Annotated in this window: 60 protein-coding genes and 1 other RNA gene (2 of these 61 cut by a window edge); 35 read left to right on the plus strand and 26 right to left on the minus strand. The window is 55.0% G+C overall.

The annotated features are described in order from the left end of the window. On the minus strand, window positions 1–669 hold the 5' end (the start) of the coding sequence (locus QMG90_RS18735) for a UxaA family hydrolase (RefSeq protein WP_283281176.1). The gene continues 819 nt to the left of window position 1, outside the view; only the first 669 of its 1488 coding nucleotides appear in the window; the start codon lies at window positions 667–669; its stop codon lies beyond the left edge, outside the window. Between the two features lie 18 nt (window positions 670–687). Next, the gene (uxaC, locus tag QMG90_RS18740) at window positions 688–2100 is read right to left on the minus strand and encodes a glucuronate isomerase (RefSeq protein WP_283281179.1); all 1413 of its coding nucleotides are present in this window, start codon (window positions 2098–2100) and stop codon (window positions 688–690) included. 470 nt (window positions 2101–2570) lie between these two features. On the opposite strand from uxaC, the gene QMG90_RS18745 reads away from it, so the two are divergent. The 10 genes from QMG90_RS18745 (at window position 2571) to QMG90_RS18790 (ending at window position 9296) form a co-directional block, all read left to right on the plus strand. Further along, the gene (locus QMG90_RS18745) at window positions 2571–3869 is read left to right on the plus strand and encodes an MFS transporter (RefSeq protein ID WP_283281180.1); all 1299 of its coding nucleotides are present in this window, start codon (window positions 2571–2573) and stop codon (window positions 3867–3869) included. A gap of 124 nt (window positions 3870–3993) precedes the next feature. After that, window positions 3994–4770: a transcriptional regulator ExuR gene (gene exuR, locus QMG90_RS18750; protein ID WP_283281182.1), complete on the plus strand. Its 777-nt coding sequence runs from the start codon at window positions 3994–3996 to the stop codon at window positions 4768–4770. A gap of 243 nt (window positions 4771–5013) precedes the next feature. Further along, complete coding sequence (yqjA, locus tag QMG90_RS18755) at window positions 5014–5688, plus strand: DedA family general envelope maintenance protein YqjA (protein ID WP_283281183.1); 675 nt, start codon at window positions 5014–5016, stop codon at window positions 5686–5688. Then, the gene (gene mzrA / locus QMG90_RS18760; RefSeq protein WP_283281185.1) at window positions 5678–6061 is read left to right on the plus strand and encodes an EnvZ/OmpR regulon moderator MzrA; all 384 of its coding nucleotides are present in this window, start codon (window positions 5678–5680) and stop codon (window positions 6059–6061) included. Before yqjA ends, mzrA begins: the two co-directional genes overlap by 11 nt. A gap of 147 nt (window positions 6062–6208) precedes the next feature. Continuing rightward, entirely contained in the window at window positions 6209–6577 is a 369-nt protein-coding gene (locus QMG90_RS18765; protein WP_283281186.1) for a DUF1090 domain-containing protein, read from the plus strand. Between the two features lie 29 nt (window positions 6578–6606). Further along, window positions 6607–6912 (plus strand): ElaB/YgaM/YqjD family protein, encoded by a 306-nt coding sequence (locus QMG90_RS18770; protein WP_283281187.1) that lies wholly within the window; start codon window positions 6607–6609, stop codon window positions 6910–6912. 2 nt (window positions 6913–6914) lie between these two features. Then, entirely contained in the window at window positions 6915–7313 is a 399-nt protein-coding gene (locus QMG90_RS18775; protein ID WP_283281188.1) for a phage holin family protein, read from the plus strand. After that, window positions 7310–7609 carry a YqjK-like family protein gene (locus QMG90_RS18780; RefSeq protein ID WP_283281190.1) on the plus strand — a complete coding sequence of 100 codons (300 nt, stop codon included), beginning with the start codon at window positions 7310–7312 and terminating at the stop codon, window positions 7607–7609. The genes QMG90_RS18775 and QMG90_RS18780 overlap by 4 nt, the downstream gene beginning before the upstream one ends. A 228-nt stretch (window positions 7610–7837) precedes the next feature. Continuing rightward, the gene (locus tag QMG90_RS18785; protein WP_054178208.1) at window positions 7838–8230 is read left to right on the plus strand and encodes a DoxX family protein; all 393 of its coding nucleotides are present in this window, start codon (window positions 7838–7840) and stop codon (window positions 8228–8230) included. Window positions 8231–8309: 79 nt separating this feature from the next. Next, window positions 8310–9296 carry a glutathione S-transferase family protein gene (locus QMG90_RS18790; RefSeq protein WP_283281192.1) on the plus strand — a complete coding sequence of 329 codons (987 nt, stop codon included), beginning with the start codon at window positions 8310–8312 and terminating at the stop codon, window positions 9294–9296. Window positions 9297–9333: 37 nt separating this feature from the next. Here the strand turns inward: QMG90_RS18790 and QMG90_RS18795 are convergent, their stop codons facing one another. Further along, window positions 9334–10233 carry a LysR family transcriptional regulator gene (locus tag QMG90_RS18795; RefSeq protein ID WP_283281194.1) on the minus strand — a complete coding sequence of 300 codons (900 nt, stop codon included), beginning with the start codon at window positions 10231–10233 and terminating at the stop codon, window positions 9334–9336. Window positions 10234–10337: 104 nt separating this feature from the next. Here QMG90_RS18795 and QMG90_RS18800 point away from each other — a divergent pair, with 104 nt between their 5' ends. Together QMG90_RS18800 and QMG90_RS22480 are read left to right on the plus strand one after the other, a co-directional pair. After that, window positions 10338–11039, plus strand: a complete 702-nt coding sequence (locus tag QMG90_RS18800; RefSeq protein ID WP_283281195.1) for a pirin family protein — start codon at window positions 10338–10340, stop codon at window positions 11037–11039. 25 nt (window positions 11040–11064) lie between these two features. Next, window positions 11065–11235, plus strand: a complete 171-nt coding sequence (locus tag QMG90_RS22480; protein ID WP_346733126.1) for a hypothetical protein — start codon at window positions 11065–11067, stop codon at window positions 11233–11235. Window positions 11236–11257: 22 nt separating this feature from the next. Here QMG90_RS22480 and QMG90_RS18810 read toward each other — a convergent pair whose 3' ends face one another. Then, entirely contained in the window at window positions 11258–12568 is a 1311-nt protein-coding gene (locus QMG90_RS18810) for an L-cysteine desulfidase family protein (protein ID WP_283281197.1), read from the minus strand. Between the two features lie 30 nt (window positions 12569–12598). Continuing rightward, window positions 12599–13930, minus strand: a complete 1332-nt coding sequence (locus QMG90_RS18815) for an SLC5/6 family protein (RefSeq protein ID WP_283281198.1) — start codon at window positions 13928–13930, stop codon at window positions 12599–12601. An 87-nt stretch (window positions 13931–14017) separates the two neighbouring features. Here QMG90_RS18815 and QMG90_RS18820 point away from each other — a divergent pair, with 87 nt between their 5' ends. Continuing rightward, complete coding sequence (locus QMG90_RS18820; protein ID WP_283281200.1) at window positions 14018–14239, plus strand: hypothetical protein; 222 nt, start codon at window positions 14018–14020, stop codon at window positions 14237–14239. Here QMG90_RS18820 and tdcG read toward each other — a convergent pair. The 12 genes from tdcG to QMG90_RS18880 all read right to left on the minus strand — a co-directional run bounded on the left by tdcG (window position 14236) and on the right by QMG90_RS18880 (window position 28373). Beyond that, window positions 14236–15600: an L-serine ammonia-lyase gene (tdcG, locus tag QMG90_RS18825; protein ID WP_283281202.1), complete on the minus strand. Its 1365-nt coding sequence runs from the start codon at window positions 15598–15600 to the stop codon at window positions 14236–14238. The two genes, QMG90_RS18820 and tdcG, sit on opposite strands and share 4 nt — an antisense overlap. An 82-nt stretch (window positions 15601–15682) precedes the next feature. After that, window positions 15683–16075, minus strand: coding sequence for an enamine/imine deaminase (locus QMG90_RS18830; protein ID WP_283281203.1), 393 nt, complete (start codon window positions 16073–16075; stop codon window positions 15683–15685). 14 nt (window positions 16076–16089) lie between these two features. Then, a complete protein-coding gene (gene pflB, locus QMG90_RS18835) occupies window positions 16090–18387 on the minus strand; it encodes a formate C-acetyltransferase (protein WP_283281204.1) in 2298 nt (765 codons plus the stop codon). Between the two features lie 20 nt (window positions 18388–18407). Then, window positions 18408–19616: a propionate kinase gene (gene tdcD, locus QMG90_RS18840; RefSeq protein WP_283281205.1), complete on the minus strand. Its 1209-nt coding sequence runs from the start codon at window positions 19614–19616 to the stop codon at window positions 18408–18410. 41 nt (window positions 19617–19657) lie between these two features. Beyond that, complete coding sequence (gene tdcC / locus QMG90_RS18845; RefSeq protein WP_283281206.1) at window positions 19658–20989, minus strand: threonine/serine transporter TdcC; 1332 nt, start codon at window positions 20987–20989, stop codon at window positions 19658–19660. 22 nt (window positions 20990–21011) lie between these two features. Further along, window positions 21012–22001, minus strand: coding sequence for a bifunctional threonine ammonia-lyase/L-serine ammonia-lyase TdcB (gene tdcB, locus QMG90_RS18850; protein ID WP_283281207.1), 990 nt, complete (start codon window positions 21999–22001; stop codon window positions 21012–21014). Between the two features lie 101 nt (window positions 22002–22102). Beyond that, the gene (gene tdcA, locus QMG90_RS18855) at window positions 22103–23041 is read right to left on the minus strand and encodes a transcriptional regulator TdcA (RefSeq protein WP_283281208.1); all 939 of its coding nucleotides are present in this window, start codon (window positions 23039–23041) and stop codon (window positions 22103–22105) included. Between the two features lie 641 nt (window positions 23042–23682). Then, window positions 23683–24059, minus strand: an RNA gene (rnpB, locus tag QMG90_RS18860) — RNase P RNA component class A. A gap of 32 nt (window positions 24060–24091) precedes the next feature. Next, window positions 24092–25237, minus strand: coding sequence for a glycerate 2-kinase (gene garK, locus QMG90_RS18865; RefSeq protein WP_283281209.1), 1146 nt, complete (start codon window positions 25235–25237; stop codon window positions 24092–24094). A 96-nt stretch (window positions 25238–25333) separates the two neighbouring features. After that, window positions 25334–26224 carry a 2-hydroxy-3-oxopropionate reductase gene (garR, locus tag QMG90_RS18870; RefSeq protein ID WP_283281210.1) on the minus strand — a complete coding sequence of 297 codons (891 nt, stop codon included), beginning with the start codon at window positions 26222–26224 and terminating at the stop codon, window positions 25334–25336. Between the two features lie 27 nt (window positions 26225–26251). After that, the gene (gene garL / locus QMG90_RS18875) at window positions 26252–27022 is read right to left on the minus strand and encodes a 2-dehydro-3-deoxyglucarate aldolase (protein WP_283284006.1); all 771 of its coding nucleotides are present in this window, start codon (window positions 27020–27022) and stop codon (window positions 26252–26254) included. 16 nt (window positions 27023–27038) lie between these two features. Further along, window positions 27039–28373, minus strand: coding sequence for an MFS transporter (locus tag QMG90_RS18880; RefSeq protein WP_283281211.1), 1335 nt, complete (start codon window positions 28371–28373; stop codon window positions 27039–27041). 391 nt (window positions 28374–28764) lie between these two features. Between QMG90_RS18880 and garD the strand changes: the two genes are divergently transcribed. Further along, window positions 28765–30336, plus strand: a complete 1572-nt coding sequence (gene garD, locus QMG90_RS18885) for a galactarate dehydratase (RefSeq protein WP_283281212.1) — start codon at window positions 28765–28767, stop codon at window positions 30334–30336. 81 nt (window positions 30337–30417) lie between these two features. Here the strand turns inward: garD and QMG90_RS18890 are convergent, their stop codons facing one another. After that, window positions 30418–31227, minus strand: a complete 810-nt coding sequence (locus QMG90_RS18890) for a DeoR family transcriptional regulator (RefSeq protein WP_283281213.1) — start codon at window positions 31225–31227, stop codon at window positions 30418–30420. 250 nt (window positions 31228–31477) lie between these two features. Between QMG90_RS18890 and kbaZ the strand changes: the two genes are divergently transcribed. The 12 genes from kbaZ to QMG90_RS18950 all read left to right on the plus strand — a co-directional run bounded on the left by kbaZ (window position 31478) and on the right by QMG90_RS18950 (window position 41872). Beyond that, the gene (kbaZ, locus tag QMG90_RS18895; RefSeq protein ID WP_283281216.1) at window positions 31478–32767 is read left to right on the plus strand and encodes a tagatose-bisphosphate aldolase subunit KbaZ; all 1290 of its coding nucleotides are present in this window, start codon (window positions 31478–31480) and stop codon (window positions 32765–32767) included. A gap of 19 nt (window positions 32768–32786) precedes the next feature. Beyond that, window positions 32787–33260 (plus strand): PTS N-acetylgalactosamine transporter subunit IIB, encoded by a 474-nt coding sequence (gene agaV, locus QMG90_RS18900; RefSeq protein WP_054178187.1) that lies wholly within the window; start codon window positions 32787–32789, stop codon window positions 33258–33260. A gap of 10 nt (window positions 33261–33270) precedes the next feature. Continuing rightward, complete coding sequence (agaW, locus tag QMG90_RS18905; protein ID WP_283281218.1) at window positions 33271–34050, plus strand: PTS N-acetylgalactosamine transporter subunit IIC; 780 nt, start codon at window positions 33271–33273, stop codon at window positions 34048–34050. Beyond that, window positions 34040–34918 carry a PTS N-acetylgalactosamine transporter subunit IID gene (gene agaE, locus QMG90_RS18910; RefSeq protein ID WP_283281220.1) on the plus strand — a complete coding sequence of 293 codons (879 nt, stop codon included), beginning with the start codon at window positions 34040–34042 and terminating at the stop codon, window positions 34916–34918. The genes agaW and agaE overlap by 11 nt, the downstream gene beginning before the upstream one ends. 17 nt (window positions 34919–34935) lie before the next feature. Then, window positions 34936–35370 carry a PTS galactosamine/N-acetylgalactosamine transporter subunit IIA gene (gene agaF / locus QMG90_RS18915; protein ID WP_283284007.1) on the plus strand — a complete coding sequence of 145 codons (435 nt, stop codon included), beginning with the start codon at window positions 34936–34938 and terminating at the stop codon, window positions 35368–35370. After that, a complete protein-coding gene (gene nagA / locus QMG90_RS18920) occupies window positions 35367–36500 on the plus strand; it encodes an N-acetylglucosamine-6-phosphate deacetylase (protein ID WP_283281222.1) in 1134 nt (377 codons plus the stop codon). The genes agaF and nagA overlap by 4 nt, the downstream gene beginning before the upstream one ends. A gap of 297 nt (window positions 36501–36797) precedes the next feature. Then, window positions 36798–37952, plus strand: coding sequence for an SIS domain-containing protein (locus QMG90_RS18925; protein ID WP_283281225.1), 1155 nt, complete (start codon window positions 36798–36800; stop codon window positions 37950–37952). 13 nt (window positions 37953–37965) lie between these two features. Next, window positions 37966–38844, plus strand: coding sequence for a tagatose-bisphosphate aldolase subunit KbaY (kbaY, locus tag QMG90_RS18930; RefSeq protein ID WP_283281226.1), 879 nt, complete (start codon window positions 37966–37968; stop codon window positions 38842–38844). Window positions 38845–39017: 173 nt separating this feature from the next. Beyond that, window positions 39018–39494: a PTS galactosamine transporter subunit IIB gene (agaB, locus tag QMG90_RS18935; RefSeq protein WP_283281228.1), complete on the plus strand. Its 477-nt coding sequence runs from the start codon at window positions 39018–39020 to the stop codon at window positions 39492–39494. A gap of 52 nt (window positions 39495–39546) precedes the next feature. Next, on the plus strand, window positions 39547–40356 hold the full coding sequence (gene agaC, locus QMG90_RS18940) for a PTS galactosamine transporter subunit IIC (protein ID WP_283281229.1): 810 nt from the start codon (window positions 39547–39549) through the stop codon (window positions 40354–40356). Further along, window positions 40346–41137 carry a PTS galactosamine transporter subunit IID gene (gene agaD, locus QMG90_RS18945; RefSeq protein ID WP_283281231.1) on the plus strand — a complete coding sequence of 264 codons (792 nt, stop codon included), beginning with the start codon at window positions 40346–40348 and terminating at the stop codon, window positions 41135–41137. Before agaC ends, agaD begins: the two co-directional genes overlap by 11 nt. After that, complete coding sequence (locus QMG90_RS18950; protein WP_283281232.1) at window positions 41138–41872, plus strand: galactosamine-6-phosphate isomerase; 735 nt, start codon at window positions 41138–41140, stop codon at window positions 41870–41872. A 102-nt stretch (window positions 41873–41974) separates the two neighbouring features. On the opposite strand, the gene rsmI is transcribed toward QMG90_RS18950, so the two are convergent. Next, window positions 41975–42835, minus strand: coding sequence for a 16S rRNA (cytidine(1402)-2'-O)-methyltransferase (gene rsmI, locus QMG90_RS18955; protein ID WP_283281233.1), 861 nt, complete (start codon window positions 42833–42835; stop codon window positions 41975–41977). A gap of 64 nt (window positions 42836–42899) precedes the next feature. On the opposite strand from rsmI, the gene QMG90_RS18960 reads away from it, so the two are divergent. The 4 genes from QMG90_RS18960 to dolP are packed head-to-tail and all read left to right on the plus strand — an operon-like array spanning window position 42900 to window position 46576. Next, window positions 42900–45020: a penicillin-binding protein activator gene (locus QMG90_RS18960; protein ID WP_283281235.1), complete on the plus strand. Its 2121-nt coding sequence runs from the start codon at window positions 42900–42902 to the stop codon at window positions 45018–45020. Further along, window positions 44978–45367 carry a YraN family protein gene (locus QMG90_RS18965; protein WP_283281236.1) on the plus strand — a complete coding sequence of 130 codons (390 nt, stop codon included), beginning with the start codon at window positions 44978–44980 and terminating at the stop codon, window positions 45365–45367. Before QMG90_RS18960 ends, QMG90_RS18965 begins: the two co-directional genes overlap by 43 nt. Window positions 45368–45394: 27 nt before the next feature. Next, the gene (gene diaA / locus QMG90_RS18970) at window positions 45395–45985 is read left to right on the plus strand and encodes a DnaA initiator-associating protein DiaA (RefSeq protein WP_049857052.1); all 591 of its coding nucleotides are present in this window, start codon (window positions 45395–45397) and stop codon (window positions 45983–45985) included. Between the two features lie 15 nt (window positions 45986–46000). Next, entirely contained in the window at window positions 46001–46576 is a 576-nt protein-coding gene (gene dolP, locus QMG90_RS18975) for a division/outer membrane stress-associated lipid-binding lipoprotein (RefSeq protein ID WP_038156151.1), read from the plus strand. A 42-nt stretch (window positions 46577–46618) separates the two neighbouring features. Here the strand turns inward: dolP and QMG90_RS18980 are convergent, their stop codons facing one another. Genes QMG90_RS18980 through QMG90_RS18990 form a run of 3 tightly spaced genes read right to left on the minus strand, consistent with a single transcriptional unit; the run spans window position 46619 to window position 48771 of the window. Next, on the minus strand, window positions 46619–47656 hold the full coding sequence (locus QMG90_RS18980) for a permease (protein WP_283281237.1): 1038 nt from the start codon (window positions 47654–47656) through the stop codon (window positions 46619–46621). A 38-nt stretch (window positions 47657–47694) separates the two neighbouring features. After that, entirely contained in the window at window positions 47695–48339 is a 645-nt protein-coding gene (locus QMG90_RS18985; protein ID WP_283281239.1) for an NAD(P)H-binding protein, read from the minus strand. A 3-nt stretch (window positions 48340–48342) separates the two neighbouring features. Next, entirely contained in the window at window positions 48343–48771 is a 429-nt protein-coding gene (locus tag QMG90_RS18990) for a YhbP family protein (protein WP_283281241.1), read from the minus strand. A 14-nt stretch (window positions 48772–48785) separates the two neighbouring features. Here QMG90_RS18990 and QMG90_RS18995 point away from each other — a divergent pair, with 14 nt between their 5' ends. Beyond that, on the plus strand, window positions 48786–49127 hold the full coding sequence (locus QMG90_RS18995; RefSeq protein WP_283281243.1) for a GIY-YIG nuclease family protein: 342 nt from the start codon (window positions 48786–48788) through the stop codon (window positions 49125–49127). Here the strand turns inward: QMG90_RS18995 and QMG90_RS19000 are convergent. Together QMG90_RS19000 and ubiT are read right to left on the minus strand one after the other, a co-directional pair. Beyond that, window positions 49114–49617, minus strand: coding sequence for a GNAT family N-acetyltransferase (locus QMG90_RS19000; protein ID WP_054178170.1), 504 nt, complete (start codon window positions 49615–49617; stop codon window positions 49114–49116). The two genes, QMG90_RS18995 and QMG90_RS19000, sit on opposite strands and share 14 nt — an antisense overlap. Continuing rightward, entirely contained in the window at window positions 49611–50135 is a 525-nt protein-coding gene (gene ubiT, locus QMG90_RS19005; protein ID WP_283281244.1) for a ubiquinone anaerobic biosynthesis accessory factor UbiT, read from the minus strand. The genes QMG90_RS19000 and ubiT overlap by 7 nt, the downstream gene beginning before the upstream one ends. 215 nt (window positions 50136–50350) lie before the next feature. On the opposite strand from ubiT, the gene ubiU reads away from it, so the two are divergent. From ubiU to QMG90_RS19020, 3 genes are all read left to right on the plus strand, one after another. Continuing rightward, complete coding sequence (gene ubiU / locus QMG90_RS19010) at window positions 50351–51346, plus strand: ubiquinone anaerobic biosynthesis protein UbiU (RefSeq protein ID WP_283281246.1); 996 nt, start codon at window positions 50351–50353, stop codon at window positions 51344–51346. 8 nt (window positions 51347–51354) lie between these two features. Next, the gene (locus QMG90_RS19015) at window positions 51355–52233 is read left to right on the plus strand and encodes a U32 family peptidase (RefSeq protein WP_283281247.1); all 879 of its coding nucleotides are present in this window, start codon (window positions 51355–51357) and stop codon (window positions 52231–52233) included. 80 nt (window positions 52234–52313) lie between these two features. After that, complete coding sequence (locus tag QMG90_RS19020) at window positions 52314–53321, plus strand: luciferase-like monooxygenase (RefSeq protein ID WP_283281248.1); 1008 nt, start codon at window positions 52314–52316, stop codon at window positions 53319–53321. A gap of 38 nt (window positions 53322–53359) precedes the next feature. Here QMG90_RS19020 and lptG read toward each other — a convergent pair whose 3' ends face one another. Then, window positions 53360–54442: an LPS export ABC transporter permease LptG gene (gene lptG / locus QMG90_RS19025; protein ID WP_283281249.1), complete on the minus strand. Its 1083-nt coding sequence runs from the start codon at window positions 54440–54442 to the stop codon at window positions 53360–53362. After that, a complete protein-coding gene (lptF, locus tag QMG90_RS19030; protein ID WP_283281251.1) occupies window positions 54442–55542 on the minus strand; it encodes an LPS export ABC transporter permease LptF in 1101 nt (366 codons plus the stop codon). The genes lptG and lptF overlap by 1 nt, the downstream gene beginning before the upstream one ends. 257 nt (window positions 55543–55799) lie before the next feature. On the opposite strand from lptF, the gene pepA reads away from it, so the two are divergent. Continuing rightward, window positions 55800–56972: the 5' portion of a leucyl aminopeptidase gene (gene pepA, locus QMG90_RS19035; protein WP_283281252.1), read on the plus strand. Its footprint extends 339 nt past the window's final position; the window shows 1173 of its 1512 coding nt (coding positions 1–1173); its start codon is at window positions 55800–55802; its stop codon lies off the right edge, out of view.

A 56972-nucleotide genomic window follows, 5' to 3' on the forward strand; every position in this document is an offset into this window, starting at 1 on the left:
CACCATAAAATGCACGCGCTCAGGATCGTACTCACCCAGCGTTTCGCGGAAGGCGTCGACCTGGTTGTTTTCACAACCGAGGCCAATCACCAGCACCGCGCCCGCGTTCGGATGACGCACCATGTTCTGCAACATGGTTCGGGTATTCACATGATCGTCACCCAGTTGCGAGCAACCATAGGTGTGGCTGAAAAGAAAGACACCGTCGGTGCCTTCGGCATCGTGGGTTTCTTTCAGGAAACGATTCTGGATCTGGCGCGCAATGCCGTTGACACAGCCGACTGTCGGCAGGATCCACAGTTCATTACGCACGCCAACATCGCCACTGGCGCGGCGGTAGATCTGCACATCGCGATCCGCCGACGGCGCGATGGCCGCCAGCGTTTCAGGTTGATAGCTATACTCGTCCAGATCGCTCAGATTGGTTCGCGTATTGTGGGAGTGAATATGTTCCCCGGGCGCGATAGCCGTCAACGCATGGCCAATCGGCAAACCATATTTAATGACGTTTTCCCCTTTCGCTATCTCACGCAGCGCAAACTTGTGGCCACGGGCGACGTTCTGGCGCAGCGTTACCGTCTGCCCGTCAACCGTCACCACAGTGCCCTCAGCCATCTCAGCTAGCGCGACAACCACGTTATCCAGCGAATGGATCTTAATGTAATGCATATCAACCAACCTCAGGGCTTAGTTCAGTTCAATGGCGAAGTAATCACGCGCATTGTTAAAGCAAATATTTCGTACCATCTCACCCAACAGCTGGATATCCGCCGGGGCTTCGCCTGCCGCCACCCAGCGGCCAATCATCTGGCACAGAATACGGCGGAAGTATTCATGGCGGGTATAGGAAAGGAAGCTGCGGCTGTCGGTCAGCATGCCGACAAAGCGGCTCAGCAGACCCAGTTGCGCCAGCTGTGTCATCTGACGTTCCATGCCGTCTTTTTGATCGTTAAACCACCAGCCTGAGCCAAACTGCATCTTGCCAGGCATGCCTTCGCCCTGGAAGTTGCCGACCATGGTGCCCAGCACTTCGTTATCGCGCGGGTTCAGGCAGTAAAGAATGGTTTTCGGCAGCAGGTTTTCTTCGTTCTGCTTGCTGAGCAGTTTTGACAATTCTTCCGCCAGTGGGCGGTCATTGATGGAATCAAAGCCTACATCCGGCCCCAGCAGTTTAAACTGGCGCAGGTTGTTGTTGCGCAGCGCGCCGATGTGATACTGCTGCACCCAGCCACGGCGGGCATACTCTGCGCCCAGCCAGACGAGTACTGCGGTTTTAAACTGGGCAACGTCGTGCTCGCTCAGGGTTCCGCCCGCCAGGCGGTGGGCAAGAATGCTGTCGAGCTCTGCGTCGGTCGCGTCGGCGTACAGCACCACGTCCAGCGCGTGGTCAGACACTTTACAGCCGTGGGCGGCAAAGTGATCCAGGCGTTTGCTCAGCGCGGTTTGCAGATCGGCAAAGCGGCGGATGTCAGTGTCAGAAACTTCACCCAGCTTGTGTATGTAGTCGCTGAAGGTCGCCTGTTCGATGTTAAAGGCTTTGTCCGGGCGCCAGCTTGGCAGCACTTTGATATCAAAGCTGCTGTCTTTGGCGACGGCCGCGTGATGTTCCAGTGAATCGACAGGATCGTCAGTGGTGCCGACCATCTTCACGTTCATCTGCTTCATGATCCCGCGGGCGGAGAATTTTTCCTGCGCCAGCAGATCATTACATTGATTCCAGATCTCATCCGCCGTGGACGGCGAAAGCAGCTTACCTGTAATACCAAACGGACGACGAAGCTCAAGATGCGTCCAGTGGTATAACGGATTGCCGATGGTGTGTGGTACGGTCGCCGCCCAGGCATCAAACTTCTCACGATCGGAAGCATCACCGGTACACAGACGCTCCGGCACACCGTTGGTGCGCATTGCGCGCCATTTGTAGTGATCCCCCTTCAGCCAGATGTCATACAGGTTTTTGAAGCGATAATTCTCAGCTACCTGTTGCGGCGGCAGATGGCAGTGATAATCAAAAATCGGCTGGTCTTTCGCGTAGTCATGGTACAGGCGGCGGGCAAATTCGGTATCAAGCAGAAAATCTTCAGTCATAAACGGCGTCATTTGCGTCTTCCTCTAAACGAGTGCGTCAGATGTTTATCTGTAATGCTGACAAAGTTATCACACCAATTTACAGCTCCCGAAGATTTTTTCGTGAGTTAGATCAATAAACCCCGACAAAAAAACCACCTCAAAAGGGGTAATCCACTCAGGAAGCCGCGCCAGCTCTGGCTTACAGTACCAGGCCGAAAGACCACATTAAGAATCCAGCATTTGTGATGTCACTCACCTTTTGAAGTTGTATGACAAGTTATCGTTCTGCCGTCGCAAGCTATAAGCCGACGGAATGCATTTCCGATACGTATTTGATCGGACTCACCGGTACGGATACCGAATTAAGCACAAGCACTGATGGCAAGGTTCGGGCCGTAGCGGATCTTTTTCGGCTTCGCCCACCGTTACATCACCTCCTTCGCCCTGGAATGGATGATGGTCGCGCAGGACGCGGATATAACATAACGATGAGGTTTTACATGCGTAAAATTAAAGGGTTACGTTGGTACATGATCGCACTGGTGACGCTGGGCACCGTGCTGGGTTACCTGACCCGTAACACTGTGGCGGCCGCAGCGCCAACGCTGATGGAAGAGCTACACATCTCTACCCAACAGTATTCATACATCATTGCAGCCTACTCCGCTGCTTACACCGTTATGCAGCCGGTTGCTGGCTATGTGCTGGATATTCTCGGCACCAAAGTGGGTTACGCCATGTTTGCCGTTCTGTGGGCCGTCTTCTGCGGCGCGACAGCCCTGGCAGGCAGCTGGGGCGGCCTGGCGCTGGCGCGTGGCGCGGTCGGTGCGGCAGAAGCGGCAATGATCCCTGCGGGTCTGAAAGCCAGTTCTGAATGGTTCCCGGCAAAAGAACGTTCGATTGCGGTCGGTTATTTTAACGTCGGCTCATCTATTGGTGCGATGATTGCGCCGCCGTTGGTGGTATGGGCGATTGTAATGCACAGCTGGCAGATGGCGTTCATCATCTCTGGTGTGCTGAGCTTTGCATGGGCCATGTCGTGGCTGATTTTCTACAAACACCCGCGCGATCAGAAAAAATTATCCGAAGAAGAACGCGAGTACATCATCGGCGGTCAGGAAGCGCAGCATCAGACCAACAATGCGAAGAAAATGTCGCCATGGCAGATCCTGCGCACCCGTCAGTTCTGGGGTATCGCCCTGCCGCGTTTCCTCGCAGAACCGGCCTGGGGGACGTTCAACGCCTGGATCCCGCTGTTCATGTTTAAGGTATATGGCTTTAACCTGAAAGAGATCGCCATGTTTGCCTGGATGCCAATGCTGTTTGCGGATCTTGGTTGTATCATCGGGGGTTATCTGCCGCCGCTGTTCCAGCGCTGGTTTGGCGTTAACCTGATCGTGTCACGTAAAATGGTGGTGACCATGGGCGCGCTGCTGATGATAGGCCCAGGCATGATTGGTCTGTTCACCAGCCCGTACGTCGCTATTATGCTGCTGTGTATTGGTGGCTTTGCTCACCAGTCGCTGTCCGGCGCGCTGATTACCCTTTCTTCTGACGTCTTTGGGCGTAACGAAGTGGCGACCGCCAACGGCCTGACCGGGATGGCGGCATGGACAGCCAGTACACTGTTCGCGCTGGTGGTCGGTGCGCTGGCAGATACCCTCGGTTTCAGCCCGCTGTTTGCTGTGCTGGCGGTGTTTGACCTGCTGGGTGCGCTGGTGATCTGGACGGTGCTGCAAAACAAACCGGCGGCGGAAATTCCGAATAGTGGTGTGGGAGATACCGCGACGCAAAGCTAGCGAACGCAGCGTTTTCCCAACAAAAGCCGTCTTTATGACGGCTTTTTCGTGACAAGAATAATGGAGCGCAGGCAACAAAAGTGGTATAACAAATCAATGGTGCCGTACCTTGCCTGGAGTGCATATGGAAGTCACAGAATCACGCCGTTTGTATCAACAGCTTGCTGCCGAGCTGAAAAGCCGTATTGAGCAAGGAGTTTATCTGGTTGGCGATAAGCTGCCTGCTGAACGTTTTATTGCTGATGAGAAAAACGTCAGCCGAACGGTGGTGCGTGAAGCGATTATCATGCTCGAGGTTGAGGGCTACGTTGAAGTGCGCAAAGGTTCCGGGATCCACGTGATTTCCAGCCAGCCTAAATATTACCAGGCACCGGACGAATCTCTTGAGTTCGCCAATTATGGTCCCTTCGAATTGCTCCAGGCACGCCAGCTCATTGAAAGTAATATCGCGGAATTTGCCGCCACGCAGGTCACCAAGCAGGACATCATGAAACTGATGGAAATCCAGGAGAACGCGCGCAAAGAGAAATGTTTCCGCGACTCCGAATGGGATCTTCAGTTCCATGTTCAGGTGGCGCTCGCCACGCAGAACACCGCGCTGGCTGCTATCGTGGAAAAAATGTGGACTCAGCGCGTTCATAACCCGTACTGGAAAAAACTGCACGATCATATTGATCTGCGTACCGTTGATAACTGGTGCGACGATCACGATCAAATTCTTAAAGCGCTGATTCGTAAAGATCCACATGCGGCGAAACTGGCGATGTGGCAGCACCTGGAAAACACCAAGCTGATGCTGTTTAACGAGACCAGCGACGATTTTGAATTCAATGCTGATCGTTACTTATTTGCGGAAAATCCGGTGGTTCATCTCGATACAGCGGCCAGTGGCGCGAAATAAACCTTTTACTGACTGACGTGCACGCCGCTTCGCCTTGCGCGTCAGTTAAATATATATAATGTCAGCCTGTGTAAAAACCCTCGCCACGTTTCCCGGCAACCCGCAAAATCATTCCTCAACAAACTGCAAAATCTCTGACGAAACTTCAGCAGCTTTGTTACAATTAGATGCATTTTGTCGTTCCATGGGGCAGTTTTTGCTGGCTTACAAACGCGACGTTAATCGATGTACCGGGAAACCTGAATGGAACTATTTACCCAATTGTTGCATGCGTTATGGAACCAGGATTTCGAAACTCTGGCGAATCCCTCTATGATCGGCATGCTCTATTTTGTGCTGTTTATGATTCTGTTCCTCGAGAACGGATTGTTGCCTGCTGCCTTTTTGCCAGGCGACAGTTTATTAGTGCTGGTTGGCGTGCTGATCGCCAAAGGCGCGATGGGGTATCCACACACAATCATTCTGCTGACCGTCGCCGCGAGTCTCGGCTGCTGGCTCAGTTATATTCAGGGGCGATGGCTGGGCAATACGCGAATCGTACAAAACTGGCTTTCCCATCTCCCCGCGCATTACCACCAGCGCGCGCACCATCTGTTCCATAAACATGGCCTTTCCGCTCTGCTGATTGGCCGTTTTATCGCCTTCGTCCGCACCCTGCTGCCAACCATCGCCGGGCTGTCCGGTCTGAGCAGCGCCCGTTTCCAGTTTTTTAACTGGATGAGCGGGCTACTATGGGTGCTTATCCTCACCACACTCGGCTTCGCGCTGGGCAAAACGCCGGTTTTCCAGAAGTACGAAGACGCGCTGATGTCCTGCCTGATGCTGCTGCCGGTAGTGCTGTTGGTCTTTGGTCTGATCGGCTCGCTGATCGTCTTGTGGAAAAAGAAATACGGAAAAGTGACCAATCATGGTGATTAATCGCCATACCTTGCGCTGGTTTTCCCTCGGTACTGGCGCAGTCATTCTGCTCCTGCTCGCCGTCTGTTTATGGGTGGCGCTCCAGCATAACGAATCGACGCTGGCGATCCGTCCGTCGGGTCAGGGCGCCAGTATGCCGGATGGTTTTTTCATCTGGCATCACCTTGACGCCAACGGCATTCGCTTCAAAAGCATCACGCCGAAAGACGATACTCTGCTGATTAAATTTGATTCCAGAGCGCAAAGCAGCGCGGCAAAAGAGGTACTGGATCGCTCATTGCCGCAGGGGTATATCGTGGCGCAACTGGACGACGACACCCCCGCGTCGCTGTGGATTTCCCGCCTGCGTGATAACGCACACCGTCTCGGCTGAATCCTTAGAGGATTCCGAAACGCACCCTGTTTTTTGGTGATTTACCGTATAGTTACTATGCTTTGTATGCGGAAGACGCCAGAAGTCATTGATTCACTGGAACGGGCTACGTCATCAGACAGCCCATAACAATGGAAGGTTTCATACATGAAATACCGCATCGTCATTGCATTAACACTCGTCTCTTTTAGCGCTGGCGCCTGGGCTGTCTCTCCCTGTCAGGAAAAAGCACAGGATATACAACGCGAAATCAGCTATGCCGAAAAGCATCACAATCAGAACAGGATCGATGGCCTGAAAAAGGCGCTGAACGAAGTGAATGCTCACTGTAGCGATCGTCAGGTACTTGCTGACCACCAGAAAAAAATCGCCAGACAGAAAGACGACGTGGCTGAACGCCGGCAGGAACTGAACGAAGCAAAACAAAAAGGCGATGCGGACAAAATCGAAAAACGTGAACGCAAACTCAAAGAAGCGCAGGACGAGCTGAAAGCGCTGGAGTCGCGTGATTACTGATTTTATGGAACGACGAACAGGAGAGCATCATGGCTAAAGATACCACTGCAGAAAATCTACGTGCTGAACTGAAATCCCTCGCGGATACCCTGGAAGAAGTGCTGAACTCCTCCAGCGATAAATCGAAAGAAGAGATCAGCAAGCTGCGCAGCAAAGCAGAGCTGGCTTTACACGACAGCCGCCATCGTCTGGGGGAAACCGGGGACGCCATCGCGAAGCAGACCCGCGAAGCCGCCGCGCGCGCCGATGAATACGTGCGTGAAAACCCGTGGACCGGCGTCGGCATCGGCGCAGCGGTTGGGGTGGTGCTGGGCGTTCTGCTGACGCGTCGCTGATCATGGCCGATCCACACCACGCACAAGGCCCCGGCAAGAGCATTCTGGGCATTGGACAGCGCATCGTCACGCTTGTGGTCGAGATGGTCGAAACCCGTCTGCGTCTGGCGGTGGTCGAACTGGAAGAGGAGAAGGCAAATCTCTTCCAGATGCTGTTGATGCTTGGGCTGACCATGCTGTTCGCGGCGTTTGGTTTGATGAGTCTGATGGTGCTGGTCATCTGGGCCATCGATCCGCAATATCGCCTGAATGCCATGATTGCCACGACGGTGGTTCTGCTGTTGGCTGCGCTCATCGGCGGGATCTGGACCCTTCGCAAAGCACGCCGTTCCACGCTGTTGCGCCACACGCGCAAAGAGCTGGCAAACGATCGTGAGCTGCTTGAGGATGAAAGATCGTGAACCACAAACTGGCGCTTTCGCAGCGCAAAGCACGGCTGCTGAGTAAAATTCAGCAACAGCGGCTGGACCTGTCCGCCAGCCGCCGTGACTGGCTGGATGCCACCCACAGCTACGATCGCGGCTGGAGCACGCTGTTAAACCTGCGTTCATGGATGCTGGTCGGCAGCAGCGTGGCCGCCATCTGGAGCGTTCGCCATCCGCGCTTCCTGGTGCGCTGGGCTAAACGCGGTTTCGGCATCTGGAGTGCCTGGCGTCTCATCAAAGCGACCGTGCGAGAGCAACAACTGCGCGGGTAACCCCCTCACCCCTTCCCCTTCAGGCCTGATAGCGCATCGCTTATCAGGCCTTTTTATAGGTGCCGTTTCGATTACTCAGATTCTTTGAAAGAGATCGACAGTTTTCCTTGCTAACATTCGATCTTCGTCACGTTTACACTCCTCTCCATCGACAGCAACAACGCGGTATCTCCGCGAAATTGCACACTAAATCAACACAGCCGCCCATGGGGTTTTCTGGAGAGTAAAATGAAAAAATTAGAAGATGTTGGTGTTCTGGTAGCGCGTATTCTGATGCCAATTCTGTTTATCACCGCAGGTTGGGGAAAAATCACTGGCTATGCAGGCACTCAACAATACATGGAAGCGATGGGCGTACCGGGCGCGCTGCTGCCGTTGACCATTCTGCTTGAGTTTGGCGGCGGTCTGGCGATTCTGTTCGGTTTCCTGACCCGTACCACGGCGCTGATCACAGCCATCTTCACCATCCTGACCGCGCTGCTGTTCCACAGCAACTTTGCGGAAGGCGTGAACTCGCTGATGTTCATGAAAAACCTGACCATCGCAGGCGGTTTCCTGCTGCTGGCTATCTCTGGTCCGGGTGCTATCAGCATCGACCGCGCGCTGAACAAAAAGTGGTAAGCGCTTATACTGAATAAAGTACAAGGCGAGGAGCGTTCTCCTCGCTTTTGCTATCTGCGAATCCAGAAAGGAGATTGTTATGGGACAACTGATTGACGGCGTCTGGCATGACACCTGGTATGACACCAAATCAACCGGGGGACGTTTCAAGCGTTCCGTTTCGGCCTTTCGCAACTGGCTGACCGCGGATGGCGCGCCCGGTCCGACCGGCGACGGCGGTTTTGCCGCCGAAAAAGATCGTTATCATCTCTATGTTTCCCTTGCCTGCCCGTGGGCGCACCGCACGCTGATTCTGCGCAAGCTGAAAGGGCTGGAGCCGTTTATTTCTGTGTCGGTGGTCAACCCATTGATGCTGGAAAATGGCTGGACCTTTGACGACGATTTCCCGGCAGCGACCGGCGATACGCTGTATCAGCATGAATTTCTTTATCAGCTTTATCTGCATGCCGACCCGCACTACACCGGGCGCGTCACCGTGCCGGTACTGTGGGATAAAAAGAACCACACCATCGTCAGCAATGAATCCGCGGAAATCATCCGTATGTTCAACACTGCGTTCGACGGGCTGGGTGCGAAAGCGGGTGATTACTACCCGGCAGAATTACGCAGTCAGATCGATGAACTGAACGGCTGGATCTACGACAACGTTAACAACGGCGTCTATAAAGCCGGTTTCGCCACCAGCCAGCAGGCTTACGATGAAGCGGTGACGAAGGTATTTGAATCGCTGGCGCGTATCGAACAAATTCTCGGCCAGCACCGCTATCTGACGGGTGATCACCTGACGGAAGCCGATATCCGCCTGTGGACCACGCTGGTACGCTTTGACCCGGTGTATGTCACCCATTTTAAATGCGACAAGCACCGCATCAGCGATTATCTGAATCTGTACGGTTTCCTGCGCGATATTTATCAGATGCCGGGTATTGCCGAAACGGTCGATTTCGCCCACATCCGCAACCACTATTATCGCAGCCACAAGACCATTAACCCGACGGGGATTATCTCCATCGGCCCGTGGCAGGATCTCGATGAGCCACACGGCCGCGACAGCCGGTTCCGGTAACGCAAAAGGGGCATCTTCCGATGCCCCTTTTTTATCGCTATTTTTTCGCGGCGAAGAGTTTGGGGATTTCGCGCAGACACCAGGATTTGGCTTCGCCCATGCTGTCGCGTCGCCAGGCCATGATGATGTCCACTTCGCTGGTGTATTCCGGGCTCACTACGCGCAGACGCCCTTCGGCAATATCCTGTTCCACCAGCGGATAAGGCATGGTGGCGACGCCCAGCCCGGCCAGCAACGCCTGGCGTTTATCTTCGATGGTACTGACCGTCAGGCGCGGCTGTTTATCCAGCAGTTGTACAGTTAAGACTGGACGCTCGCGGGCGGTATCCGCCACCGCTACGCCGCGATACTTCACCCGCGTGACTTCTGAAAGCGGCTCCGGCTCCTGATGAATCGGGTGATCCGGTGAAGCGACATAAACATTCAGCACCGAATAGAGTTTGCGTGAATTGATTTCCGACGACGAGCGAAAGTGCATATCCGGGGCGATGACAATATCCGCCCTTCCCTGCTCCAGACGCTCCCAGGCACCCGCCAGCACTTCGGTAATGATCGCCATCTGGGTGTTGGCTTTCGCCGCCAGTCTGTCGACCAGTGGGAACAAATCCACCGTCGGCACCAGCGCCTCGGTGACGAGGGTCAAATGGGTTTCCCAGCCGCGCGCCAGCGCTTCCGCATCGGTCGTCAGTTTGTCGGCGGCCTCCAGCAACACCCGCCCGCGCTCCAGCAGCATACGACCAACGTTGGTAAATTTCGTCCGGTGACCGGAACGATCGAACAGCACCACATCCAGCTCTTCTTCCAGCTTTTGCATGGTGTAGCTCAGTGCGGAAGGTACGCGCCCCAGCTCGTCCGCGGCAGCGGCGAAACTGCCACGGCGATCGATCGCGTCCATCACCCTCAGCGATTCCAGCGTCAATGCTCTTTCTTTAGCCATCGCACTCTCATTCAGTAAATTTGAACATACCTGGCAGAATATCTGGCTAACAATGCAGCGTCCAGCCCCTTAACATAAAAGGAAGTAAAGAGAGGTCAAGAATTATGATTACTACCCGTACCGCTAATCAATGTGGCAAAGCCGATTTCGGCTGGCTGCAGGCACGTTACACCTTTTCCTTTGGACACTACTTTGACCCGAAGCTGTTGGGCTACGCCTCCCTGCGCGTACTGAATCAGGAAGTGCTGGCGCCCGGCGCGTCGTTCCAGCCGCGCTCTTACCCGAAAGTTGATATCCTGAACCTGATTCTGGAAGGTGAAGCAGAGTACCGCGACAGCGACGGCAACCATGTCCAGGCGAAAGCCGGTGAAGCGCTGCTTATCGCCACGCAACCCGGCGTGAGCTACAGCGAGCACAACCTGAGTAAAGAGCACTCCCTGACGCGGATGCAGTTATGGCTGGATGCCTGCCCGGAGCGGGAAAACCCGTTGATGCAGAAAATTCACCTCGACGATGTCGCCACGCAACTGCTGGCCTCACCCGACGGCAGCAACGGTAGTCTGATGCTACGCCAGCAGGTGTGGATCCATCATATTGATATTGCAAAAGGCGAGCAGTTGAACTTCCAGCTCCACGGCCCTCGTGCTTATCTGCAGTCGATTCATGGCACCGTTCATGCACAATGCATGCAAAAAGAGCAACAGTCGTTGACCTGCGGTGACGGCGCTTTTATTCGTGACGAAGCTAACATAACGCTGGTCGCAGATACGCCGCTTCGCGCTTTGCTGATAGATTTACCGGTATAGACAGAAGCAACAGCGGAAGATGCACGTGAGCAAAAAACGACAGTCTAAAACGGCGGCTGACATCGTCAGCGCCCCTTCAGAGAGCGGTGACGTCACCGTCCCGGTCGCCTTCGGCTATGAAGAGATGCTGAGCGAGCTGGAAGCGATCGTCGCCGAAGCCGAAATCCGTCTGATCCAGGATGCTGAACTGGCCTGAGCGGTCAGTTCAGACCTGTGCCTTAAGACGCTTTCTTCGCCATGATCTCTATAATTTGCAGGTCAGTCTGCTGCATCGCCTGACGCGCCAGCGCGCACAGGTTAGCGATAGACTGCTCGACATCATGCGCCACAATCCCCTCATTGCCCGTTACGGCGGTATCATCGAGCGCCATCAGCACCGCTTTCCAGGCGCTTGACGCGCTGGTCGACACTTTCATGGCGCAGCTGTTTGACGCGCCGTCGCAAATCATGCCGCTGAGATCGCCAATCATGCTGCCGATCGCCATCGCCAGCGTTTCATAACGCCCGTCCACCAGCCAGGCCATGCCTGCCGCCGCGCCCATTGACGCCGTGGTAACGGCACACAACGCTGACAGCCGTGGCAACTGGAAATGAATGTAGATAGCGCAGAGATGCGACAGCATCAGCGCGCGGGCCAGTTTCTCTTCGCTGGCGTTGAAGTGTTCCGCCACCACCACGACTGGCAACGTTGCGGCGATCCCCTGATTGCCGGAGCCGGAGTTGCTCATGGCGGGTAGCGTCGCGCCACCCATGCGCGCGTCCGAGGCAGCACTAGTGCGGATGACGATATCGCTCGACAGATCACGGGTCATCAGCCCGCGCTGGCATTGTCTGTCCAGCGTCGCCCCAATATGTAACCCCCACTGCCCGCTCAGCCCTTCACGGGATAAAGCATCATTAAGATGCGCGGCATCAAGAATGAAACGAATATCCTCAAACGGCACCTGGTTGATGAACGAAAAAATATCCTGCAACGAGGTCTGTTCCAGTACCGCCAGCGGACAGGCTTCTTCTTCCGCAGGCGCCGCGTCATCGAGTGCGAAAAGCACCTCGCCCTGCTTTTCAATGCGGGTGATGCAGGTATGCCCTCCAGCAATGGTGACGCTGGCCCATGCGTCGCCCGCGTAGACTTTCGCCCGCGAAGAGAGGATCTCGTCACAGGGGATTTCCAGCATCACGCGCACCGCGCCGTTTTCCAGCATTTGTCGGGCGCGAGCAACGTCCTGCGCAGTGACGTTGTTGAGCACTTCCAGCCCGGCACTGGCATCACCGGCGATCGCCCCGAGCGCCGCCGCGACGGGCAGCCCGGTCATGCCGGTACCCGGCACCGTCACGCCCATCCCGTTTTTCATCAGGTTCGGCGACACCCAGGCGTCAATGCGATCCACGCGCCCGTCCAGCTGCGCCGCCGCGGTAGCGCAGGCCAGCGCCAGTGAAACCGGCTCGGTACACCCCAGCGCCGGTTTGACCTCTTCCTGCACGGCGCAGATGAGTTTTTTCCACAATGACTGTTTTTCAGGGCTCAACATAATCACAACCTTAGTACGTATTTATATGCATCAGGAGAATGCGAGGAACGGCGAGACGCATAACAGCAAACCCGTCACAATAATCAGCAACAGCGAAGCGCCTTTGTATTTATGTAACGCAGGCACTTTGTAAACCAGCCAGGCCGGGATCAGACAGCCCACCATGCCAAAGATTGGGCTACAAATAGAGGTAAAACTCAGCACCGGCGCGTTGAGCACAATGGCGCTCCAGGCCAGCAGAATGGCGAACAGCATGATCCCGCGCTGAACGACTTTTTCATTAATGCTTTCCGCTGCATATTTGCGGCGCAGCAGGTTCATCACGATGCCCTGCGCCGCTTCCCGGAAGCCCAGATAAACACCGAAGAAAGCCGTCATGACGGCAAAAATATTGAGGATCACACTGACGATTTTGACCCACGCAGCACCGTCGCCGCTAATAAACTGCGCGGCAATCGCCAGCGCGGAAATATTCTGTTCATACGCCTTCACGGCCTCGTCATGCCCCATTGCGAGGGTAAATGACACGGCGTAGAAAAAGACGGTGACGAACAACACGCCAAACGCAATATTCATTGCCCGTAGTGCTTTATGACGCGCGACAGCAACCGATTTTTCACGTGAGCGATAAGAAATCACCATCGGGCTTAAGGTCTGAATAAACAGAATCGATGTCAGGGTAAACGGCAGCGTAATAATGGCGTTTTTAATCAGCAGCCCCATCGGCGGCAACGCCCCGATATTATGCACATGCCACAGGCCGATCATTGACAGCCCCAGCGCCGCGACAACCAGCAGTTTGGTCAGCACCATGAAGCTCGACACCTTAAACAGCAACTGTTCACCGCGTGACGAGATAGCCACCAGGATACAAATCAGCACCAGACCGTAAAACGGATTGTCAGACAGTAAGCCGTCAGTCACGCCGAAGGTATGCAAATAAGAGGCGCTGTCGTTGGTGATGGCAGTGGAATATACAAACATCCAGATCACCAGCATCACAAAATAGAGCGCGCCGAGCAGGATCCCCCAGTTTCTACCCAGATAGCCGCTAATCACGCTCGGGTAATCTTTGCATTCCGGCGATTCCGCCAGGGTATTAATAAAAAGCCGCTGAAACAGATACATTGCCGGGTAGCCAATCACTGAGGAGAGCAAAAATACCCATAACCCCATCAGACCAACCTGAACCGGGAGAAAAACAATCCCTGCGCCGATAGCCATCCCGATACTCATGATGACCCAACCGGTATCGGTACTGTCGAATTTTGTCGCTTCCCGCCATTCGCTTTCCGTCATATTCGCCAGCCGGGCAGGCGATGCGTCGTCCAGTATTACGCTGCTGTTTGAAGCCGTTTCCATTACGTTCTCGCTTGTGTAGGTAGAAGTTTTTTTAATTATTTCGGTGCGATGTTCGGTACGTAATTGCAGGCGAGTTCTGGTTTTATTGTGAAAAATCATACCGCCAGCGGCGGAGAAAAAATTCACAACCTTTGTATGAATATGGCTTTTCAAAGAAATAAAATTGCCATTAAAGCAATAAAAGGAGAAAAATTTACTATCAGAAATGAAAACGAGAGAGATATCACATTCCTGATGACGGGGCACAAAAAAGCCCCGGCGAAACGCCAGGGCCTGGGCAAGAATGAGCAGACGCGCTTATCGGTTTAATCACAGACGACTTTTATCGCCAGACCACCGCGGGAGGTTTCACGATATTTATCGTTCATGTCTTTGCCGGTTTCATACATCGTTTCAATAACTTTATCGAGCGACACCCGCGCTTCGCTGGTGCGTTGCAGCGCCATTCGCGCGGCGTTCACCGCTTTCACGGCGTTGATGGCATTACGCTCGATGCAGGGGATCTGCACCTGACCCGCAACCGGATCGCAGGTCAGCCCGAGGTTATGCTCCATCGCGATTTCCGCCGCCACGCACACCTGCTGCGGGCTGCCGCCCAGCAGTTCAGTTAACCCGGCAGCCGCCATCGAACAGGCCACGCCCACTTCGCCCTGACAACCGACTTCCGCGCCGGAAATCGAGGCGTTCATTTTATACAGCGAACCAATGGCGCCAGCGGCGAGAAAATAGCGCGACACCGAATTGGCGTTTACCGTCCGGCGAAATTTGTCGTAGTACGCCAGCACCGCCGGGACGATCCCGCAGGCGCCGTTCGTCGGCGCGGTGACGACACGTCCGCCTGCGGCGTTTTCTTCACTGACTGCCAGCGCGAACATGTTGATCCAGTCGATCACGTTCATCGGATCCTGCGAGACGCGATCACTCGACACCAGCATCCGCCGCAGCGCCACGGCGCGACGCGGCACCGTCAGCGGGCCGGGCAGGACGCCTTCAGTGTTGATCCCGCGCTCAATGCAGGTGGTCATGGTTTGCCAGATGCGCTCAAACCCTGCATCAATGTCCGCTTTGCTGCGCAGCGCCAGTTCGTTCTGCATCATCAACCCGGAGATGGACAAGCCGTGCAGTTTACACAACGACAGCAGTTCGCTGGCAGAGCTGAAGGGATACGGCACCGGCTGTTCGATGTTATGGTTCTGGCCGAACTGCGACTCCTCGACGATAAACCCGCCGCCGATGGAGTAATACGTTTTCTCCAGCAGCGGCTCGTTACCGCGCCAGGCGGTGATCCGCATTCCGTTTTCATGCCGCGACAGCGCGGTATTGTGGAACGCCACGCTTTCCGGCAACGGGAAGGCGACGAGCGCTTTGCCATTCGCCACCGGCAGTTCTCCGCTGCGGGCCACCTGCTGAATAAATCCGGCAATGGCGTCAATTTTTACGTCCTGCGGGCTGTTGCCTGCCAGCCCCATGATCACCGCAGTATCGGTGGCATGGCCTTTGCCAGTCAGAGACAGTGAGCCATACAGATCAACGCTGATGCGTCCGGTTTGTGAAAGCCATCCCAGGCTTTCCAGTTCATCAATAAACTGTTTGCCCGCATTCATCGGGCCAACGGTGTGAGAGCTGGAGGGTCCAATGCCAATTTTAAAAATGTCGAATGAGCTAATCATCTTCAGCACCCGCTCAAAAAGGATGGGGAAACCCGACTTCAGGACAGGCCGTCACGGTGACGGCCTGCAGACTGACGCGCGTTTAGCGTTCACCGCGAAAAGCGATCGCTTCAATTTCCAGCTTCACATCTTTCGGCAGGCGAGCCACCTGCACACAGCTGCGCGTCGGATATACCGCATCGTGCTCATCAAAAAACTGCTTATAGACCTCATTGATCACCGAAAAATCATTCAGGTCAGTGATGAAGACGGTGGTTTTCACAATGTCTCCCACGCTCAGACCGGACGCACTCACAATGGCTTTCACGTTTTCCAGGCTCTGGCGGGCCTGCGCCGCGACGTCATCCGCCACTGACCCGTTTTCCGGGTTCACCGGGATCTGGCCTGAAGTAAAGACCATCGCGCCGAGATCAACGCCCTGCACATAGGGGCCAATGGCCCCCGGCGCGCGCGTGGTTTCAATCACTTTTTTCATGTTCATTTCCTTTTTCAAATCGCCTGGGTAAAGGTGCGCGAAATGACATCCTGCTGCTGTTCGCGCGTCAATGCGTTAAAACGCACCGCATAACCCGACACGCGAATCGTCAGGTTGGGATAGTTTTCCGGGTGTTCGATAGCATCCAGCAGCATGTCGCGGTTCATGACGTTGACGTTAAGATGCTGCCCGCCTTCGACCGTGGCATCTTCATGATGGAAGTAGCCATCCAGCAGACCGACCAGGTTGGTTTTCCGTACGCCGTCGTCTTTGCCGAGCGCCGCCGGAACAATAGAGAAGGTGTAGGAGATCCCGTCTTTGGCGTAAGTAAACGGCAGTTTGGCAACCGAAGTCAGCGAAGCCACCGCGCCTTTGCGGTCACGACCGTGCATCGGGTTCGCCCCCGGCGCAAACGGCGTACCGGCGCGGCGACCATCCGGCGTGTTCCCGGTTTTCTGGCCGTACACCACGTTGGAGGTGATAGTCAGGATCGACTGCGTCGGAACCGCGTTACGGTAAGTTGGTAACGCTTTAATTTTCTTCATAAAGCGCTCAACCAGATCACAGGCAATGCTGTCCACACGATCATCGTTGTTGCCGTATTGCGGATATTCCCCTTCTATTTCAAAATCGATGGCCAGCCCGTTTTCATCACGCACCGGTTTTACGCGGGCGTATTTGATGGCAGAAAGCGAATCCACCGCCACCGACAACCCGGCGATCCCACAGGCCATCGTGCGGTAAACATCGCGGTCATGCAGCGCCATCAGCGACGCTTCGTAGCTGTATTTGTCATGCATGTAGTGAATGAGATTCAGCGCACTGATGTACTGCACCGCCAGCCAGTCCATGAAATGATCCAGACTGTTCATCACGGTGGTGAAATCCAGCACGTCATCCATCAGCGGTGCGGTTTTCGGCCCGACCTGGATTTTCAGTTTTTCATCCACACCGCCGTTGATCGCGTACAGCAGCGTTTTCGCCAGGTTGGCGCGGGCGCCAAAGAACTGCATTTGTTTGCCGATCACCATCGGGCTGACACAGCAGGCAATGGCGTAGTCATCGCTGTTGAAATCCGCGCGCATCAGATCATCGTTTTCATACTGCAACGACGAGGTGGCAATCGACATTTGCGCCGCGTATTTCTTGAAGGCGATCGGTAACGCTTCCGACCACAGAATAGTCAGGTTTGGCTCCGGCGCTGGTCCCATGGTGTGCAGGGTGTGCAGGTAACGGAATGCGCTTTTGGTCACCAGCGTGCGGCCATCCAGCCCCATCCCGCCAATCACTTCCGTCGCCCAGATCGGGTCGCCGGAGAACAGTGAGTCAAATTCCGGTGTACGCAGGAAACGCACCATGCGGATCTTCATAATGAAGTGATCGACCAGCTCCTGCGCCTGCGTTTCCGTCAACACGCCCGCGCGCATGTCGCGTTCGATGTAAATATCAAGGAAGCACGCGGTACGCCCCAGAGACATCGCCCCACCATTCTGCGATTTCACTGCCGCCAGATAGGCGAAGTACAGCCACTGCACCGCCTCCTGCGCCGTACGGGCCGGGCGGGAAATATCGCAACCGTAGCTTGCCGCCATTTGCTGTATTTCCAGCAGCGCACGGCGATGTTCGGACAGTTCTTCGCGCAGGCGAATGGTGGCTTCGAGATCTTCGCCACGCTCCAGGCGGGACTGCAAATCAGCAAACTGCAGTTCTCGCTCGCGCACCAGATAACGAATGCCGTACAGTGCCACACGGCGATAATCGCCAATAATTCGGCCGCGACCATAGCCGTCCGGCAAGCCGGTCAGGATGCCCGATTTCCGGCAACGCAGCATTTCCGGCGAGTAAACATCAAAGACGCCCTGGTTGTGGGTTTTGCGTAAGTGAGTAAACAGATACTCAAACTGCGGGTCCATGTCGCGGCCATAGGCATCGAATGAACTTTTAATCATATTAATGCCGCCAAACGGATGCAGCGCGCGTTTCAGCGGTTTGTCGGTTTGCAGTCCGACGATTTTTTCCAGATCTTTTTCAATGTACCCTGGTGCATGGGCAGTAATCGTTGTTGCAACGTTGATATCAAAATCGACCGGCGCATGCGTGGCGTTTTCCGTCCGGATGCCCGCCATCACCTTTTCCCACAGCGCAACGGTCGCCGGGGTGGCGTCAGCAAGGAAGGATTCATCGCCTTCATACGGCGTATAGTTATTCTGAATAAAATCGCGAACGTTGATGTCGTGTTTCCATTCAGAGCCATTAAATCCCTGCCAGGCGTCGGCATACAGCATATCGCTGGTATCGATATTTACCTTCATGAAATTACTCTCTTTAGAAATTAAGCGTATTCGGCTGTCGCGTTAATTTTTCCTAAATGAATGGCATCAAGCGCAATCATTTTCTCTTCATTGGTAGGAATAACCGCACAGGCGATGCGCGAATCTGGCGCAGAAATAATTCGCTCACCGGCACTGCCAGGTAATTTATTCTTTTCATGATCCAGTTCGATGCCGAAAACCTGTAAATGCTCGACAACCAGCTGGCGAATAAGCGTGGAGTTTTCACCGATGCCGCCGGTGAAAATAACGCCGTCGAGACGATGCAGCGCCATAGCGTGCCCGCCAATATGGCGTGCAATACGATGCACAAATGTTTTAATGGCTAACCGCGCGTGGTAATGCCCCTCAAGCCAGGCTTTTTCCAGCACCCGTAAATCGGATGACAACCCGGAAATCCCTAGCAGACCGGACTCTTTATTCACCACACGTTCGAGGTCGCCGAGCGTCTGCCCGGTCTGGCTGGCAATCCACGCCATCGCGCCGAAATCGACATCGCCGCAGCGGGTGCCCATCATCAGCCCTTCCAGCGGCGTCATGCCCATCGACGTATCCACGCTCCTGCCGTTGCGCACCGCGCAAATGGACGCGCCATTACCGAGGTGAGCAATCACTACGCCGGAATCCTCTTCTGACAGGCGCAACAGGTGGTGTGCGCGTTGCGCGACATAGCGATGCGACGTGCCGTGGAAGCCATAGCGGCGGACGCCAAACTCCTCAAAATAGCGCCACGGCAAACCATACAGATAGGCTTCCGGTTCCATGGTCTGGTGGAAACTGGTATCAAATACCGCGACCTGCTTCACGCCAGGGAACAGCTGTTGGGCGGATTCCACGCCGCGCAGGTTAGCAAAATTGTGCAGCGGCGCCAGGGGTGAAACCTGGCGAATCAGTTCAATAACCTCGTCAGTGATCACCACCGATTCATTAAATATACTGCCGCCATGAGCAATTCGGTGACCAATTAAAGCCACGCTGTTCATTAAATTGCGTTTTTCCAGTTCGAAGGTAATCGCTTTCAAAGCACATTCGTAATTCTGGTGAGCCAGCAATGCCGGCTCACCTCCATTAACGCGTAAATATGCCTTTTCTGTATTGATACCTTCTGTAATACCCGTCAGCAATACATCCTGCGTTTCTACATCAATCACCGAAAATTTAACTGACGATGAACCACAATTAATGACCAGTACGACAGGGAATTCCATCATTTTACTTCTCCGCTCATCCAGATACTGAGCATTTCGGTTAATTAAAACAGTTTGTAGACAATATTCAGGATGGTCAGCAGACCAATAATGGTGACGAAAATATTGTCCGCTCTGCCTTTAAATTTCGCCAGCGCCGGAGTTTTACGGATGGCATACATCGGCAGCAGGCACAACAGGGAGGCGATGATCGGCGCCCCCATGGCTTCAATCAGGTCGAGAATGTTCGGGTTGGCGTACGCCACGACCCAGGTGGAGCCCATGATGAAAATCATGCTGATGGTGTTCAGTTTGCCCATCGACACTTTGGTTTTGTCGCCCTGATAGCCGAACTTGAGGATCAGACCATTCAGACCTTCCAGCGTCCCCAGATAGTGGCCGAAGAAGGATTTGAAGATAGCGACCAGCGCAATGATTGACGCACCGAACTCAAGCACCGTGGCAAACGTGGATTTCGTGCCGGACAGGGACGCGAAGTGGTTCGCCAGGTAAGACAGCACCGGAATGTTCTGCGCTTTAGCTTCCGCCATGTTGGCCGGGGAGAGCGTAAACAGGCAACTGAAGGCAAAGAACATCACCACCGCCACCATCAGCATGCTGGCGCGAGAGATGATCTGGGAACATTTACGCTCGGTGAACTCTCTGCCGAAATCCTGCTCGTACTCTTCACGCTTAGAGACAACGAAAGAAGAGACGATCGGGGAGAAGTTAAAGGAGAAGACCATGATGGAAATCCCCAACCAGACAGTCACCAGAATGCCGTCATGACCAGTAAAGGAGAGATCGCTCAGGCTCACCTGGTCGATGACCGCGGAGTTCCAGTAAGGGATCAGCGACAGCGAAATCAGCACCAGGCTGGCAATGAACGGGAAGACCAGGTAGCTCATGACCTTAACCATCAGGTCCTTACCAAACCAGATGACGAACGCCATCAGGAGCAGCAGGAACAAGGCCACCACGCCACGGTTGAGCGCGGCATAACCCAGTTGGTTTTCCCAGAAGGTCATGAACGTGTTGGTGATGGTGACACCGTAAATCCACAGCAATGGACAGATTGCGAAGAAATACAGGAAGGTAATCACCACACCGCCCGTTTTGCCGAAGTGCTCTTCTACCGTCTCAGTAATGTTACCTGACGGGTTCGCCCCTGACAGACACAGACGCGCCAGGGCGCGGTGGCATAAAAACGCAATCGGGTATGCCAGCACCAGCATAATAAGAATCGGAATTAAACCGCCGTAACCTGCGCGAATCGGGAAGAATAATACCCCGGCACCGATAGCGGTACCGAACAGGCCCAAAGTCCAGGTCGTATCTGATTTTCGCCATGCCGAGGGCCTTGCCTGGCTGGCAATAATAGTTTCTGAGTTACTCATATCGAGTCCTTAGCAATAATAATTAAGCACCAACAAAACCGGTAATTTGTGAAACGCGGGACAGATCGATATTACCGCCGGAAATAATGCTGACGGTTTTACGTTTCTGAATGTAATCGTCAAGTTTACCACTCAGTAATGCCGCAGACGCCAGTGCACCGGCCCCTTCGGTAATCACTTTATTTCGCTGAATAAGTGCAATCATGCTGTCGCGAATTTCGTCTTCCGTAACCAGAACAATATCGTCGACCAGTTCAGTCACTATTTCGAACGGTAAAATACCTGGGCGTGACACATCACAACCGTCAGCTAATGTACTGGTGGTTCGATGATTGGTTATTTCACCGGCATAGAATGACGCTGCCATGCCATGAACATTTTCTGACTGGACGCCAATAATTTTAATCGTCGGGTTAATGGATTTAATCGCCGTGGCAATACCAGCAATTAAACCGCCGCCGCCGATAGGTACAATGACGTTATCAACGTCATACAGATCCTGCAGGATTTCCAGGCCGATCGTTCCCTGACCCGCAATGACGTGCGCGTCGTCGTAAGGCGGAATAAAAATCCGGCCTTCCATTTCGACGATTTCACTGGCTCTGGCGATGGTGTCGTTGAAGCTGTCGCCGTGCAGGATCACTTCGGCGGAGTAATCCTGTGTCGCCGCCACTTTCGACTTCGGTGCACCCTTCGGCATCACCACTTTGCCATCGATGCCGAGCATCGCACAGGAGAGGGAAACCCCCTGCGCATGGTTGCCCGCCGAGCAGGCGACAACGCCCTTACGACGTTCGGCTTCCGTCAGTGAGCTCAGTTTGTTGAATGCACCACGAATTTTAAAAGATCCCGTGCGCTGCATATTCTCAAACTTGAGATAAATTTCACCTTTACAGCGTTCACTCAGATAATTAGAACGCGGCATGCCCGTTTTATAAATTTTCCCTGCGAGTCTTTGTTTTGCTATTTGAATATCATCAAGAGTGACCGGGAGATCGTATGTAATATGCATTTCATCCTCCACTCATAAAGAGTGATACTAAATTCAGATAATACCGGGCCGTCGGAGATCCGTTAAAAATCTCCGGGTGGTGTTGTTTTAAATAAAATTAATCAAATGCTTTCTGCAAATCGCCTTCGCCTTGTGCAGTCCTGCGATGAATATTGTTTTGCAAGTTCAACTAATACTGATGCTGATTTTTTAATTCGGTAATTCCTGGACCATATTGCTGCATAACGTGCTACAGGTAATTCATCCTCAACAGGTAAAGTAATAAACTGATTCGATCCAAATGGTGCGGTCATATCACACGGGATCACCGTCAGGAAATTTGCATTGAGAACCAGGTTATAGATAGTGACGACGGAATCGGTTTTTACTATGTTGTCGGTGCTGATGTGATGGCTTTGGAGGGTGGCGAGCAGTTCTTTGTAATATCCCATATTGGTGTCCGGCAAGACCCACTGTTCGTTTTTCAACGACGCCAGTGAGGTGGTTCCGGTGCACGTTCGGGACTGACTGGCCACCACGGCAAACTCCGATTCAAACAGCGACTCAACATGAAGATCCTGCAACTGCATATCTTCACTTAACGTCCCGATAGCAAAATCCAGCCGCCCGTCGCGCAGCGCGGGCAGGAAGGACGACAGCTGGGCTTCATACATCGAAACCTGCGCTTTCGGGAACACCTCTTTAAACGTTTTCATCATGCTGGATAAAAACGTAAAACCGATGAGTGACGGATAGCCAAACGACACGTCAACCACGCTGCTACAGCTGAGGCTGTTCATTTCGCTCACCATGTTCTTCATCTCTCGGGTAATGGACTCCGAGTAAGTCAACAACACCTGGCCGGCACTGGTCAGTGTGACGCCGGTATTTTTACGGATCATCAGCTCGATACCAAAATTGGATTCGATGTCGTTAATGATCTTACTGACCGCAGGTTGAGTCAGCCCAAGCTGTTTGGCCGCCGAGCCAATTGAGCCACTTCTGATGACTTCCTGAAAAACAACAAGGTGTTGTGTCTTTGGCAGAAGAACATTATCCATGTCACTCTTCCTATATTTCATATTTCGGCCGGAATTCTATTAAATAATGCAGGTGTGGGTATGTGCGATCACTCACAATTTGCCAGAGCGTATGTTTACCTTGCGTTTAAAAAAGATATTAAACGCTTTAATATCAATGTGTTGAATTATTTTTAAAATGACTTTTGTCTGACTTTTATCAATAAAAATAGCGGAAATAACTTTATTTTATGGCAATAACGGTCACCCCCGAAACTATATTTGCAACAAGGAAAGAAGACTATATTTCAATCGATTATCGTATAATTCCTAAGCGGTTCAGAGTGCATTTATTTTTTAATTTATAAAATAATCTAAGAAAATATGACAACCACAGAAAATAAATTCGGCACAGGTCACATAAAATTGTTAAATATACATCCGAGTTAATAGGTCATTAGCATTTGACTATGAATTCGCCCAACAAAAACCAAACAACGCAAACAAGTATGTAACACCTGTTTTTTTGGCATTTTCAGGTAATTACCAGGGCGACATTGCAAGCTTGCAGAATAAGAAACTGCGAAATAATGGGTTGACGACAGATTTGTGGAGTTTGTCGCAAATGCGGGAAAAAGTCTGAAGGGGAAAAGAAAAACCCCGCCGAAGCGGGGTTTCCGAATGTTCGAAGCTGACCGGTAAGCCGGGTTCTGTCGTGGACAGTCATTCATCTAGGCCAGCAATCGCTCACTGGCTCAAGCAGCCTACCCGGGTTCAGTACGGGCCGTACCTTGTGAACCCCTATTTGGCCTTGCTCCGGGTGGAGTTTACCGTGCCGCGAACTGTTACCAGCCGCGCGGTGCGCTCTTACCGCACCCTTTCACCCTTACCTGATCCCGCTTGCGCGGGCCATCGGCGGTTTGCTCTCTGTTGCACTGGTCGTGGGCTTGCGCCCCCCAGGCGTTACCTGGCACCCTGCCCTATGGAGCCCGGACTTTCCTCCCCTGCGCCCGTCTCCCCGAAAGGACGACGACACAGCGGCGACTGTCTGGTCAGCTTCGGCGCGCAGTATAGAGGGTTTGCGCGCCAATGTCACCCTTCTGTCATCATCCCTACGCGCAGCGTGGCAGCGATATTTCGTGAGGCGCGATAGATGTTGTCAGACGCCCCACGGAACGCCTCTTCCAGCGTGCTGATGCTGGTTAAGACACTGAATACCGCATCGATACCGTGTTGATGCACCACCCCCACATCGTGCGTCAGGCTGCCCGCAATACCGATTACCGGTTTGTGGTATTTTTTCGCGACGTTCGCCACGCCCACCGGCACTTTGCCATGAATGCTCTGGCTGTCGAGACGCCCTTCGCCGGTGATAACCAGCGAGCAGTCGTGAATGTGCTCTTCCAGATTCAGCGCCTGGGTAACAATCTCAATGCCGCTTCGCAATTCAGCGCCTAAAAACGCCATCAGCGCCGCGCCCATACCGCCCGCCGCACCGGCGCCGGGGACCTCTTTCACATCAATACGCAGTGATTTTTTGATCACTTCCGCATAGTGTTCGAGGTTGCGATCCAGCTCGGCGATCATCGCCTCGGAAGCCCCTTTTTGCGGCCCGAAGATCCTGGATGCGCCGCGATCGCCGATCAACGGATTAGTCACGTCGCAGGCCACGCGGATCGAACAGGTTTTCAGCCGGGCGTCTAACTGCGAAAGATCGATCGTGTTCAGGCTCATCAGGCAACCGCCGCCAAAGCCGATCGCCGTCCCGTTCGCATCACACAACGATGCGCCTAACGCCTGCATCATGCCCGCGCCGCCGTCATTGGTGGCGCTACCGCCGATGCCGATGATAATGTTCTGCGCGCCATGATCCAGCGCCTGCAAAATGAGTTCGCCGGTCCCGCGCGACGTCGTGAGCAGCGGGTTACGTTGCGCGGGCGGCACCAGCGCCAGTCCGCTTGCGGCTGCCATTTCAATAAACGCCGTATGCCCGTCGCCGGAAATGCCCCACACCGCCTCCACCGGTTCACCCAGCGGGCCGGTGACGTGCGCAGTCATTGCTGTCCCTTGCGTGGCGGCTATCATCGCCTCGACGGTACCTTCCCCACCATCGGCGACCGGCACTTTGACATACTGTGCATCAGGAAAGATTTCCCGAAATCCTTTTTCTATTGCCTGCGCTACCTCAGTGGCAGAAAGGCTTTCTTTATACGAGTCTGGGGCGATGACGATTTTCATAGTGAGTAGCCTGTTACCACACAACGCCAAAGGGCGTTTTACTTTTCCGACCTGGCTGCTGACCCGGTAAAAGCGGCTTTACCGGGTCGTTCGCGCTTAGCGAGTAATTTCCACTTTTGCCAGTTTTTCGTAGTAGCACGCCAGCGCGCTGTGGTCGGCGGTGCCAAGACCATCGGCACGCAGCGCCTGCATCATTTCCATCACGGCGGCAGTCAGCGGCAACTGAGCGCCTACACCGTGCGAGGTATCCAGCGCATTCGACAGATCCTTAATATGCAGATCAATACGGAAACCCGGTTTGAAGTTGCGATCCATCACCATCGGCGCTTTCGCATCCAGCACGGTGCTGCCTGCCAGCCCGCCACGAATCGCCTGATAGACCAGATCCGGGTTAACGCCCGCTTTTGTCGCCAGGCTCAGCGCTTCAGACATGGCAGCGATGTTCAGCGCAACGATAACCTGGTTTGCCAGTTTGGTGACGTTGCCCGCGCCGATGTCGCCGGTATGCACTACCGAACCCGCCATCGCTTTCATCAGGTCGTAGTACTTGTCAAAAACGGCTTTATCACCACCCACCATTACGGAGAGCGTACCGTCAATCGCTTTTGGCTCACCGCCACTGACCGGCGCGTCGAGCATCGCAACACCTTTCGCCTTCAGCGCTTCGCTGATTTCGCGGCTGGCCAGTGGCGCGATGGAGCTCATGTCGATCAGCACGGTCCCTGGACGCGCGCCTTCGATAATGCCGTTTTCACCCAGCGCCACTTCTTTTACATGCGGGGAGTTCGGCAGCATGGTGATAATCACATCGCACTGCTCGGCAATGGCTTTTGGCGTGGCGGCGGTTTCCGCCCCGGCGGCAATCACATCCGCGATGGCGTCAGAATTACGGTCGGAGACCACCAGTGAGTACCCTGCTTTCAGGAGGTTTTTGCTCATGGGTTTACCCATGATGCCGAGGCCGATAAAACCTACTTTCGTCGTCATAACTGTCTCTCTCTGTTCAGTCGGTGGTTATTTTTTGAAGGCATCAGCCAGTTTTTGCGTGGCGGAACGGAACACGCCTAAATCGCTGCCCACGGCCACAAAAGTGGCGCCCCATTCCAGATAACGGCGTGCGTCGGCATCTACCGGCGCCAGAATGCCGGAGGGTTTCCCGTGGGCTTTAGCGCGCGCGAAAATGTGCTGAATGCACTTCTGTACATCCGGGTGCGACGCATTGCCGAGATGGCCCAGCGCCGCCGCTAAATCACTCGGGCCGACGAAAATGCCGTCCACGCCTGGGGTTGCCGCGATAGCATCAACGTTATCCACGCCGGTCTGACTTTCGATCTGCACCAGCACGGTGATGTTGCGATTTGACTGCGCGAAGTAGTCCGCCACAGTGCCAAACATGTTGGCGCGATGGGAGACGGAAACGCCACGAATGCCCTCTGGCGGATAGCGGGTCGATGCCACAGCACGTACCGCTTCCTCTTCGGTTTCAACAAACGGGATCAGGAAGTTATAGAAACCGATATCCAGCAAGCGCTTGATAATGACCGGCTCATTGGTCGGCACGCGTACCACCGGCGCGCTGGCGCTTCCCTTCAGCGCCATCAGTTGCGGAATAAAGGTGGTTACGTCGTTTGGTGCGTGCTCGCCATCCAGAACCAGCCAGTCAAAACCCGCCAGGCCCAGCACCTCGGTACTGATGGGGTTCGCCAGAGCAGACCAGCAGCCAATCTGCACCTGCTGCGCCGCCAGCGCCGCTTTGAATTTGTTCGGGAAGATATCGTTGTTCATCATCTGTACCTTTTGCTTATTCCTGCAATTCCATACGTTTAATGTCGCCCACCACGAACAGGTAGCAGACCATCGCCATCAGGGCAGAACAGCCGACGAAGACCAGCGCCATGTTGAACGAGTGCAGTTCACTGACCAGATAGCCAATCACCAGCGGCGTAACGATGGAAGCGACGTTACCAAATACGTTGAACACACCGCCGCACAGGCCAACAATCTCTTTCGGCGCAGTATCGGAAATCACCGGCCAGCCCAGCGCGCCAAAGCCTTTACCGAAGAATGCCAGCGCCATCAGGGTCACCACCAGCGTGGTATTATCGGTGTAGTTACACAGAATGATCGTTGATGCTAACAGCATTCCCAGCACAATCGGCAACTTACGGGCCAGCGTCAGGGAAGCGCCGCGTTTCAACAGATAATCCGAGAACACGCCGCCCAGTACGCCACCGGCGAAACCACACAGCGCGGGAATCGAGGCGACAAAACCCACTTTTAAAATCGACATTCCCTTCTCCTGCACCAGGTAAATCGGAAACCAGGTGAGGAAGAACCAGGTAATGGTGTTGATAAAATACTGGCCGAAGAACACGCCCAGCATCATGCGGTTGCTCAGCAACTGGCGGATGTAATCCAGTTTCGGTCCTTTTGCCGCGCTCACACCCGGTTTTTTGTGGTCCATATCGACCACCGCGCCGCCTTCAGAAATGAACTTCAGCTCTTTTTCCGACATCCGCGGATGTTCGGTTGGGTTATGAATGAACTTGATCCACACTGCGGTCAGTACAAAGCCGATGACGCCCATGACGGTAAAGACATGTTCCCAGCCCCACGCGAAAGTCAGCCAGCCCAACAACGGCGAGAAAATGGCGAGTGAGAAATACTGCGCTGAGTTAAAGATAGCCGACGCGGTGCCGCGCTCTTTGGTCGGGAACCAGGCGGCAACAATACGGGCGTTAGCGGGGAACGACGGCGCTTCGGAGAAGCCGAGCATAAAGCGCATGCAGAACATAGAAACGGCGGCCCATGCCATCGGGAACATGTCGACGAAACCCTGCAGGAAGGTAAACAGCGACCAGAAAAAGAGGCTCCAGGTGTATACCTTTTTCGAGCCAAACTTATCGAGCAGCCAGCCGCCGGGGATCTGCATCAACAGATATGCCCAGCCAAACGCGGAGAAGATGTATCCCATTGACACCGCGCTCAGTTGTAATTCTTTCGCCACATCCGTACCAGCAATAGACAGGGTGGCGCGATCGGCATAGTTAACTGCTGTCACAATAAAGATAATCAGCAATATTAAATAGCGGGTATGCATGCCTTTTTTAGTGTCTACTTCAGTATCCAGCATCATTTATTTATCCTCGGGTACAACACACCCTTTCTATTATTTTTTATTCCCAGGGTGCGGCTTTGCAGATTATTTATCGATAGCAGGTAATATCTACGTGTAGAACAAAAACCATTAAATCGTGATTCAGTATAATCAGCGTCCGGGAGTAACGCATTGTGCATGCCCACAAGAAACTTGTATTTTATAAACGGCTTTTCTGGCAACTGCACACACCCATGGGCGCTATTCCACAGATCCGATGATTGCTCGCCTTGCGGGGTATAGCGTCGCGATAATGAGTGATCTCGATCACAATATTACCTCTCAACTCCTGACATTCTTATTTTAAAAATACCGAGCCGTTATTTTTAGACATTATATTATCTACCGCTTCGCTGGAGAATACTGGACAATGGCTGATATTGAAATTCGACAAACGCCACCCACAGCGTTTTATATAAAAGTGCATGACACCGATAATGTGGCAATTATTGTCAATGATAATGGCCTGAAAGCAGGCACCCGATTTTCCGATGGGCTGGAACTGATTGAACATATTCCGCAAGGCCATAAAGTCGCTCTTGTCGATATTCCGCAGCACGGTGAAATCATTCGTTATGGCGAAGTGATTGGCTATGCAGTTCGCCCCATCGCCAAAGGTAGCTGGATTGACGAATCGCTGGTCGAGCTGCCCAAAGCGCCGCCGCTGAATACCTTGCCGCTGGCAACCCGCGTGCCTGAACCGCTGCCGCCGCTGGAGGGTTTCACGTTTGAAGGCTATCGCAATGCCGATGGTAGCGTGGGCACCAAAAACCTGCTCGGCATCACCACCAGCGTGCATTGCGTGGCGGGCGTCGTCGATTACGTGGTGAAGCTTATCGAGCGTGATCTGCTGCCGAAATATCCGAACGTAGATGGCGTTGTCGGGCTGAATCATCTGTACGGCTGCGGTGTTGCCATCAACGCACCGGCGGCGGTCGTGCCTATTCGCACCATCCATAATATTGCCCTTAACCCCAATTTTGGCGGCGAGGTGATGGTGATTGGCCTGGGCTGCGAAAAACTGCAGCCGGAGCGTTTGTTGCAGGGCACAGAAGACGTGCAGGCGATTCCGGTTGAGGAAGCCAGCATTGTGCGTTTGCAGGATGAACAACACGTCGGCTTCCGCTCAATGGTCGTCGACATTTTACAGGTGGCGGAGCGGCATCTGGCGAAACTGAATCAGCGCCAGCGCGAGACCTGCCCGGCTTCTGAACTGGTAGTGGGTATGCAGTGCGGCGGCAGTGACGCGTTTTCCGGCGTTACCGCCAACCCGGCGGTGGGTTATGCCTCCGATCTGCTGGTTCGCTGCGGCGCCACAGTGATGTTCTCGGAAGTGACCGAAGTGCGCGATGCTATCCATCTGCTGACGCCGCGCGCCGTTAACGAAGAGGTCGGCAAACGGCTGCTTGAAGAGATGGCCTGGTACGATAATTATCTCGATATGGGGCAAACCGACCGCAGCGCGAATCCCTCACCCGGCAACAAAAAAGGTGGTCTGGCCAACGTTGTTGAGAAAGCACTGGGCTCGATCGCGAAATCCGGCCAAAGCGCCATCGTCGAGGTGCTCTCCCCCGGACAGCGCCCGACAAAACGCGGGCTGATTTATGCCGCTACGCCTGCCAGCGATTTCGTCTGCGGCACCCAGCAGGTGGCGTCAGGGATCACCGTTCAGGTGTTTACCACCGGTCGCGGCACGCCATACGGCCTGATGGCGGTTCCGGTCATTAAAATGGCGACACGCACCGAACTGGCAAACCGCTGGTATGATCTGATGGATATCAATGCGGGGACTATCGCCACCGGCGAAGAAACCATTGAGGATGTGGGCTGGAAGTTGTTCCACTTCATTCTGGACGTGGCGAGCGGCCGCAAGAAAACCTTCTCGGATCAATGGGGCCTGCACAACCAGCTGGCGGTGTTTAACCCGGCGCCAGTGACCTGATGATGCTTTGCCGGGTGGCGCTACGCTTACCCGGCCTACAGGAGATGAGACCCGGCAACCCCTTTGCCGGGCGTTGCGCATTTATTCCCGTACCAGCACTACTTCTATTCCGACCCGCTGCAACTCTTTTAAACTTTCTTCCGGAACGCCATCGTCGGTAATCACCATATCAATGCGCTGCGTATCGATGATCTTATGCAGGCTGGAGCGGTTGAATTTGCTGGAGTCAGTGATCACGATAATGCGGTCGGCCACTTCGCACATGCGGCGGTTGAGTCGCGCTTCGTCTTCATTATGCGTGCTTACGCCGCGCTCAATATCAATGGCGTCTACGCCAAGAAACAGCATGTCGAAGTGATAATTCAGCAGCGACTGCTCCGCCTGGTCGCCATAAAACGAAAGCGACTGTCGGCGCAGGTGCCCGCCGGTCATGAGCAGTTCCACCCCTTCCGCCTCCAGTAACGCGGTACCAACGTTCATGCCGTTGGTCATGGCGATCACGTTCTGATGATGGCGCATGATGCGGGCAAGTTCATACGTGGTGGTCCCGGAGTCGAGGATCACCCGGTGGCCCGGCAGGATCAGCTCCGCCGCGGCGCTGGCAATGCGGCGCTTGAGCGCGGTGTTCAGCGAGCTTTTATCCTCAACGGAAGGCTCAATCCCCGACGTGGTGCTGTCGCAAATCAGCGCGCCGCCGTACGCGCGAACCGCAATACCTTGTCTTTCAAGAAACGCCAGATCGTTACGGATCGTCACCGTTGAAACGCCGAACAGCGCAGAAAGATCGTTCACCTGAACGCTTCCTTGCTGGCGCAATCGCTGGATGATCTGTTCCCGCCTTTCACTGGTCCCGGTGATTCGCTTATCTGCGGAAGAATCGGTGCTGCTCATAGATGATCCTTGGGTTGTATCTTTCGTTTCATTTCGTTTTGCCTATTAACTCCTTTCTTTTGAAGGAATGCAAGCCCTGAAATGCGGTTTCAGAGTGGTTCGCGCTAAGCTGAAAGCTTTCATTATGTTTCTTTTGTGAAACAGATCGGAAAATCAGTATCTTTCGTTTTATTTTTTTGAACCTCTGACGCAGTATTAAATGAAACAAAACGAAAGACAAATGCCGAACCCATCCTAAATGGAGAGGAAAGTGAAACATCTAACCGACATGGTGGAACAGCACAAACGCGGGAACGCCAATGGCATCTATGCCGTTTGTTCCGCACATCCTTTAGTGCTTGAATCCGCATTACGCTTCGCTCAACAACACCAGACGCCGCTACTGATTGAAGCCACCTCAAATCAGGTTGATCAGTATGGCGGTTATACCGGCATGACGCCCGCCGATTTTCGCGGTTTTGTCTGCCGACTGGCTGATCAGCTCAGTTTTCCCCCGTCCATGCTGATCCTTGGCGGCGACCATCTCGGACCAAACCGCTGGCAAAAATTGCCCTCCGCGGAGGCGATGGCCCACGCGGACGATCTGATTAAAAGCTACGTCGCCGCGGGCTTCAAGAAAATCCACCTCGACTGCAGCATGTCCTGCGCCGACGACCCGGTTCCGTTAACCGATGCAATCGTTGCCGCGCGCGCGGCCCGACTGGCGAAAATCGCCGAAGAAACCTGTCGCGAACATTTTGGCGAATCCGACCTGGTGTATGTCATCGGCACTGAAGTCCCGGTCCCTGGCGGCGCTCATGAAGCGCTGACCGAACTGGCGGTGACCACGCCGAAAGCCGCCCAGGATACGTTACAGGCGCATCAGGATGCCTTCGCAGCGCTGGGGCTGAGTGACATCTGGCCGCGCATCATCGCGCTGGTGGTGCAACCGGGCGTCGAATTTGACCATACCAACGTCATTGATTACCAGCCGCAGAAAGCCGTCGCGCTAAGCAAAATGGTCGAAGCGTACGACACGCTGATCTACGAAGCGCATTCTACGGATTACCAGACGCCACACGCGCTGCGCCAGTTGGTGGTGGATCACTTCGCCATTCTGAAAGTCGGCCCGGCATTGACCTTCGCACTACGTGAAGCGCTGTTCTCACTGGCCGCCGTCGAAGAAGAGTTGTTACCGGCGAAAGCCTGCTCCGGTTTGCGCCATGTGCTGGAAAACGTAATGCTCGACCGCCCCGAATACTGGCAAAGCCACTACCACGGCGATGGTAACGCCCGGCGTCTGGCACGGGGTTATAGCTATTCCGACCGCGTTCGTTACTACTGGCCGGACAAACACATTGATAGCGCCTTTGATAGCCTGGTGCGCAACCTGGCCGATGATCCTATTCCGCTGCCGCTGATAAGCCAGTACCTGCCTTTGCAGTACGCCAAAGTGCGCGAAGGCACGCTAAAGGCCACACCACGGGAACTCATTATCGATCACATTCAGGACATCCTGCGCCAGTACCACGACGCCTGTCAGAGCCGTCATAACGCATAACAAAGAAGAGGGAAATGCAATGCCAAACATCGTGTTAAGCCGTATCGATGAACGTTTGATTCACGGTCAGGTGGGCGTGCAATGGGTTGGATTTGCTGGCGCAAACCTGGTGTTAGTGGCCAACGACGAGGTCGCGGAAGATCCCGTACAGCAAAACCTGATGGAGATGGTGCTGGCCGAAGGGATCGCCGTTCGTTTCTGGACGCTGCAAAAAGTGATCGACAACATTCACCGCGCAGCCGATCGCCAGAAGATCCTGTTGGTCTGCAAGTCACCGGCGGATTTCCTCACGCTGGTGAAGGGTGGCGTGCCGATCACACGGATCAACGTCGGCAACATGCATTACGCCAATGGCAAGCAACAAATTGCGAAAACGGTGTCTGTCGACGCCACGGACATCGCCGCGCTGAACGGCCTGAAAACCGCCGGTGTGGAGTGCTTCGTGCAGGGCGTCCCAACAGAACCCGCGGTTGATATTTTTAAACTTCTCTGAGGGATACGCGATGGAAATCAGTCTGTTACAGGCTTTTTCTTTGGGCATACTCGCCTTTATCGCTGGACTGGACATGTTCAACGGCCTGACACATATGCACCGTCCGGTGGTGTTAGGTCCGCTGGTGGGTCTGATCCTGGGCGATCTGCATACCGGTATTTTGACAGGCGGTACGCTGGAACTGGTGTGGATGGGTCTTGCGCCGCTGGCCGGGGCGCAACCGCCTAACGTCATTATCGGTACTATCGTCGGCACCACTTTTGCCATCACCACAGGCGTAAAACCTGAGGTTGCGGTCGGTGTCGCCGTACCGTTCGCCGTTGCCGTGCAGATGGGGATCACCTTCCTGTTCTCGGTGATGTCCGGTGTGATGTCACGCTGCGACCGCATGGCCGCCAATGCGGACACCCGCGGCATCGAACGGGTTAACTATCTGGCGCTGCTGGCGCTCGGTATCTTCTATTTTCTCTGTGCGTTCCTGCCCATCTACTTTGGCGCGGAACACGCCAAAAGCGCGATTGATGTGCTGCCGCAGCGTCTGATCGACGGCCTCGGCGTCGCCGGGGGCATCATGCCGGCTATCGGTTTTGCCGTGCTGCTGAAAATCATGATGAAGAATGTCTACATTCCGTACTTTATCGTCGGTTTTGTTGCCGCCGCCTGGCTGAAACTGCCGGTACTGGCGATTGCTGCCGCGGCACTGGCGATGGCGCTGATCGATCTTCTGCGCAAAGACCCGGAACCTAAAGTGTCTCAGCCACAGAAAGAGGAATTTGAAGATGGCATCTAATCAAACCACCCTGCCGGGCGCTCCGGCGCAGGAAGAGACGCTGCTGTCTGGCGTAAACGAAAATATCTACGAAGATCAGTCCATTGGTGAGGAACTGACGAAGAAAGATATTAACCGGGTGGCATGGCGTTCGATGCTGCTTCAGGCCTCTTTCAACTATGAACGTATGCAGGCGTCCGGCTGGCTGTACGGTCTGCTGCCCGCGCTGAAGAAAATCCATACCAACAAGCGCGATCTCGCCCGGGCGATGAAAGGCCACATGGGGTTCTTTAACACCCACCCGTTCCTCGTCACGTTCGTTATCGGCATCATCCTGGCGATGGAACGTTCCAAGCAGGATGTGAACAGTATTCAGAACACCAAAATTGCTGTCGGCGCGCCGCTGGGCGGGATTGGCGACGCCATGTTCTGGCTGACGCTGCTGCCGATTTGCGGTGGTATCGGCGCCAGTCTGGCGTTGCAGGGATCGATTCTCGGCGCGATAGTCTTCCTGCTGTTGTTCAACGTGGTGCATCTGGGCCTGCGTTTCGGCCTTGCGCATTACTCTTATCGTATGGGCGTCGCGGCGATCCCTTTGATCAAAGCCAACACCAAAAAAGTGGGGCATGCGGCTTCTATCGTCGGGATGACGGTAATTGGCGCGCTGGTCGCCACCTACGTGCGGCTGAACACCACGCTGGAAATTACTGCTGGTGATGCCGTTGTTAAGTTGCAGGCTGACGTTATTGACAAGCTGATGCCTGCTTTCCTGCCGCTGGTTTACACGCTGACCATGTACGCGCTGGTGCGTCGTGGGTGGAGCCCGCTGCGTCTTATTGTTATCACCGTCATACTGGGTATTGTCGGTAAGTTTGCCCACTTCCTGTAAGTGATAAAGGAGTCATGATGATAGGCATTATTCTTTGCGGTCACGGTGGGTTTGCCAGCGGTCTGGAAAAGGCCATGAAGCAGATCCTCGGCAGTCAGCCGCAATTCATCGCCGTTGATTTTCCGGAAACCTCCAGCACGGCGTTGCTGACGTCGCAACTGGAAGTCGCAATGGGCGATCTCGATCCGAATGAGCAGATCGTATTCCTGACCGATCTGCTTGGCGGCACCCCTTTTCGTGTCGCATCAACCCTGGCGATGCAAAGACCGGGTTGCGAAGTGATCACCGGGACCAACCTGCAATTGCTGCTGGAAATGGCGCTGGAACGCGACGGGCTGAGCGGCGAAGAATTTCGCATCGGCGCGCTGGAAAGTGGCCATCGCGGCCTCACCAGCCTGGCCGATGAACTGAGCCGCAGCCGTGAAGAAACGCCTGACGAGGGAGGCATATGAGCCTTGTGCTACGCGCCAGACGGCTGCTGAGCGAACAGGGTTGGCTTGACGATCATCAACTCCGCATCGAGGACGGCGCAATCATCGCGATTGAGCCGATCCCGGCTGGCGTCACCGTGCGTGACGCCGAGCTGCTCTGCCCGGCGTATATCGATATTCACGTCCATGGCGGTGCCGGCGTTGATGTCATGGATGACGCCCCGCAGACGCTGGATACGCTGGCGATGCATAAAGCGCGTGAAGGGGTGGGTGCCTGGTGCCCCACCACCGTCACCGCGCCGCTGGACACCATTCATGCGGCTCTGAAACGCATTGCGGAACGCCGCCAGCGTGGCGGACCGGGCGCGCAGATCCTCGGCAGCTATCTCGAAGGCCCCTACTTCACGCCACAGAATAAAGGCGCTCATCCGCCGGAATGGTTTCGCGAACTGGATATCGCCGAGCTGGATGCGCTCATCGCGCTTGCGCAAGGCTCCCTGCGCGTGGTAGCGCTGGCGCCGGAAAAACCGGGCGCGCTACCGGCCATCAAACACCTGAAACAGCGCAGCGTGCGGGTCATGCTCGGACACAGCGCCGCAACATGGGCGCAGACCGTCGCCGCGTTTGACGCCGGTGCCGATGGGCTGGTGCACTGTTTTAACGGCATGACGGGGTTACATCACCGCGAGCCGGGCATGGTCGGCGCCGGGCTGACCGACAACCGCGCCAGGCTTGAGCTTATCGCTGATGGTCATCATGTCCATCCTGCGGCGATGCAGCTTTGCGCCCACTGCGCCGGAGAGCGGATCGTGCTCATCACCGACGCCATGCGGGCGGCGGGCATGCCGGACGGGCATTATGACATTTGTGGCTACGCCGTGGAAATGCGCGACGGCGTCGTGCGAACCGCCTCGGGTGGGCTGGCGGGAAGTACGCTGTCGCTTGATGTCGCCGTTCGAAATATGGTGCAGCAGGTGGGTGTCAGCCCGGAAGAGGCGATCGCCATGGCCTCGCTGCACCCGGCAAAACTCCTTGGGGTTGACGACCAACTGGGATCAATCCGTCCCGGCAAGCGCGCCAGCCTGATCGCGCTTGATAGCGCACTGCATTTGCAACAAACCTGGGTTCAAGGCCTGGCTATTCCCCTATAGCCCTTTCAGTGTGTGTCACTTTAGCCTGCAACGTCTCCATTGCGGGCTTTTTTTTCCTTTCCTCTTCTGAAAAAAGATCCGTCTTTAACAAAATAAAATTGTTTATTTATCAAAACGAAAGATTACATAGTTCCCTTTGCGATCACATTTTTCGTTTTATTTTCTTTTCGCACATTGAACTTTCGTTTTCTTTTTTGTAGATTTCAATTAGTAGATTCTGCAATTAAGTGAAACGAAACGAAAGTAAATGGCAGGTGCCGATTCGTATTTCGCTTTCACACGACTAAGGATTGAGTTATGCCTGATACCAACACGCCTTCTCTCACCCACACCGGAACCTGGACTGAAAAAGAGATCCGCCAGCAGCCTGTGACCTGGATCCGTTCGCTCGCCCATATCGACAGTATTCGCCGGGCGATCGACAACTTCCTGGCGCCTCTGCTGCGCAAAGAGGATCTGCAAATTGTCCTCACCGGCGCGGGAACGTCGGCATTTATTGGCGATATTATTACGCCGTGGCTTTCGCGCCACACCGGGAAAAATTTCTGCTCCGTTCCGACGACCGATCTGGTCACCAACCCTATGGATTATTTCAAAGCCGACAAGCCGCTGCTGCTGGTGTCGTTCGCTCGTTCAGGGAACAGCCCGGAAAGCGTGGCGGCGGTGGATCTGGCGAATCAGTTCGTGCCGGAAAGCTACCATCTGATGATCACCTGTAACGACGCAGGCAGCCTGTACCAGAACGCGCAGCACAGCGATAACGCCTTTGCCCTGCTGATGCCAGCCGAAACGCATGATCGCGGTTTCGCGATGACCAGCAGCATCACCACCATGATGGCCAGTTGCCTGGCGGTGTTCGCGCCGGAAGTCATCAACAGCCACACCTTCAAAGACGTTGCTGACCGTAGCCAGGCGATCCTCGACTCGCTGGGCGATTTCAGCCACGGCGTGTTTGGTCACCAGCCGTGGAAACGCATCGTGTATCTCGGTAGCGGCGGTCTGCAGGGCGTGGCACGGGAATCTGCGCTGAAAGTGCTGGAACTAACCGCCGGTCAACTGGCAGCGTTCTATGACTCGCCAACCGGTTTCCGTCACGGGCCGAAGTCGCTGGTCGACAAAGAAACGCTGGTGATCGTGCTGGTTTCAAGCCATCCGTACACCCGCCAGTATGACCTCGACCTGTTGGCCGAATTGCGCCGCGACGGTCAGGCGATGCACGTGGTGGCGATCGCGGCTGACGTTGATGACGTCATTAAGAGCGGCCCGCACATTACGCTGCCGCCTGCCCGCGCCTTTATCGATGTTGAACAGGTTTTCTGTTTCCTGATGTACGCGCAGGTCTTTGCCCTGACGGAATCCATCAGGATCGGCAACACGCCTGATACCCCTTCCGCCAGCGGAACGGTGAACCGTGTGGTTCAGGGCGTTATTATTCATCCGTGGCTTGCCTGAGGAGATTGAAAAAATGGGTATTATTTCAACGAAGTATCTTCTTCAGGATGCGCAGGCGAAGGGTTATGCCGTCCCTGCTTTCAACATCCATAACGCCGAAACCATTCAGGCGATCCTTGAAGTCTGCTATGAGATGCGCTCACCGGTGATCCTCGCCGGGACACCGGGCACCTTCAAACACATCGCCTTCGAAGAGATTTTCGCGCTATGTGAAGCCTACTCCGCGAGCTACGATATGCCGCTGGCGCTGCATCTCGATCACCACGAATCGCTGGCGGATATTCGCAACAAAGTGAACGCGGGCGTGCGCAGCGCCATGATCGACGGCAGCCACTTCCCGTTTGATGAAAACGTGAAACTGGTAAAATCGGTGGTGGATTTTTGCCATCGTCACGACTGCAGCGTGGAAGCGGAACTGGGCCGTCTTGGCGGCGTGGAAGATGATATGGACGTGGATGAAGAGAGCGCGTTCCTCACCGACCCGCAGGATGCCCGTCGCTTTGTCGCAGAGACCGGTGTTGACAGTCTGGCCGTTGCTATCGGTACCGCGCACGGTTTATACACCAAACGGCCGAAGATTGACTTCGCGCGACTGGAAAAAATCCGCGCGGTGGTTGATATACCGCTGGTGCTTCATGGTGCAAGCGATGTGCCGGACGAATTCGTTCGCCGCGCCATTGAGTTGGGCGTCTGCAAAGTCAACGTCGCCACCGAACTGAAAATTGCTTTTGCCGCCGCGGTGAAAAAATGGTTCGCCGACAACCCGGACGGAAACGATCCGCGTTATTACATGCGTGTCGGAATGGAAGCCATGAAAGAGGTGGTAAGAAACAAAATTAATGTTTGTGGCTCTATGAATAAGCTGACCGCGGACAGCGTCACAACATCATAAAAAAATATATCACTATCACAGAATTTGATTGCATCAGACACCCTGATGCAATCAATGTAAAAAATAACAGAGGCTATCTGTTATTAGCGGGGGAATGAATCAGGACGATGTTTTCAAAACGCTTATAGAGGATGGGCATAAACGATATTCACGATATTACAGGAATTCATGATATGAGCAGTCCAAATATTTTATTAACACGCATTGATAATCGTCTGGTTCATGGTCAGGTGGGTGTGACCTGGACAACTGCCATCGGCGCAAATCTGGTTGTGGTTGTTGATGATGACGTTGCGAAAGATGAAATGCAGCAGAAGTTAATGAGCTTTACTGCCGAAAACTATGGCTTCGGCATTCGCTTCTTCAGCATTGAAAAAACAATCAACATCATCGCTAAGGCCGCGCCACATCAGAAGATTTTCCTTATTTGCCGTACACCTTCTACGGTCAGAAAACTGCTGGAAGGGGGGGTACCGCTAAAAGATGTGAACGTGGGGAATATGCACTTTTCGGAAGGTAAAAAACAGATTAGCAGCAAAGTCTATGTCGACGAAAGCGATCTGAATGACCTGCGCTTTATTAAAAGCAATGGGGTAAATGTGTTTATTCAGGATGTTCCTGGCGATGCCAAAGAGAGCATTCCTGACTAACAACGCTGTCTCGATAAATTTTCAGGTAATATAATGACGACGAGGCAATAAAATGCATGAAATTACGCTTATTCAAGGCATATCGCTTGCCGCTCTTGTATTTGTTCTAGGGATCGATTTTTGGCTGGAAGCACTATTTCTTTTTCGCCCCATTATCGTTTGTACCCTCACGGGTGCGATTCTGGGTGATATTCACATCGGCTTAATTACTGGTGGTCTGACCGAACTGGCTTTCGCAGGGTTAACGCCTGCGGGCGGGGTTCAGCCACCTAACCCGATTATGGCGGGGGTAATGACAACCGTCATTGCCTGGTCTACCGGCGTCGATGCAAAAACGGCGATCGGGTTAGGCCTTCCCTTCAGTCTGTTAATGCAGTACATCATTCTGTTCTTCTATTCGGCGTTCTCGCTGTTCATGAACAAAGCCGACAGATGCGCCAGAGAGGCCAATACAGCCGCCTTTGCCCGTCTGAACTGGACGACCACGCTGATTGTGGCGTGTTCCTATTCCATTATTGCTTTCCTCTGTACCTATCTTGCTCAGGGCGCGATGCAGGCGCTGGTGAAATCCATGCCAGCGTGGCTGACGCACGGGTTTGAAGTTGCGGGCGGCATTCTGCCAGCCGTCGGTTTTGGTCTGTTGCTGCGTGTCATGTTTAAAGCACAGTACATTCCTTACTTCATCGCCGGTTTCCTGTTTGTTTGCTACATCCAGGTCAGCAACCTGCTGCCTGTTGCCGTGTTAGGGGCTGGCTTCGCGGTTTATGAATACTTCAACGCGAAAGCAAAAGCTAAAGAAAGCGCGCAAGCTCTGCCTGCCGCCGCCAAAAATGACGAAGAGGACTACAGCAATGGGATCTGAAATCAGTAAAAAAGATATCACTCGCTTAGGGTTTCGCTCCTCATTGCTCCAGGCGAGTTTTAACTACGAACGCATGCAGGCAGGCGGTTTCACCTGGGCGATGCTGCCGCTGCTGAAAAAGATCTACAAAAACGACAAAGCCGGGCTCAGCGCGGCGATGAAGGATAACCTGGAGTTTATTAACACCCACCCAAACCTGGTGGGCTTCCTGATGGGCCTGCTGATTTCCATGGAGGAGAAAGGCGAAGATCGTAACACTATCAAAGGGTTAAAAGTCGCCCTCTTTGGCCCAATCGCGGGTATCGGCGATGCGATTTTCTGGTTCACCTTGCTGCCGATCATGGCGGGTATTTGTTCGTCCTTCGCCAGCCAGGGCAACCTGCTGGGGCCGATTCTGTTCTTCGCGGTCTACCTCGCCATTTTCTTCCTGCGCGTGGGCTGGACGCACGTCGGCTATACGGTGGGGATCAAAGCCATCGACAAGGTGCGAGAAAACTCGCAGATGATTGCCCGTTCGGCGACGATCCTCGGTATCACCGTGATCGGCGGGCTTATCGCGTCGTACGTTCACATTAACGTGGTAACCACTTTCGCCATCGACGCCACCCACAACGTTGCGCTGCAGCAAGACTTCTTCGACAAGGTGTTCCCTAACCTGCTGCCGATGGGCTATACGCTGCTGATGTACTATCTGCTGCGGGTGAAAAAAGCGCACCCTGTCGTGCTGATCGCTGTGACGTTTGTGCTCGCGATTCTGGGTTCGGCGTTGGGAGTGCTGTAAATGAAAGCGATCGCCTTCGCCTCGTTTGCTGATTACCGTGCGCTGAGTGAAGCGGCCTGCGCCAGGCTTCTTGCCCTTGTTCGCCGCAAACCTGACGCGGTTATCTGTCTGGCGACGGGGGCGACGCCTTTGCTCACCTATCAGTTGTTTGTTCAGGCGGTGAAGGCGCAGCGGCTGGATGTCAGCCAGCTGACCTTCGTCAAACTGGATGAATGGGTTGGATTGCCCGCAAATGCTGCGGGCACCTGTGAGACTTTCCTGCAACAGCACATCATTCAGCCGCTCGCTATCACCGACGAGCAGTACATTGCTTTCAATGCTGAAACGGCGGATGAGTGCGAGTGTGTTCGCATCGTCGACAGGATTATGCACCGCGGTGGGCTGGATTTGTGCCTGTTAGGTCTTGGGAAGAACGGTCATCTCGGCCTTAATGAACCAGCCGCGTTTTTGCAGCCGTCGTGTCATATCGCCCGGCTTGATAGCCAGACGCGTCAGCACGACATGATTAAGCACGCCGGTTTACCGATAGAACACGGCATCACACTGGGTTTGCGGGATATTCTGGCCGCCAGAGAGATACTGTTTCTGGTGGCGGGCGACGGCAAACAGCGCGCGTTTACCGCGTTCTGCGAAGGAAAGGTCACCACTGAGCTTCCCGCCTCGCTGCTGTGGTTGCATCCTGATACCACCTGTCTGTACGACAGATCATCGCTCCCTTCTTTCTGCACAAATTAGCTGAAATGCCTGATGGCGCTTCGCTTATCAGGCCTACTCCTATGGCTGTTTGTAGGCCGGATAAGGCGTTATCGCCGTCATCCGGCAAAACTCAATACGTGATTACCCTTGCTGCTCCAGTGCGTATTTGTACAGCGCGTTTTTCTTCACGCCGTGGATTTCTGCCGCCAGCGCCGCCGCTTTTTTCAGCGGTAGTTCGGCCTGCAGCAGCGCCAGCGTGCGCAAAGCGTCGGCGGGCAGTGCATCTTCCTGCGCCTTATGACCTTCGACAATCAGCACCATTTCGCCCTTGCGGCGGTTTTCATCTTCTTTCACCCACGCCAGCAGTTCGCCGACTGGCGCCCCGTAGATAGATTCCCAGGTTTTGGTCAGTTCGCGCGCCAGCACCACGTAGCGGGATTCGCCAAGCACCGCGCAGACATCTTCCAGACTCTCCAGCAGACGATGGGTCGATTCATAAAAAATCAGTGTGCGCGGCTCTTCTTCCAGCGCTTTCAGCGCGTCACGGCGCGCTTTGGATTTAGCGGGCAAAAAGCCTTCGTAGCAGAAACGGTCCGAAGGCAGACCGGCGGCACTCAGTGCGGCGATGGCTGCGCACGGCCCCGGCAGTGGCACCACGCGGATCCCGGCTTCCCGGCAGGTGCGCACCAGGTGGTAGCCCGGGTCGTTAATCAACGGCGTACCGGCATCTGACACCAGCGCGATGTTCTGCCCTTCCTGCAGTTTTGCCAGCAGCGTTTCCGACTTTTGCTGTTCGTTATGGTCATGAAGAGCAAATAAGCGGGCATTAATCGCAAAATGCTGTAACAGTAAACCCGTATGACGGGTGTCTTCGGCGGCGATAAGATCGACATCCTGCAACACGGTCAGCGCACGCTGGGTAATGTCAGCCAGATTCCCGATCGGAGTGGGAACAATATAGAGCTGACCTTGAGAATTATCTGCGGAATCGTGTTGTTTCATTGTTTCGTCCGTATAGCCGATTTAATATTGAGCATTGCGTATAAAAATAACCACTGGATACAGTATGGTACCGTCTACTTTTCTTCGATCAAAAGCCGCACGCTGTCTGCCTCTTGTTGTGGCAGCGTTACTTTTCGCCGGCTGTGGCACCCAGCCTACTGACCAGAGCACGGCTCACCTTCAGGGCGCCGCGCAGGCTAACTCTGGTTACTATCTGCAGCAGATGCAACAAAGCGCTGATGATAGCAAGACCAACTGGCAATTACTCGCCATTCGTGCATTGCTCAAAGAGGGTAAAAGCCAGCAGGCGAGTGAATTGTTCAGCCAGTTGCCGCAAGAGCTGAATGCAGACCAGCGCCAGGAGCAGTCGTTGCTGGCGGTAGAGCTGAAACTGGCGCAGAAAGATTTCACAGGTGCCCAGGCGCTGCTGGCGAAAATCGACGTGTCTGGTCTCGAAGAGGCGCAGCAGGCGCGATTCTGGCAGGACAGTATCACCGCCCGGCAGGGGCGACCGTCACTCACCTTGCTGCGGGCGCTGATTGCGCAGGAGCCGCTGCTGGCGACGGCGCAGGATAAACAGAAAAATATCGATGCCACCTGGCAGGCGCTCTCCTCCATGACGCAGGATCAGGCGAACGCGCTGGTCATCAATGCCGACGAAAACGTACTGCAGGGCTGGCTGGATTTGCAACGTGTCTGGTTTGATAACCGCAATGATCCCAACATGATGAAAGCAGGCGTCCAGGACTGGCAGACCCGCTATCCACAAAACCCCGGAGCGAAAATGCTGCCGACGCAACTGGTGAATGTGCAGAATTTCAAACCGGCGTCAGTGAACACCATCGCGCTGATGCTGCCGCTGAACGGTCAGGCCGCCGTCTTTGGTCGTACTATCCAGCAGGGTTTTGAAGCGGCGAAAAACGGCAACATTGGTGCTGTTGCCGGTAGCGCAGTGCCTGAGCAAGTCGCTCAGGTCGCCAATGCTAATCAGAGCGTGATCAGCCCGGCGCAGGCCGAAGTCAGTGATCTGACCGCCGAAGGGACGACGGAGCCACCGCAGGCACCAGTCCCGCAGCAACCTCAGGCACCGGTTCAGACCCCCGCCGCCGATCAGGCTCAGCCGCAGGAACAGGCACCAGCACAGACGCCGGCACCGGCAACGCCAAATAGCGCACAGCCGACGCAGGCCGTTGCTGTCACGCCGGCGAATCCGTCCGCAGTGCTGAAAATCTACGACACCACCGCGCAGCCGATGGATCAACTGCTGGCGCAGGCGCAGCAGGATGGTGCGTCGCTGGTCGTCGGGCCGCTGTTAAAAAACAACGTTGAAGAGCTGCTCAAAACCAACACACCGCTGAACGTACTGGCGCTGAACCAGCCGGAAAAGGTCGAGAACCGGGCGAATATCTGCTACTTCGCCCTCTCCCCGGAAGATGAAGCCCGCGATGCGGCACGTCATATTCACGAGCAGGGCAAACAGTCTCCGCTGCTGTTGCTTCCGCGCAGTGATCTCGGCAACCGCGTCGCCACCGCTTTTGCCGAAGAGTGGCAGACTCTGGGCGGCGGTATCGTTCTTCAGCAGCGTTTTGGTTCTGCTGCGGAACTGAGAATGGGCATTAATGGCGGTTCAGGCATCGCGCTGACTGGCAGCCCGGTGGCCTCCAGCCTGCCGCAACAGCAGGGCGTGATCATTGGCGGGCTGAACATTCCGGCGCCGCCGACCGACGCACAGATCACCAGCGGCAGCAAAGTCGATGCAGCCTATATCATCGCCACGCCGGAAGAGATTGCCTATATCAAACCGATGATCGCGATGCGCAACGGCAGTCAGACGGGCACCACACTGTACGCGAGCTCCCGCAGCGCCGGTGGCGTCGCCGGGCCGGATTTCCGTCTCGAAATGGAAGGATTGCAGTTCAGCGAAATTCCGATGCTGGCGGGCAGCAACCCTGCGCTGATGCAGCAGGCGCTGGGCGCCGTGCGTAATGATTACTCTCTGGCGCGCCTGTACGCGATGGGCGCCGATGCCTGGGCGCTGGCGAACCATTTTTCACAGATGCGCCAGATGCCGGGCTTTGAACTGAACGGCAATACCGGCGATCTGAGCGCCGATTCTGACTGCGTGATTAACAGGAAGTTATCATGGCTCCAGTACCAGCAGGGACAGGTCGTCCCAGCCAGTTAAGCCGGAAACAGATCGGCGACGCGTGGGAACTTCGCGCGCGTCGCTGGCTGGAAAATCAGGGATTGCGGTTTATCGCCGCCAACATACGCGAACGAAACGGTGAAATCGACCTCATTATGCGAGAGGGGCGCGTCACCGTTTTTATTGAGGTTCGCTTCCGGCAATCCGCACACTATGGCGGAGCCGCCGCCAGCGTGACCCGTAGCAAACAACAGAAACTCCTGCAAACGGCCCGCCTGTGGCTCGCCCGTCACAATGGGAGTTTTGATACTGTGGATTGCCGTTTTGATGTGGTAGCCTTCACGGGCAACGAAATCGAATGGCTCAAAAACGCCTTCGGCGAATAGCGTCAGCTTGAAATGTTAAGGGAAATCGTGCTCGAAAGAATTAAAGTCTGCTTTACGGAAAGCATTCAAACCCAGATAGCAGCGGCGGAAGCCCTCCCGGATGCCATCTCCCGTGCGGCAATGACGTTGGTACAGTCCCTGCTAAACGGCAACAAAATTCTCTGTTGTGGCAATGGCACCTCTGCCGCCAACGCACAGCATTTTGCTGCCAGCATGATCAATCGCTTCGAAACAGAACGCCCCAGTTTACCGGCGATTGCACTAAATACGGATAATGTGGTCTTAACGGCGATTGCGAACGATCGCCTGCATGATGAAGTCTATGCAAAACAGGTACGTGCGCTGGGCCATGCCGGTGATGTGCTGCTGGCTATCTCGACGCGCGGCAACAGCCGCGATATCGTGAAAGCCGTGGAAGCCGCCGTGACCCGGGATATGACCATTGTGGCCTTAACCGGCTATGACGGCGGTGAACTGGCGGGTTTACTCGGGCAACAGGATGTCGAAATTCGCGTCCCTTCCCACCGCAGCGCACGCATTCAGGAAATGCATATGCTCACGGTTAACTGTCTGTGCGATCTGATTGATAACACGCTCTTCCCACACCAGGACGATTAAGGAGTACATATGAAGGTGAAGGTATTTTCGCCCCTCGCAGTCCTTATTACCGCGCTGCTGCTTCAGGGATGCGTTGCTGCAGCCGTTGTCGGCACTGCAGCCGTTGGCACCAAAGCCGCCACCGACCCGCGTACCGTAGGCACGCAGGTGGACGATGGCACGCTGGAACTTCGCGTCAACAGCGCCCTGTCAAAAGATGAACAACTGAAGAAAGAAGCCCGTATTAACGTTACGGCGTATCAGGGCAAAGTGCTGCTGGTCGGCCAGGCGCCGAATACCGAACTCGCCTCGCGCGCCAAACAAATCGCCATGGGCGTGGACGGCGCAACGGAAGTGTTTAACGAAATCCGTCAGGGCGCGCCCGTCAGCATCGGCACTGCGTCTTCGGATACCTGGATCACCACCAAAGTCCGCTCTCAGTTGCTGAGCAGCGATCAGGTGAAATCCTCTAACGTGAAAGTGACGACGGAAAACGGCGAAGTGTTCCTGATGGGTCTGGTGACCGATCGTGAAGGGAAAGCCGCCGCCGATATCGCGAGCCGTGTGAGTGGTGTTAAGCACGTCACCACGGCGTTCACCTACCTGAAGTAAATGAATCGCCCGGTCACGCGAAGTGCGCCGGGCGTTTTCTGCTTACAGTAACGCAATTCCCCCCACCACGGCGCCACACAGGGCCACCAGCGTACCGGTCAGCCACAACGCTTTCGCCGGGAAGGCTTTTCGCAGCATAATCAGCGACGGCACGCTCACGGCCGGCAGCGTAATCAGCAATGCCAGCGCAGGTGCGGTGCCCATACCGGCGAGCATCATCGTTTGTACGATAGGGATTTCCGCCGCCGTTGGGATCACGAACAGACAACCGGCAATCGCCATCGCCACCACCCAGAACAGCGTGTTGCTGACTAAGCCATCCGCATGCGGGAACAGCCAGACGCGAGCCGCACCGAGAACCAGCACCGCCAGAATGTAAACCGGGATGGTATTCCAGAACAGCGACCACAGCGCGTTCAGCCAGCGGGACAGGAAGCTACCCTGCGGTTGCGTCACTTCCAGCGCTACCGGCGAAGGTTGTTGCGCGGTCTCTTTCACCCATATTTGCACCAGCGTCGCCACCACCAGCACTGTCGCCAGCCCGGCCACAAAGCGGATAAGGGTAAACTGCCAGCCGAGAACAAAACCCATAAACACCAGCGTTGCCGGGTTAAGCAACGGGTTACCCATCCAGAACGCCAGCGCGCCGCCCATCGACACCTGCTGACGACGCATTCCGGCCGCCACCGGCGCGGCGCAACAGGTGCACATCATGCCCGGCAGGGAAAACAGCGTCCCCAGCAGCGTGCCGCGAAAACGGCTCTGCCCCAGCGTGCGCAGCAGCCAGTCACGGGGGATCAACACCTGAATTAATGAGCCGAGAACAACGCCCAGCACCGCGGCTTTCCAGACAGCAAGAAAATAGACCAGCGCGTAATCCCACGCAGCGCGGAGCGGATTGCTATCCGCCTGAGCAAGAATGGATTTACCGATGCTGTGCGTTTCGGCGGCGGTGAAGGCTTTGCCGTAATACGGTTGCCATTTCACATACCAGAGACCAACGATAACGACGAGAAAAAAGAGTGCGGGTTTCCACCACTGAAACGGTGTCGCCGCCTGAGATGAAGACTGACCAGCCATAGCATTCCCCAGGGATTTTGAAGTGAAGTCGGGGAATATTACGCCTCGTTTTCGGCAATTTCACGCAGTTTTGCGGAGGAGATGATGTTTACTCCTTCCTGAGCAGGCGAGAGCGCTTCGCGTAGCATCGCGCTTGCCACATCTCTGGCGGCAATCGACTTCCAGTTTCCCGGCAACAGCGAGAACAGCGGCGCCAGCAACGACTCGTTCAGACGGTGTTTTGATCTTTCGCCAAGCAGCATCGACGGACGCACAATCGTGAGTCGTTCCCATGCCTGCGCCATCAGCGCCGCTTCCATTTCGCCCTTCACGCGGTTGTAGAAAAAGGGAGAATGCGCATTCGCCCCCATCGAACTGACCACCAGCATATGCTTCGCCCCCAGCCGCAGACCGGTCAGCGCGGTATCCACCACCAGGGTGTAATCGGCATGCACAAACGCCTCTTTACTGCCCGCTTCACGGCGGGTGGTGCCCAGACAGCAAAAAACGATATCGACAGGATCAGTCACCTGTGCGAGCGCGTCGGTGAGCTGAGGATCGTGGGGATTGAACACGCCAGGCACATCACTCAACGGGCGACGCGTCGGCGCCGCGATAGCGCTGATGCGTGGCTCCTGAATCAACATCCGCAGTAAGTGCCCACCAACCAAACCGGTGGCGCCGGTGATAAGAACCTGACTCATGTATTACTCCTGACGCAACCAGTGGATTTTTTTACCAAACCCCAGCGTATTGTCAGTGAATTTTAGCTCATCGACACGGATTTCCCACACCGGCGCCGACATCGCTCTGGCGATCGGAAACCGCCGGTTGTAACGCGCGCGCGCAGCCTCGCTTTCGTCACCCTCAAGCCGCCGGATTTCACCCTTAAACTGTACGCCGCGGATCAGCGCCACGGTTTTCGGCTGGCCGTTGACAGTTCCCGCTACCGGGGCGTTGTTGCCCGACATCTGCGCGTGCCGGGTGTTATCCTCAGTGAGCAGATAAAACGCTACATTTTGCGGGTCATAGAGATAAAAGGCATTGGCGCACCAGAGATCGCCTGCGTTTGCAACGCACCACGTCACGACATGTTGTTTCATCAGCCAGCGACTGATGACATCAGGAGTTTCCATCTGGTTCTTTCCTTGTGCTAATGTGCCTTCACCTTAACATACTGACATCTTCAATCGTGCGCTGGTTTCTCTATCTGATTCGTACCGCTGACAATCATCTCTACACCGGGATCACTACCGATGTTGAACGACGTTTTCTGCAGCATCAATGCGGGAAAGGGGCGAAAGCGTTACGCGGGAAAGGTGAGCTGCGGCTGGCGTTCTCTGGCGAGGTTGGCGAACGCTCACTTGCACTACGGCTGGAGTATCAGATCAAACAGCTCACAAAGCGCCAGAAAGAGCGCCTCGTGGCCGGAGACGGGACGTTTGAGACTCTGCTGGCGAGCCTGCAAACGTCAGTGCTTAAAAGCGATTGAAATGGTCGTGATACTCGACGAGACCGTGAACGCCATTCAGGGCGTCATCCGCGAGACGGTGGACGAAGAATGCGTCCTGCGTTTCCGGCCAGCGACAACGCAGATCATGCTGTGCCGCCAGCTCAAACCCGAGTTTTTTGTATAGCGCCGGTTCGCCCAACGCCACCACGGCGGCGTAACCAAACTCATTGAGTGAGTCCAGTCCCTCATAGACCAGTTGCCGCGCCAGGCCCTGTCCGCGGTATTGTTCATCGACAGCCAGCGGCGCCAGACCCACCCATTGCAGATCATCGTCGTTCACGGTAACCGGGCTGAAGGCGACGTAGCCAATCACCTGCCCGTCGTCGTCGGTCGCCACTAAACCCAGCGTCACCAGACCATCTTCCCGCAGATCATGCACCAGTGTTGCTTCGTCATCGCGGTTAAATGAACGGCGCAGCAGAGCGTCTATCCCCGGGGCATCGATTCCAATTTCAACTCGAATCAGCATGACTCACCTACCGATGTGTGTTTGGTTGCCGGCTCGCTTTTCAGCCCAGCCTCAACAAAGTCCGCCAGTTGCAGCAGCATGATGCGCAGCGCTTTCGGCATCTGCTCAAGCTCAATGGCGTCCATCAGGTTTTTGACATACAACCCCAGTTCCGTATCGCCTTCAATCACTAAGCGACGCTGGAAAAAGAGCGTATCCGGGTCCTGTTTGCGCGCGGCAATCATCAGCAAATCGCTGGCATCCGCGCTAAAACTGACATCTGCCTCCGCAGACTGGCTTACGACCAGACGGTCGTTTTCTACGGTGGTGAACCACGTCAGATCGATATCACGCACCGCTATTTTTAACCAGCGCCCTTCAAGGAAATCCAGTTCCCCGTCGGCCAGCGCCTGGCGGAATTGCCAGCTTAAGACCTGCTCCAGTACCTGACGCTTAAGGGCAAATGGCGTCAGTTTAACCGGCACGCTCATCAGAGACGGACCTAAGTGCACCAGGCGTGAACGCAGTTTATCCAACACGAGCTTTACTCCCTGAAATCTGTAGTGCCTCTATTTTGCCATATCAGATAAATGACATAGCGGCACAAGTCAACAAACGTCATTACTACCCACTATTGGTGCCATCAATACGCTTTTAACTGCCTCAAATCAAAAATTATTGCTGATGGGTTAACTAAAATCCCAGTTCGTTAACAATTCTTGCGATCCAGGTGGTCGCGCTCTCAGGAAATATTATGGAGCTGCTCTGCCCTGCCGGAAACCTCCCGGCGCTTAAGGCGGCCATTGAAAACGGCGCGGATGCTGTTTATATCGGGCTCAAGGACGACACCAACGCCCGACATTTTGCCGGCCTTAACTTCACCGAAAAAAAGCTGCAGGAAGCGGTCAGCTTTGTGCATCAGCATCATCGTAAACTGCATATCGCCATCAATACCTTCGCACACCCGGACGGCTACGCCCGCTGGCAGCGCGCGGTGGATATGGCGGCGCAGCTGGGCGCGGACGCCCTGATCTTAGCTGATCTCGCCATGCTGGAATATGCCGCAGAGCGTTATCCGCATATCGAACGCCACGTCTCCGTTCAGGCCTCCGCCACCAACGAAGAGGCGATTCGCTTTTATCACCGTCATTTCGACGTAGCGCGCGTGGTGTTGCCGCGCGTGCTCTCTATTCATCAGGTTAAGCAACTCGCGCGGGCAACGCCAGTGCCGCTGGAAGTCTTCGCCTTTGGCAGCCTGTGCATCATGGCCGAAGGGCGCTGCTATCTGTCGTCCTATTTAACCGGCGAATCGCCCAATACCGTTGGCGCCTGCTCTCCTGCCCGCTTTGTGCGCTGGCAGCAGACGTCGCAGGGCCTGGAATCCCGTCTTAACGAAGTGCTGATCGACCGTTATCAGGACGGAGAAAATGCCGGTTACCCGACGCTGTGCAAAGGGCGCTATCTGGTTGACGGCGAGCGCTATCACGCGCTGGAAGAACCGACCAGCCTCAACACGCTTGAGCTGCTGCCGGAGTTACTGGCGGCGAATATCGCCTCGGTGAAAATCGAAGGTCGTCAGCGCAGCCCGGCGTATGTCAGCCAGGTGGCGAAAGTGTGGCGTCAGGCGATCGATCGCTGTAAAGCCGATCCGCAGAATTTCGTCCCGCAGGCCGCCTGGATGGACACGCTCGGCGCCATGTCTGAGGGCAGCCAGACGACGCTTGGCGCTTATCACCGCAAATGGCAGTAGGAAACACGATGAAATATTCATTAGGGCCAGTGCTTTACTACTGGCCGAAAGAGACGCTGGAATCGTTCTACCAGCAAGCGGCGAACAGCAGCGCGGAAGTCATCTACCTCGGCGAAACGGTTTGCAGCAAGCGCCGCGCCACCAAAGTCGGCGACTGGATAGACATGGCGAAGAGTCTTGCCACCAGTGGCAAGCAGGTGGTGCTGTCGACACTGGCGCTGGTACAGGCATCGTCAGAGCTGAGCGAACTGAAGCGTTACGTCGACAACGGCGATTTCCTGCTGGAAGCGAGCGATCTCGGCGTGGTAAATCTGTGCGCCGAGCGCAAACTGCCTTTTGTCGCCAGCCATGCGCTGAACTGTTATAACGCGGTCACCCTGCGCCTGCTGCTCAAGCAGGGAATGGTGCGCTGGTGCATGCCGGTTGAACTCTCCCGCGACTGGCTGGCGAATCTGCTGAATCAGTGCGATGAGCTGGGTATTCGTCATCAGTTCGAGGTTGAAGTGCTGAGCTACGGCCATCTGCCGCTGGCATATTCCGCCCGTTGCTTTACGGCGCGCTCTGAAGATCGCCCGAAAGACGAATGCGAAACCTGCTGCATTAAATACCCGAACGGGCGCAACGTGCTGTCACAGGAAAACCAGCAGGTGTTCGTGCTGAACGGCATTCAGACTATGAGCGGTTATGTCTACAATCTCGGCAATGAATTAGCCTCGATGAAAGGTCTGGTGGATATTGTTCGTCTTTCGCCACTGGGCAGCGAGACATTCGCGATGCTGGACGCCTTCCGCGCCAATGAAAATGGCGCCGCGCCGCTCGCGTTGGCCCCACTCAGCGACTGTAACGGCTACTGGAAACGCCTTGCCGGTCTGGAGCTGCAGGCCTGATAAATAGCTCACTTTGTTAACAGCTTTAGCTAATCTTTAATGCAGTATGAAAAGATTAACCGGTAACAAAGTGAGCCGTTATGACTGACAAAACCATTCCTTTTTCGGTGCTTGATCTCGCGCCGATCCCCCATGGTGCCTCTGCCAGAGACGCCTTTTCACACTCGTTAGATCTCGCCCGCCTCGCGGAAAAACGCGGTTATCATCGCTACTGGCTGGCGGAACATCACAACATGACCGGCATCGCCAGTGCGGCGACCTCAGTGCTGATTGGTTATCTGGCGGCAAATACCACCACGCTGCATCTGGGTTCCGGCGGCGTGATGCTGCCAAACCACTCGCCGCTGGTGATCGCCGAGCAGTTCGGCACGCTCAATACGCTCTATCCTGGCCGTATCGATCTGGGGCTGGGGCGCGCACCAGGCAGTGATCAGCGCACCATGATGGCGCTGCGTCGACATATGAGCGGCGACGTCGACAACTTCCCGCGTGACGTTGCGGAACTGGTGGACTGGTTCGACGCCCGCGATCCGAATCCGCATGTACGTCCGGTGCCGGGCTACGGCGAGAAAGTGCCGGTCTGGCTGCTCGGTTCCAGCCTCTACAGCGCTCAACTGGCCGCGCAACTGGGTCTGCCGTTCGCCTTCGCGTCGCACTTCGCGCCGGATATGCTCTTCCAGGCGCTGCACCTGTACCGCACGAACTTCAAACCGTCGGAACGGCTGGAAAAACCTTACGCAATGGTGTGCATCAACATTATTGCCGCCGACAGCAACCGTGATGCCGAATTCCTGTTTACCTCCATGCAGCAGGCGTTCGTGAAGCTGCGTCGCGGCGAGACCGGCCAGTTGCCGCCGCCGATCCAGAATATGGATCAGTTCTGGTCGCCGTCCGAACAATATGGCGTCCAGCAGGCACTGAGCATGTCGCTGGTCGGTGATAAAGCGAAAATTCGTCACGGGCTGGAATCAATGCTGCGTGAAACGCAGGCCGATGAGATCATGGTCAACGGGCAAATTTTCGATAACCAGGCGCGCCTGCACTCGTTCGAGTTGGCGATGCAGGTGAAAGAAGAACTGTTAGGATAAACGTCGCCCGGCCTGCAAAGGCCGGGGGAATATGCAGATTACGCCTTGCGCATCATCAGCCAGAGGCTTATCAGGAAGAACGAGGCGCTCGGCAATAGCGCGCCCACGACAGGCGGAATGCCATAGACCAGCGTCAGCGGGCCGAAGATCTGATCCAGCACGTAGAACACAAAGCCGAAGCTAATCCCCGTCACCACACGCACGCCCATTGGCACGCTACGCAGCGGGCCAAAAATAAACGACAGCGCCATCAGCATCATCACCGCCACGGAGAGCGGCTGGAAGATTTTGCTCCACATATTGAGCTGATAACGGCCGGAGTCCTGTCCGCTCGATTTCAGATACCGCACGTAGTTATGCAGACCGCTGATGGAGAGCGCGTCCGGATCCAGCGCCACCACGCCGAGCTTGTCCGGCGTCAGATTGGTTTTCCAGGTACCGCTCACCGTCTGACTGCCGGTCACCTGTTTCGGGTTGGTCAGGTTGGATTCATCCACCTGCGACAGTCGCCAGACCTTGTTCTGGTTATCGAATTTCGCCGTCGCAGCATAGCGAACAGATTGCAGGCGACGTTCATTGTTGAACGAGTAAATACTCACGCCGCCCAGTTCGTCGTCACCTTTCACTCGTTCGATATAGACAAAATTGTGCCCGTCTTTCGCCCACAGCCCTTGCTGCGTGGAGAGCAGCGAACCGCCGTACATCTGCTGCGCGCGGTAGTTACGCGCCATCTGCTCGCCTTGCGGCGCGACCCATTCGCCAATCGCCATGGTCAGCAGCACCAGCGGGATCGCGGTTTTCATCACCGACAGCGCCACCTGCATGCGGGTAAAGCCGGAGGCCTGCATTACCACCAGCTCACTGCGCTGCGCCAGCATGCCGAGCCCCAGCAGCGCGCCCAGCAGCGCGGCCATCGGGAAGAAAATTTGGATATCTTTCGGGACGCTCAGCAAGGTGTACATCCCTGCGCCCATTGCATCGTAGTTCCCCTGCCCGGCCTTCTTAAGCTGGTCAACAAACTTGATGATGGCGGAGAGCGACACCAGCATGAACAACGTCAGCATGATGGTGTTGAAAATGGTTTTACCGATATAGCGGTCAAGAACGCCGAACGCCTGCATTACACGGCTCCTTTATGCATAAAACGGGCACGTATACGACGCACCGGCAACGTATCCCACAGGTTCAGCATGATGGCTAAGGCGAGATACAGCAGGTTGACTGCCCACATCCAGATCATCGGATCCAGCTTGCCTTTGCCGCCGTTCGACTTGAGTGACGTCTGCAACAGGAAGAACACCAGATACAGCAACATGGCGGGCAGCATTGAGAGCACGCGGCCCTGGCGCGGGTTGACCACGCTCAGCGGCACCACCATCAGCGCCATCATAAAGACGGTGAACACCAGCGTGAATCGCCAGTGCAGCTCAGCGCTGGCGCGGTCGTTATGGGTATTCCACAGCGTGCGCATGTCCATCTGTTCGGTATCATCCGGATCCAGCGCCACCGCCTGGTGACCGATAATCGCCTGATAATTCTGGAAATCCGTAATGCGGAAATCGCGCAGCATCGCCGTGCCTTCAAAGCGCGTCCCTTCGTTCAGTGTCACCACTTGCGAGCCGTCTTTGTTCTGCGCCAGTTGGCCGGAATCGGCGACCACCACCGACGGGCGCGCGTTGCCTTTCGGACGCAACTGCGCGAGGAAAACGTCTTTAAAGCTGCTGCCGTCAACGCTTTCGATAAACAGCACCGCGTTGCCGTCGGTGGCCTGCTGGAATTGCCCCTGCGCCAGCGCCGCCATACCGGGGTTGGCTTTGGCTTCCGCCAGCACTTCATCCTGATGACGTGAGGACCACGGACCCGCCCACATCACGTTCACCGCCGCAATGATGCCGGTAAACAACGCCAGAATCATCGCCGCTTTAATCAACACCGTTTTACTCAGACCGCAGGCATGCATCACCGTGATTTCACTTTCGGTGTACAGTTTGCCCAGCGTCATTAACAACCCGAGAAACAGGCTCAGTGGCAGGATCAATTGCGCCATCTCCGGGACGCCAAGTCCAAGCAGAGAAAGCACGAGATTTGTCGGGATTTCACCATCAACTGCAGCGCCGAGGATCCTTACCAGCTTCTGGCAAAAAAAGATCAGCAGCAGGATGAAGAGGATTGCAAGCTGGCTTTTCAGCGTCTCCCGCACCAGATATCTTATGATTATCACTATAAATACGCCCGTAAAAACCCGTCTTGTTGCAGGAAAATAGCTTGTTTCATGGCTTAAACGTCATTTATTCTCTTGAGTCGTTGAAAACATCGCTAAGATTAAACTACCCAGCGGCTTCACGTTTTCAAACGTGTTCAAACCGTAGACTCAGTAAGAATATCATGAAGTCACCGCAACAGCGGACATGAGTTACGAAAGCTTTCAATTCTATCTGTAGCCACCGCCGTTGTCTTTAAGATTCAGGAGCGTAGTGCATGGAGTTCAGTGTAAAAAGCGGTAGCCCGGAGAAACAGCGCAGTGCCTGCATCGTTGTGGGTGTCTTTGAACCGCGTCGCCTCTCCCCGGTCGCCGAACAACTCGATAAAATCAGCGACGGCTACATCAGCGCCCTGCTGCGCCGTGGCGAACTCGAAGGTAAGCCCGGGCAGACCCTGCTGCTTCATCACGTGCCGAACGTGCTGTCGGAGCGCATTCTGCTGATTGGTTGCGGCAAAGAACGTGAACTGGATGAACGTCAGTATAAGCAGGTTATTCAGAAAACCATTAATACCCTTAACGATACAGGGTCAATGGAAGCGGTCTGTTTCCTGACCGAACTACACGTCAAAGGTCGTAATAACTACTGGAAAGTCCGCCAGGCGGTGGAAACTGCAAAAGAGACGCTGTATAGCTTCGACCAGTTGAAAACCAACAAAAGCGAGCCGCGTCGCCCGCTGCGTAAAATGGTATTCAATGTGCCGACCCGTCGCGAACTGACCAGCGGCGAGCGCGCTATTCAGCACGGTCTGGCGATTGCCGCCGGAATCAAAGCGGCGAAAGATCTGGGTAATATGCCGCCAAATATCTGTAACGCGGCCTACCTGGCTTCTCAGGCGCGCCAGTTGGCGGATGCCTGGAGCAAAAACGTCATCACCCGTGTCATCGGCGAACAGCAGATGCGCGAGCTGGGCATGCACGCCTACCTGGCCGTCGGTAACGGTTCGCAGAACGAATCGTTAATGTCGGTGATTGAGTACAAAGGCAGCCCGGCAGAAGACGCGCGCCCGATTGTACTGGTGGGTAAGGGCCTGACGTTCGACTCCGGCGGTATCTCCATTAAGCCGGCCGAAGGCATGGACGAAATGAAGTACGATATGTGCGGTGCGGCGGCAGTCTACGGCGTGATGCGGATGGTCGCGGAACTCCAGCTACCTATCAATGTGATCGGCGTACTGGCGGGCTGTGAAAACATGCCTGGCGGTCGCGCATATCGCCCTGGCGACGTGCTGACCACCATGTCAGGGCAGACGGTTGAAGTGCTGAATACTGATGCCGAAGGCCGTCTGGTGCTGTGCGATGTGCTGACCTACGTCGAACGTTATGAGCCGGAAGCGGTGATTGACGTCGCGACACTGACCGGCGCGTGCGTAATTGCGCTCGGCCACCAT

The sequence above is a fragment of the Trabulsiella odontotermitis genome (assembly GCF_030053895.1).
In the GTDB taxonomy this organism is placed as follows: domain Bacteria; phylum Pseudomonadota; class Gammaproteobacteria; order Enterobacterales; family Enterobacteriaceae; genus Trabulsiella; species Trabulsiella odontotermitis_C.

Bases quoted from the DNA above. Each gene is read 5' to 3' on its own strand.
- uxaC (WP_283281179.1), bottom strand. From the start codon at position 2,100: ATGACGCCGTTTATGACTGAAGATTTTCTGCTTGATACCGAATTTGCC.
- QMG90_RS18745 (WP_283281180.1), top strand. From the start codon at position 2,571: ATGCGTAAAATTAAAGGGTTACGTTGGTACATGATCGCACTGGTGACG.
- exuR (WP_283281182.1), top strand. From the start codon at position 3,994: ATGGAAGTCACAGAATCACGCCGTTTGTATCAACAGCTTGCTGCCGAG.
- yqjA (WP_283281183.1), top strand. From the start codon at position 5,014: ATGGAACTATTTACCCAATTGTTGCATGCGTTATGGAACCAGGATTTC.
- mzrA (WP_283281185.1), top strand. From the start codon at position 5,678: ATGGTGATTAATCGCCATACCTTGCGCTGGTTTTCCCTCGGTACTGGC.
- QMG90_RS18765 (WP_283281186.1), top strand. From the start codon at position 6,209: ATGAAATACCGCATCGTCATTGCATTAACACTCGTCTCTTTTAGCGCT.
- QMG90_RS18770 (WP_283281187.1), top strand. From the start codon at position 6,607: ATGGCTAAAGATACCACTGCAGAAAATCTACGTGCTGAACTGAAATCC.
- QMG90_RS18775 (WP_283281188.1), top strand. From the start codon at position 6,915: ATGGCCGATCCACACCACGCACAAGGCCCCGGCAAGAGCATTCTGGGC.
- QMG90_RS18785 (WP_054178208.1), top strand. From the start codon at position 7,838: ATGAAAAAATTAGAAGATGTTGGTGTTCTGGTAGCGCGTATTCTGATG.
- QMG90_RS18790 (WP_283281192.1), top strand. From the start codon at position 8,310: ATGGGACAACTGATTGACGGCGTCTGGCATGACACCTGGTATGACACC.
- QMG90_RS18795 (WP_283281194.1), bottom strand. From the start codon at position 10,233: ATGGCTAAAGAAAGAGCATTGACGCTGGAATCGCTGAGGGTGATGGAC.
- QMG90_RS18800 (WP_283281195.1), top strand. From the start codon at position 10,338: ATGATTACTACCCGTACCGCTAATCAATGTGGCAAAGCCGATTTCGGC.
- QMG90_RS18810 (WP_283281197.1), bottom strand. From the start codon at position 12,568: ATGTTGAGCCCTGAAAAACAGTCATTGTGGAAAAAACTCATCTGCGCC.
- QMG90_RS18815 (WP_283281198.1), bottom strand. From the start codon at position 13,930: ATGGAAACGGCTTCAAACAGCAGCGTAATACTGGACGACGCATCGCCT.
- tdcG (WP_283281202.1), bottom strand. From the start codon at position 15,600: ATGATTAGCTCATTCGACATTTTTAAAATTGGCATTGGACCCTCCAGC.
- QMG90_RS18830 (WP_283281203.1), bottom strand. From the start codon at position 16,075: ATGAAAAAAGTGATTGAAACCACGCGCGCGCCGGGGGCCATTGGCCCC.
- pflB (WP_283281204.1), bottom strand. From the start codon at position 18,387: ATGAAGGTAAATATCGATACCAGCGATATGCTGTATGCCGACGCCTGG.
- tdcD (WP_283281205.1), bottom strand. From the start codon at position 19,616: ATGATGGAATTCCCTGTCGTACTGGTCATTAATTGTGGTTCATCGTCA.
- tdcC (WP_283281206.1), bottom strand. From the start codon at position 20,989: ATGAGTAACTCAGAAACTATTATTGCCAGCCAGGCAAGGCCCTCGGCA.
- tdcB (WP_283281207.1), bottom strand. From the start codon at position 22,001: ATGCATATTACATACGATCTCCCGGTCACTCTTGATGATATTCAAATA.
- tdcA (WP_283281208.1), bottom strand. From the start codon at position 23,041: ATGGATAATGTTCTTCTGCCAAAGACACAACACCTTGTTGTTTTTCAG.
- garK (WP_283281209.1), bottom strand. From the start codon at position 25,237: ATGAAAATCGTCATCGCCCCAGACTCGTATAAAGAAAGCCTTTCTGCC.
- garR (WP_283281210.1), bottom strand. From the start codon at position 26,224: ATGACGACGAAAGTAGGTTTTATCGGCCTCGGCATCATGGGTAAACCC.
- garL (WP_283284006.1), bottom strand. From the start codon at position 27,022: ATGAACAACGATATCTTCCCGAACAAATTCAAAGCGGCGCTGGCGGCG.
- QMG90_RS18880 (WP_283281211.1), bottom strand. From the start codon at position 28,373: ATGATGCTGGATACTGAAGTAGACACTAAAAAAGGCATGCATACCCGC.
- garD (WP_283281212.1), top strand. From the start codon at position 28,765: ATGGCTGATATTGAAATTCGACAAACGCCACCCACAGCGTTTTATATA.
- QMG90_RS18890 (WP_283281213.1), bottom strand. From the start codon at position 31,227: ATGAGCAGCACCGATTCTTCCGCAGATAAGCGAATCACCGGGACCAGT.
- agaV (WP_054178187.1), top strand. From the start codon at position 32,787: ATGCCAAACATCGTGTTAAGCCGTATCGATGAACGTTTGATTCACGGT.
- agaW (WP_283281218.1), top strand. From the start codon at position 33,271: ATGGAAATCAGTCTGTTACAGGCTTTTTCTTTGGGCATACTCGCCTTT.
- agaE (WP_283281220.1), top strand. From the start codon at position 34,040: ATGGCATCTAATCAAACCACCCTGCCGGGCGCTCCGGCGCAGGAAGAG.
- agaF (WP_283284007.1), top strand. From the start codon at position 34,936: ATGATAGGCATTATTCTTTGCGGTCACGGTGGGTTTGCCAGCGGTCTG.
- nagA (WP_283281222.1), top strand. From the start codon at position 35,367: ATGAGCCTTGTGCTACGCGCCAGACGGCTGCTGAGCGAACAGGGTTGG.
- QMG90_RS18925 (WP_283281225.1), top strand. From the start codon at position 36,798: ATGCCTGATACCAACACGCCTTCTCTCACCCACACCGGAACCTGGACT.
- kbaY (WP_283281226.1), top strand. From the start codon at position 37,966: ATGGGTATTATTTCAACGAAGTATCTTCTTCAGGATGCGCAGGCGAAG.
- agaB (WP_283281228.1), top strand. From the start codon at position 39,018: ATGAGCAGTCCAAATATTTTATTAACACGCATTGATAATCGTCTGGTT.
- agaC (WP_283281229.1), top strand. From the start codon at position 39,547: ATGCATGAAATTACGCTTATTCAAGGCATATCGCTTGCCGCTCTTGTA.
- agaD (WP_283281231.1), top strand. From the start codon at position 40,346: ATGGGATCTGAAATCAGTAAAAAAGATATCACTCGCTTAGGGTTTCGC.
- QMG90_RS18950 (WP_283281232.1), top strand. From the start codon at position 41,138: ATGAAAGCGATCGCCTTCGCCTCGTTTGCTGATTACCGTGCGCTGAGT.
- rsmI (WP_283281233.1), bottom strand. From the start codon at position 42,835: ATGAAACAACACGATTCCGCAGATAATTCTCAAGGTCAGCTCTATATT.
- QMG90_RS18960 (WP_283281235.1), top strand. From the start codon at position 42,900: ATGGTACCGTCTACTTTTCTTCGATCAAAAGCCGCACGCTGTCTGCCT.
- QMG90_RS18965 (WP_283281236.1), top strand. From the start codon at position 44,978: ATGGCTCCAGTACCAGCAGGGACAGGTCGTCCCAGCCAGTTAAGCCGG.
- QMG90_RS18980 (WP_283281237.1), bottom strand. From the start codon at position 47,656: ATGGCTGGTCAGTCTTCATCTCAGGCGGCGACACCGTTTCAGTGGTGG.
- QMG90_RS18985 (WP_283281239.1), bottom strand. From the start codon at position 48,339: ATGAGTCAGGTTCTTATCACCGGCGCCACCGGTTTGGTTGGTGGGCAC.
- QMG90_RS18990 (WP_283281241.1), bottom strand. From the start codon at position 48,771: ATGGAAACTCCTGATGTCATCAGTCGCTGGCTGATGAAACAACATGTC.
- QMG90_RS19000 (WP_054178170.1), bottom strand. From the start codon at position 49,617: ATGCTGATTCGAGTTGAAATTGGAATCGATGCCCCGGGGATAGACGCT.
- ubiU (WP_283281246.1), top strand. From the start codon at position 50,351: ATGGAGCTGCTCTGCCCTGCCGGAAACCTCCCGGCGCTTAAGGCGGCC.
- QMG90_RS19015 (WP_283281247.1), top strand. From the start codon at position 51,355: ATGAAATATTCATTAGGGCCAGTGCTTTACTACTGGCCGAAAGAGACG.
- QMG90_RS19020 (WP_283281248.1), top strand. From the start codon at position 52,314: ATGACTGACAAAACCATTCCTTTTTCGGTGCTTGATCTCGCGCCGATC.
- lptG (WP_283281249.1), bottom strand. From the start codon at position 54,442: ATGCAGGCGTTCGGCGTTCTTGACCGCTATATCGGTAAAACCATTTTC.